48 protein-coding genes are annotated in these 56,554 nt (G+C 41.2%); 24 read left to right on the forward strand and 24 right to left on the reverse strand.

Going from position 1 to position 56,554, the window contains the following annotated elements; translation table 11 throughout:
* From thiH to thiD, 3 genes are all read left to right on the forward strand, one after another.
* A partial coding sequence (gene thiH, locus ACKPQ5_RS01320; RefSeq protein WP_407677287.1) for a 2-iminoacetate synthase ThiH occupies positions 1 to 1,096 on the forward strand: 1,096 nt, incomplete at its 5' end.
* 32 nt (positions 1,097 to 1,128) lie between these two features.
* A complete protein-coding gene (moeB, locus tag ACKPQ5_RS01325; RefSeq protein WP_407677288.1) occupies positions 1,129 to 2,259 on the forward strand; it encodes a molybdopterin-synthase adenylyltransferase MoeB in 1,131 nt (376 codons plus the stop codon).
* Complete coding sequence (gene thiD / locus ACKPQ5_RS01330) at positions 2,259 to 2,999, forward strand: bifunctional hydroxymethylpyrimidine kinase/phosphomethylpyrimidine kinase (RefSeq protein WP_407677289.1); 741 nt, start codon at positions 2,259 to 2,261, stop codon at positions 2,997 to 2,999. The genes moeB and thiD overlap by 1 nt, the downstream gene beginning before the upstream one ends.
* Before the next feature lie 10 nt (positions 3,000 to 3,009).
* Here the strand turns inward: thiD and ruvA are convergent, their stop codons facing one another.
* The 3 genes from ruvA to dapA are packed head-to-tail and all read right to left on the reverse strand — an operon-like array spanning position 3,010 to position 5,297.
* Positions 3,010 to 3,645 carry a Holliday junction branch migration protein RuvA gene (ruvA, locus tag ACKPQ5_RS01335; protein ID WP_407677290.1) on the reverse strand — a complete coding sequence of 212 codons (636 nt, stop codon included), beginning with the start codon at positions 3,643 to 3,645 and terminating at the stop codon, positions 3,010 to 3,012.
* Between the two features lie 12 nt (positions 3,646 to 3,657).
* A complete protein-coding gene (gene dapB, locus ACKPQ5_RS01340; RefSeq protein ID WP_407677291.1) occupies positions 3,658 to 4,398 on the reverse strand; it encodes a 4-hydroxy-tetrahydrodipicolinate reductase in 741 nt (246 codons plus the stop codon).
* 5 nt (positions 4,399 to 4,403) lie between these two features.
* Positions 4,404 to 5,297, reverse strand: coding sequence for a 4-hydroxy-tetrahydrodipicolinate synthase (dapA, locus tag ACKPQ5_RS01345; protein WP_407677292.1), 894 nt, complete (start codon positions 5,295 to 5,297; stop codon positions 4,404 to 4,406).
* An 85-nt stretch (positions 5,298 to 5,382) separates the two neighbouring features.
* Between dapA and lepA the strand changes: the two genes are divergently transcribed.
* The 4 genes from lepA to ACKPQ5_RS01365 all read left to right on the forward strand — a co-directional run bounded on the left by lepA (position 5,383) and on the right by ACKPQ5_RS01365 (position 12,020).
* Entirely contained in the window at positions 5,383 to 7,185 is a 1,803-nt protein-coding gene (lepA, locus tag ACKPQ5_RS01350; RefSeq protein WP_407677334.1) for a translation elongation factor 4, read from the forward strand.
* Positions 7,186 to 7,195: 10 nt separating this feature from the next.
* A complete protein-coding gene (gene lepB, locus ACKPQ5_RS01355) occupies positions 7,196 to 8,584 on the forward strand; it encodes a signal peptidase I (protein WP_407677293.1) in 1,389 nt (462 codons plus the stop codon).
* A gap of 71 nt (positions 8,585 to 8,655) precedes the next feature.
* Positions 8,656 to 10,227: a 4-alpha-glucanotransferase gene (gene malQ / locus ACKPQ5_RS01360; protein WP_407677294.1), complete on the forward strand. Its 1,572-nt coding sequence runs from the start codon at positions 8,656 to 8,658 to the stop codon at positions 10,225 to 10,227.
* 23 nt (positions 10,228 to 10,250) lie between these two features.
* The gene (locus ACKPQ5_RS01365; RefSeq protein WP_407677295.1) at positions 10,251 to 12,020 is read left to right on the forward strand and encodes an ABC transporter ATP-binding protein; all 1,770 of its coding nucleotides are present in this window, start codon (positions 10,251 to 10,253) and stop codon (positions 12,018 to 12,020) included.
* Positions 12,021 to 12,027: 7 nt separating this feature from the next.
* On the opposite strand, the gene ACKPQ5_RS01370 is transcribed toward ACKPQ5_RS01365, so the two are convergent.
* Positions 12,028 to 12,567 (reverse strand): site-2 protease family protein, encoded by a 540-nt coding sequence (locus tag ACKPQ5_RS01370; RefSeq protein ID WP_407677296.1) that lies wholly within the window; start codon positions 12,565 to 12,567, stop codon positions 12,028 to 12,030.
* A gap of 66 nt (positions 12,568 to 12,633) precedes the next feature.
* On the opposite strand from ACKPQ5_RS01370, the gene ACKPQ5_RS01375 reads away from it, so the two are divergent.
* The 3 genes from ACKPQ5_RS01375 to ACKPQ5_RS01385 all read left to right on the forward strand — a co-directional run bounded on the left by ACKPQ5_RS01375 (position 12,634) and on the right by ACKPQ5_RS01385 (position 14,890).
* On the forward strand, positions 12,634 to 13,092 hold the full coding sequence (locus ACKPQ5_RS01375; protein ID WP_407677297.1) for a hypothetical protein: 459 nt from the start codon (positions 12,634 to 12,636) through the stop codon (positions 13,090 to 13,092).
* A 587-nt stretch (positions 13,093 to 13,679) separates the two neighbouring features.
* Positions 13,680 to 14,129, forward strand: coding sequence for an alkaline phosphatase family protein (locus ACKPQ5_RS01380; RefSeq protein ID WP_407677298.1), 450 nt, complete (start codon positions 13,680 to 13,682; stop codon positions 14,127 to 14,129).
* On the forward strand, positions 14,129 to 14,890 hold the full coding sequence (locus tag ACKPQ5_RS01385) for a DnaJ domain-containing protein (protein WP_407677299.1): 762 nt from the start codon (positions 14,129 to 14,131) through the stop codon (positions 14,888 to 14,890). The genes ACKPQ5_RS01380 and ACKPQ5_RS01385 overlap by 1 nt, the downstream gene beginning before the upstream one ends.
* Here ACKPQ5_RS01385 and ACKPQ5_RS01390 read toward each other — a convergent pair.
* The 14 genes from ACKPQ5_RS01390 to ACKPQ5_RS01455 all read right to left on the reverse strand — a co-directional run bounded on the left by ACKPQ5_RS01390 (position 14,883) and on the right by ACKPQ5_RS01455 (position 30,874).
* Positions 14,883 to 15,560, reverse strand: a complete 678-nt coding sequence (locus ACKPQ5_RS01390) for an ABC transporter ATP-binding protein (RefSeq protein ID WP_407677300.1) — start codon at positions 15,558 to 15,560, stop codon at positions 14,883 to 14,885. The two genes, ACKPQ5_RS01385 and ACKPQ5_RS01390, sit on opposite strands and share 8 nt — an antisense overlap.
* A complete protein-coding gene (locus tag ACKPQ5_RS01395) occupies positions 15,560 to 16,807 on the reverse strand; it encodes an ABC transporter permease (RefSeq protein ID WP_407677301.1) in 1,248 nt (415 codons plus the stop codon). Before ACKPQ5_RS01395 ends, ACKPQ5_RS01390 begins: the two co-directional genes overlap by 1 nt.
* Positions 16,808 to 16,813: 6 nt before the next feature.
* Positions 16,814 to 17,941 (reverse strand): efflux RND transporter periplasmic adaptor subunit, encoded by a 1,128-nt coding sequence (locus ACKPQ5_RS01400; RefSeq protein ID WP_407677302.1) that lies wholly within the window; start codon positions 17,939 to 17,941, stop codon positions 16,814 to 16,816.
* Positions 17,938 to 19,212 (reverse strand): TolC family protein, encoded by a 1,275-nt coding sequence (locus ACKPQ5_RS01405; RefSeq protein WP_407677303.1) that lies wholly within the window; start codon positions 19,210 to 19,212, stop codon positions 17,938 to 17,940. The genes ACKPQ5_RS01400 and ACKPQ5_RS01405 overlap by 4 nt, the downstream gene beginning before the upstream one ends.
* Before the next feature lie 128 nt (positions 19,213 to 19,340).
* Entirely contained in the window at positions 19,341 to 20,015 is a 675-nt protein-coding gene (locus ACKPQ5_RS01410; RefSeq protein ID WP_407677304.1) for a c-type cytochrome, read from the reverse strand.
* Positions 20,012 to 21,124, reverse strand: a complete 1,113-nt coding sequence (locus ACKPQ5_RS01415; protein WP_407677305.1) for a cbb3-type cytochrome c oxidase subunit II — start codon at positions 21,122 to 21,124, stop codon at positions 20,012 to 20,014. Before ACKPQ5_RS01415 ends, ACKPQ5_RS01410 begins: the two co-directional genes overlap by 4 nt.
* Complete coding sequence (locus ACKPQ5_RS01420) at positions 21,121 to 22,533, reverse strand: cbb3-type cytochrome c oxidase subunit I (RefSeq protein WP_407677306.1); 1,413 nt, start codon at positions 22,531 to 22,533, stop codon at positions 21,121 to 21,123. Before ACKPQ5_RS01420 ends, ACKPQ5_RS01415 begins: the two co-directional genes overlap by 4 nt.
* Positions 22,534 to 22,540: 7 nt before the next feature.
* Positions 22,541 to 22,840, reverse strand: a complete 300-nt coding sequence (locus ACKPQ5_RS01425; protein ID WP_407677307.1) for a hypothetical protein — start codon at positions 22,838 to 22,840, stop codon at positions 22,541 to 22,543.
* Positions 22,833 to 24,110, reverse strand: coding sequence for a hypothetical protein (locus ACKPQ5_RS01430; protein ID WP_407677308.1), 1,278 nt, complete (start codon positions 24,108 to 24,110; stop codon positions 22,833 to 22,835). Before ACKPQ5_RS01430 ends, ACKPQ5_RS01425 begins: the two co-directional genes overlap by 8 nt.
* Complete coding sequence (locus tag ACKPQ5_RS01435) at positions 24,107 to 24,769, reverse strand: c-type cytochrome (RefSeq protein WP_407677309.1); 663 nt, start codon at positions 24,767 to 24,769, stop codon at positions 24,107 to 24,109. The genes ACKPQ5_RS01430 and ACKPQ5_RS01435 overlap by 4 nt, the downstream gene beginning before the upstream one ends.
* Before the next feature lie 3 nt (positions 24,770 to 24,772).
* The gene (locus ACKPQ5_RS01440) at positions 24,773 to 25,324 is read right to left on the reverse strand and encodes a DUF3341 domain-containing protein (RefSeq protein WP_407677310.1); all 552 of its coding nucleotides are present in this window, start codon (positions 25,322 to 25,324) and stop codon (positions 24,773 to 24,775) included.
* Positions 25,325 to 25,332: 8 nt separating this feature from the next.
* Positions 25,333 to 26,754, reverse strand: a complete 1,422-nt coding sequence (nrfD, locus tag ACKPQ5_RS01445; protein ID WP_407677311.1) for an NrfD/PsrC family molybdoenzyme membrane anchor subunit — start codon at positions 26,752 to 26,754, stop codon at positions 25,333 to 25,335.
* Positions 26,754 to 30,137: a TAT-variant-translocated molybdopterin oxidoreductase gene (locus ACKPQ5_RS01450; protein ID WP_407677312.1), complete on the reverse strand. Its 3,384-nt coding sequence runs from the start codon at positions 30,135 to 30,137 to the stop codon at positions 26,754 to 26,756. The genes nrfD and ACKPQ5_RS01450 overlap by 1 nt, the downstream gene beginning before the upstream one ends.
* On the reverse strand, positions 30,134 to 30,874 hold the full coding sequence (locus ACKPQ5_RS01455; RefSeq protein ID WP_407677313.1) for a cytochrome c3 family protein: 741 nt from the start codon (positions 30,872 to 30,874) through the stop codon (positions 30,134 to 30,136). The genes ACKPQ5_RS01450 and ACKPQ5_RS01455 overlap by 4 nt, the downstream gene beginning before the upstream one ends.
* A gap of 256 nt (positions 30,875 to 31,130) precedes the next feature.
* Here ACKPQ5_RS01455 and ACKPQ5_RS01460 point away from each other — a divergent pair, with 256 nt between their 5' ends.
* The 5 genes from ACKPQ5_RS01460 to ACKPQ5_RS01480 all read left to right on the forward strand — a co-directional run bounded on the left by ACKPQ5_RS01460 (position 31,131) and on the right by ACKPQ5_RS01480 (position 36,625).
* Entirely contained in the window at positions 31,131 to 33,347 is a 2,217-nt protein-coding gene (locus tag ACKPQ5_RS01460; protein WP_407677314.1) for an FAD-dependent oxidoreductase, read from the forward strand.
* Positions 33,348 to 33,414: 67 nt separating this feature from the next.
* Positions 33,415 to 34,770, forward strand: coding sequence for a hypothetical protein (locus ACKPQ5_RS01465; RefSeq protein WP_407677315.1), 1,356 nt, complete (start codon positions 33,415 to 33,417; stop codon positions 34,768 to 34,770).
* A 9-nt stretch (positions 34,771 to 34,779) separates the two neighbouring features.
* The gene (locus ACKPQ5_RS01470; protein WP_407677316.1) at positions 34,780 to 34,941 is read left to right on the forward strand and encodes a hypothetical protein; all 162 of its coding nucleotides are present in this window, start codon (positions 34,780 to 34,782) and stop codon (positions 34,939 to 34,941) included.
* A 24-nt stretch (positions 34,942 to 34,965) separates the two neighbouring features.
* Complete coding sequence (rsmI, locus tag ACKPQ5_RS01475) at positions 34,966 to 35,667, forward strand: 16S rRNA (cytidine(1402)-2'-O)-methyltransferase (protein WP_407677317.1); 702 nt, start codon at positions 34,966 to 34,968, stop codon at positions 35,665 to 35,667.
* Between the two features lie 16 nt (positions 35,668 to 35,683).
* Positions 35,684 to 36,625, forward strand: a complete 942-nt coding sequence (locus ACKPQ5_RS01480; RefSeq protein ID WP_407677318.1) for a Ppx/GppA phosphatase family protein — start codon at positions 35,684 to 35,686, stop codon at positions 36,623 to 36,625.
* Between the two features lie 37 nt (positions 36,626 to 36,662).
* Here ACKPQ5_RS01480 and ACKPQ5_RS01485 read toward each other — a convergent pair whose 3' ends face one another.
* Complete coding sequence (locus tag ACKPQ5_RS01485; protein WP_407677319.1) at positions 36,663 to 38,951, reverse strand: alpha-amylase family glycosyl hydrolase; 2,289 nt, start codon at positions 38,949 to 38,951, stop codon at positions 36,663 to 36,665.
* Positions 38,952 to 39,065: 114 nt separating this feature from the next.
* Between ACKPQ5_RS01485 and mnmA the strand changes: the two genes are divergently transcribed.
* From mnmA to lpdA, 7 genes are all read left to right on the forward strand, one after another.
* Positions 39,066 to 40,190: a tRNA 2-thiouridine(34) synthase MnmA gene (mnmA, locus tag ACKPQ5_RS01490; RefSeq protein ID WP_407677320.1), complete on the forward strand. Its 1,125-nt coding sequence runs from the start codon at positions 39,066 to 39,068 to the stop codon at positions 40,188 to 40,190.
* 63 nt (positions 40,191 to 40,253) lie between these two features.
* Positions 40,254 to 40,955: a hypothetical protein gene (locus tag ACKPQ5_RS01495; protein ID WP_407677321.1), complete on the forward strand. Its 702-nt coding sequence runs from the start codon at positions 40,254 to 40,256 to the stop codon at positions 40,953 to 40,955.
* The gene (locus ACKPQ5_RS01500) at positions 40,952 to 41,170 is read left to right on the forward strand and encodes a hypothetical protein (protein WP_407677322.1); all 219 of its coding nucleotides are present in this window, start codon (positions 40,952 to 40,954) and stop codon (positions 41,168 to 41,170) included. Before ACKPQ5_RS01495 ends, ACKPQ5_RS01500 begins: the two co-directional genes overlap by 4 nt.
* Positions 41,171 to 41,199: 29 nt before the next feature.
* Complete coding sequence (locus tag ACKPQ5_RS01505) at positions 41,200 to 41,661, forward strand: hypothetical protein (protein ID WP_407677323.1); 462 nt, start codon at positions 41,200 to 41,202, stop codon at positions 41,659 to 41,661.
* Positions 41,662 to 41,750: 89 nt separating this feature from the next.
* Positions 41,751 to 44,507 (forward strand): 2-oxoglutarate dehydrogenase E1 component, encoded by a 2,757-nt coding sequence (locus ACKPQ5_RS01510; protein ID WP_407677324.1) that lies wholly within the window; start codon positions 41,751 to 41,753, stop codon positions 44,505 to 44,507.
* Positions 44,508 to 44,518: 11 nt separating this feature from the next.
* Positions 44,519 to 45,829: a 2-oxoglutarate dehydrogenase complex dihydrolipoyllysine-residue succinyltransferase gene (gene odhB, locus ACKPQ5_RS01515; protein WP_407677325.1), complete on the forward strand. Its 1,311-nt coding sequence runs from the start codon at positions 44,519 to 44,521 to the stop codon at positions 45,827 to 45,829.
* Positions 45,830 to 45,832: 3 nt separating this feature from the next.
* Positions 45,833 to 47,239 (forward strand): dihydrolipoyl dehydrogenase, encoded by a 1,407-nt coding sequence (gene lpdA, locus ACKPQ5_RS01520; protein WP_407677326.1) that lies wholly within the window; start codon positions 45,833 to 45,835, stop codon positions 47,237 to 47,239.
* Between the two features lie 34 nt (positions 47,240 to 47,273).
* Here the strand turns inward: lpdA and ACKPQ5_RS01525 are convergent, their stop codons facing one another.
* From ACKPQ5_RS01525 to ACKPQ5_RS01545, 5 genes are all read right to left on the reverse strand, one after another.
* Entirely contained in the window at positions 47,274 to 48,671 is a 1,398-nt protein-coding gene (locus ACKPQ5_RS01525) for a hypothetical protein (protein WP_407677327.1), read from the reverse strand.
* Positions 48,668 to 49,195 (reverse strand): RNA polymerase sigma factor, encoded by a 528-nt coding sequence (locus ACKPQ5_RS01530; RefSeq protein ID WP_407677328.1) that lies wholly within the window; start codon positions 49,193 to 49,195, stop codon positions 48,668 to 48,670. The genes ACKPQ5_RS01525 and ACKPQ5_RS01530 overlap by 4 nt, the downstream gene beginning before the upstream one ends.
* A 113-nt stretch (positions 49,196 to 49,308) precedes the next feature.
* Complete coding sequence (locus ACKPQ5_RS01535) at positions 49,309 to 50,112, reverse strand: sugar phosphate isomerase/epimerase family protein (RefSeq protein WP_407677329.1); 804 nt, start codon at positions 50,110 to 50,112, stop codon at positions 49,309 to 49,311.
* A gap of 70 nt (positions 50,113 to 50,182) precedes the next feature.
* Positions 50,183 to 51,373: a DUF2851 family protein gene (locus ACKPQ5_RS01540; RefSeq protein ID WP_407677330.1), complete on the reverse strand. Its 1,191-nt coding sequence runs from the start codon at positions 51,371 to 51,373 to the stop codon at positions 50,183 to 50,185.
* Positions 51,373 to 51,906, reverse strand: coding sequence for an NYN domain-containing protein (locus ACKPQ5_RS01545; protein WP_407677331.1), 534 nt, complete (start codon positions 51,904 to 51,906; stop codon positions 51,373 to 51,375). The genes ACKPQ5_RS01540 and ACKPQ5_RS01545 overlap by 1 nt, the downstream gene beginning before the upstream one ends.
* Before the next feature lie 52 nt (positions 51,907 to 51,958).
* Between ACKPQ5_RS01545 and fabD the strand changes: the two genes are divergently transcribed.
* Together fabD and ACKPQ5_RS01555 are read left to right on the forward strand one after the other, a co-directional pair.
* Entirely contained in the window at positions 51,959 to 52,801 is an 843-nt protein-coding gene (gene fabD / locus ACKPQ5_RS01550; RefSeq protein ID WP_407677332.1) for an ACP S-malonyltransferase, read from the forward strand.
* A 415-nt stretch (positions 52,802 to 53,216) separates the two neighbouring features.
* The coding region (locus ACKPQ5_RS01555; RefSeq protein ID WP_407677333.1) for an Ig-like domain-containing protein at positions 53,217 to 56,554 on the forward strand (3,338 nt) is incomplete at its 3' end.

A 56,554-nucleotide genomic window follows, 5' to 3' on the forward strand; every position in this document is an offset into this window, starting at 1 on the left:
GGGGGCGGGAGAAGGAGGAATGGATGATCTTGCTGCATTGCTTTCTCCATTAGCAAATAAGAAATACCTCGAGGATATGGCCCAACTAGCCAATCGGTTGACAATGCAGAGGTTTGGAAAAGCGATCCGCTTGTTTGCTCCTATTTATCTATCAAACGAATGTAATAATGTTTGTGATTATTGCGGTTTTAGTATGGGGAATGATATCGCCCGTAAAACACTGTCTCCCGCTGAGATTCTTCGTGAGATAGGAATATTAAGAAAGCTCCAATTTGACCATGTTTTATTGGTTACAGGAGAATCCTCACAAAAGGTGGGTGTGGATTATCTGTATGATTCAATTAGCGTCCTCAATGAGTACTTTTCAAATGTTTCAATGGAGGTTCAGCCTCTCAAGAGCGATGAATATAGTTATTTGATTAGTGCTGGTTTGCACGCGGTTTTAGTTTATCAGGAAACCTATGAAAAAAAGAGTTATTCCAAGCACCACATAAAGGGAAAGAAGAGAAATTTTGATTGGAGGTTAAACACACCGGATCGTCTTGGTCGGACTGGAATTAATAAGATTGGGTTGGGTTGTCTATATGGACTGACCGACGACTGGAGAACAGATTCTTTTTTTGCCGGAATGCATTTAGATTATTTAGAAAAAAAATATTGGCAGACTTCATTTTCAATGTCATTTCCCCGTATCCGCCCCTTTGAAGGGGAACTTCAACCCGCAGTCGATTTAAAAGATCGAGACTTAGTTCAATTACTGTGTGCTTTTAGAATATTTAACCACGAACTTGAATTAAGTTTATCCACACGGGAGAGTCCCGCCTTGAGGGAAAACTTATTGCCTTTGGGGGTCACTACAATGAGCGCAGGTTCTAAAACGAATCCTGGTGGTTATGCAGGGAATGTTGAGTCGCTCGAACAATTTTCAATCTCAGACGAAAGAACTCCCGCAGAAATCGCTGCAATGTTACGTTCTCGTGGATATCAACCAGTTTGGAAAGATTGGGATTCTTCCTATCAGTGTCAGGGTGAAGTTCATTCAGCAAAAAAGCTTTCATTTGAACAGTCTACAGAAAATGCAATACTCGCTTCTTAAGTGTATTTGAAAATATCGATTTAGTGGACAATATGGAATTTTCAACGGATGAGAAAAGGCAATATCAGAGACATTTTTCTTTGCCTGGTTTTGGCAGTAAAGGGCAAGATCTTCTGAAGAGGGCATCGGTTTTAGTTATTGGTGCTGGCGGCCTTGGGTGTCCCGTTTTGCAATATTTAACTGCTGCAGGAGTTGGAGAGATCGGAATTGTGGATGAAGACATCGTTGAATTTTCAAATTTACAAAGACAGGTTTTATATTCTCACGAAGATATTGGGAAATTAAAAGTCGAAGTAGCATCTACTAAACTCAAACAGTTAAATCCATATATTAAGATAAGTAGCTTTGCGGTTCGATTTAATGCCTCAAATGCGAAGACCTTGCTCGATAACTTTGATATCGTTATCGATGGAACAGATAACTTTGATTCACGCTATTTGATCAATGACGCCTGTGTACTTTTTGATAAGGTTTTAATTTATGGAGCGATCAATCAGTTTAATGGTCAGGTAAGTGTTTTTAATTTACAAAATGGACCGACTTATCGTTGTCTATTTCCCCATCCACCTAGTGGAAATGCACTTCCTAGTTGTTCTGAGATTGGTGTTCTTGGTGTTCTACCCGGTATAATTGGTAATTTTCAAGCGTTGGAAGCAATCAAGGTGATCACTGGGGTAGGGGAGGTTTTAAACGGCAAAGTTTTGCTTTATGATGCGTTGAACCAAAAGAGTCAGATTGTTACAGTAAATCCAATTCAAAAAAGTCGTGAAATATACCAATTATCAGACCAGGTTACCCCGTGTCCGACCCACTCCAAAATTAAAACTGATCCAATGATTACCGAGATTGAACCTAAAGTATTTTCCGAGATGATTGAAAAACAAGAAGATTTATTTGTTTTAGATGTACGAGAAGATTGGGAACGCGAAGTGGCGATGATAGCTCCCTCTATTCATATTCCATTAGGAGAATTCTCCTCTTCTTCTTCTGGTCCTGAATTACCAAGTGAAATTTCTCGCGACGACAATATTGTAATTTATTGCAAGGCGGGAGTTCGGAGTCGAATGGCTTGTGAGGTACTGCAAGAAAAAGGTTATAAAAAGCTACATAATTTATCCGGTGGAATTTTAAAGTGGGAAGCCGATGGATTTCCATTTGCTTAATGCCTAACTTATTAGTCATAGGTGGAACTGATAGCTCTGGAGGGGCAGGGGTATCGGCAGATATTGAAACCATATCATATTTAGGAGGTAGGTGCCTGCCGATCATCACCGCGGTGACTGCACAGGGAAATAATGGACTGTTTCATTCTCATGCAATTCCACCTTCAATATTAGCGAATCAATTAGACTCAATTGACGAACAAAAAATAGATGCAGTTAAGATTGGTATGATCCCCAATCATGAATCGATTGAGGTTGTTGCCAGTTATTTAAAAAAAATAGAATCCACATCTATTATACTGGATCCTGTTATTAAAAGTTCTTCCGGTTATTCATTAATTTCTGATTCCGCTGCAAAGAGTTTACGAGATTTATTATTTCCGAATGTTTCCTTGGTCACTCCGAATTTATTTGAAGCTAAATTTTTTACTGAAGAAAATTATACTAATCATGATCAATATGCTACACTGGCAGATCAATTGATAAAGTCGGGAGCGAATGCAGTTCTTCTAAAGGGAGGGCACCTTGATGGTCCCCGATGTGAAGACATTTTCCTGTCTTCCAATGGAGAGAGGAGTACTATGGTGCATGATAGAATACCGACTGGCACAGAGGTCAGGGGGACCGGTTGCCGCTTAGCCAGTTCCATCTGTTACTACTTAGCGATAAAGGAACCTATGTCCAAGGCAATCAGCCTTGGAGTTAATTACCTTCAGGGTTATATTTCCGAAAATATATAATTGGATTTAATTATCGCCCCAATGCTTTTCGAATGAGTTCCTCTGTTGATGCATTTTTACCAATATCATCGGACGCCTTTCGAATAGCTTGATCTGCGTCCGTCGCTTTATAACCTAGAGTCAGTAGTGCGGATACCGCATCGTGATAAGAGCCAAACCCTACCCCCTCAACCGTTTCAGTTGAGATGCTTTCACTACTGCCACCAGTTGTTGGTACAGGGGCTTGTGTTATGACTCCTTTAGGCAACACTTTGTCTTTTAATTCAACAACGATTCGTTCCGCAGTTTTTTTCCCGAGGCCTTGGGCTTTTGAAAGCATGCCAATATCTCCACTTGCAATTGAAGTTTTTAACATTGGTAAGGAAAGTGATCCCAGTAAATTTAAGGCGATTCTTGGCCCGATTCCGGAAACTTTATCTACGATCATTCGGAAAAAATCCCGGGATTCGCGGTCCATGAAACCATAGAGTGTTTGTGAGTCTTCCCGGTAAGTTGCCTGAGTATACAGTTTGATTTCCTTACCCAAGGGGGGAAGTTTTTCCGATGTGGTAAGAGGGATATTAACTTGGTATCCAATTCCTCCAACTTGAATAACGGCCATATTTAACTGGCACTCAATTAATTCTCCTTTAATAAATGCGATCATAGGGGGTAATTTTTAAGCAGTAAGTCCAAGGACATCCTGCATGGAATAAAGATTTGCGGGTTGATTCACAACCCATTTTGCAGCTTTTAATGCACCTGCGGCAAAAATGACTCGGTCGGTTGCTCGATGGGTAAGCTCAATTCGCTCGCCCATACCTGCAAACATTACCGTATGCTCGCCCACGATGTCTCCTCCCCGTAATGCATGAGACCCAATTTCATTCACCTTTCGCTCACCTGGCATACCTTCTCGTCCATGAGATACATCCTTATCGCTTGCATTCCTTGATTCTTTAAGAATTTCTAAAAGTCGATCTGCAGTACCACTCGGTGCGTCTTTTTTTAGACGATGGTGCATTTCAATCACTTCAGGATCGAATCCTGAGTTTAAATCTAATACTTTTGCCGCTTGTTGAGTTAAGAAAAATAGAAGGTTTACCCCCGTGGAAAAGTTCCCAGCCCAGACCATTGGGATAAAATGAGATAACTGTTCAATTGCATGACGATCCTCTTTACTATGACCAGTTGTCCCAATAACCATGGGTTTGTTATGCTCTTTTGCTAACTGTGCGAGTGAGAGCGTTGCATCGCGAAGGGAGAAATCAATCACAACATCACAATGCTCAATTCCATCTTCTGGTTTATCTCCTAAATCAATGGGATAGCTAACCGTACAACCATGATCAGAAGAAATTGACTGAATCGCACTCCCCATTCGCCCCTTTGCTCCACTTAATAATATTTTTAAACTCATTGTAATTAGATTTTCAATTCTAGATTGTGAGCAATTTCTTTTAATAATTCAAAATTACTGGCGGTGGGAGGGGTGAGTGGTAACCTAGCTTCAGCGGATTGGATAATACCTTTTAATTGTAGAAGAGTTTTAATGGGGACTGGATTGGGTTCCATAAAAATATCGCAAAAGAATGAATAGTTTTTTGCATGAATTTCCCGAGCTTGTTTATAATTATCTTTGATTGCAAGTTCTACTAATTGAGATACCTCATTGGGAATAATATTAGAGGCCACACTAATTACTCCTTTTGCACCGCATGCCATAAACGGAAGAGTAAGCCCATCATCCCCAGAAAGGACGACGAAATTGGAATCGAGTGATCCCACGCTTTCAGAAACTTTCGAGGAGCGCCCACCCGCTTCCTTCAATGCACAGACATTCGGGTATTTTTCATATAATCTGGCAATAGTATTAGTTGAAATTTCGATCCCGCAACGAGAAGGGATGGAGTAGAGTATAATTGGCTTTTCAGTAGATTCTGCCAATGCACTGAAATGAGCAATTAATCCTTCCTGGCTTGGTTTATTATAATATGGGGCAACTAATAAAAATGCATCTGCACCAGCTTGGTCTGCTTTTTGCGTTAATTCGAGTGCTTCTTGTGTCGAATTTGCTCCCGTTCCCGCAATTACCGGAATTTTTCCATCCACAATTTCTACAGTATTTTTTATTACCTGTAGGTGTTCTTCTTCGGATAGAGTAGGGGATTCTCCCGTCGTACCGCAGGGCACGAGCCCTGATATCCCTGAAGATAACTGTGCGTTTACTAGGCGTTCGAGGTCAGTATAAGATACCGAGCCATCTTTCATTGGTGTGATTAAAGCAGTGTGTGCTCCGTGAAGTAGTTTCTTGTCCATTTGAAATAAATATGTGAGAAAGGATGATTCCCGTCTTTTACACATGTTCTTTCTCCACAGGATTTTTTCTGTGGTCAACTTTTTAATGGTGGAAACTCAAAGGATTCGTAATTTTTGTATTATAGCGCACGTCGATCATGGCAAGACAACCTTGTCTGATAGGCTACTTGAGAGTACCCAAACGGTAATGGCTCGAGAAATGAAAGATCAGCTGTTGGATTCAATGGATTTGGAGCGAGAACGTGGTATTACCATCAAGTGTCATCCCGTTTCTATGAATTATCAGTATAAAGACGGAGAGGAATATCTTTTTAATCTTATCGATACTCCTGGGCATGTTGATTTTTCTTATGAAGTATCTCGTAGCTTGGCTGCTTGTGAGGGGGCTTTGTTATTAGTCGATGCCTCACAGGGAGTGGAGGCACAAACATTGGCAAATGCTCAACTTGCAGAGGCTCAGGGGCTTACCATTATTCCAGTAATTAATAAAGTTGATTTGCCCAGTGCAGATGTAGATCGAGTATCCAAACAAATTGAAGATATTTTGGCTATTCCCGCAGAAGAAGCAATCTTAGCAAGCGGAAAGTCAGGAATAGGGGTAGAGGAAATCCTGGAAGCTGTGGTGGAACGTTTGCCTGCACCAAGGTGGACGGACTATCAACAGCCTCGTGCTCTTGTTTTTGATAATCAATTTGATTCTTTTAAGGGGGTAATTTGTTACATACGAGTCTTCTCTGGTTGTTTTAACAAAAATGCAAATTTGTTATTAATGAGCGAGGATAGGAAAACTCCAATTAAAGAAGTGGGCAAATTTTGTCCTCAGCCTGTCCCCATGAAAAGTTTAAATGTGGGAGAGGTGGGCTATATTGTAACCGGCATTCGAGATGTCACCGAAATCAAAATTGGTGATACTCTTACTCTTGCGGATACTCCAGCCAAGGAAATGTTACCAGGATATAAAGAAGTTCGCCCTATGGTTTTTAGCGGTCTTTACCCTTTAGATACCTCAGACTATGAAAAGCTAAAAAAAAGCGTGGGTAAGCTTCGGTTAAATGATGCGGCATTTACCTTTCAATCCGAGACTTCAGTTGCTCTCGGGTTTGGATTTCGATGTGGTTTCTTGGGGCTTCTCCATATGGAGATTATTCAGGAACGCCTGCGCCGAGAATATGATATTGATTTAATATCAACATATCCAAGTGTTGTGTATCGGGTGCATTTAACAGTAGGAGGGGTGATCGAGGTCGATAATCCGTTAGATCTCCCTGATATTACAGAGATTCTTAAAATCGAAGAACCCACAATTCTTGCTCGAATTCACGCACCGAATCATTGTATTGGTGACTTGCTCACTCTTGTGACAGAAAAAAGAGGATCTTGTAGTGATACTGAAACAATCGATGAGACTCGAGTAATGATGACTTGTAACCTCCCTTTAAATGAAATTTTGGTTGATTTTAATGATCGGTTAAAAAGTGTTACCCATGGCTATGGTTCTATGGACTATGATATGGCGGATTATGTTGAATCCTCTCTTGTACGAATGGAAATTCTTGTAAACGCCGAACCAGTAGATGCTTTTTCAACTATTGTACACAAGGATAAGGCCGAGAACCGGGGTAGGGTGCTATGTTCTAAATTAAAGGATATCCTGCCTCGACAATTATTTAAGATCGCCCTGCAAGCATCGGTGGGAGGGAAATTTATTGCCCGTGAGACTATCAGTGCAATGCGTAAAGATGTTACGGCCAAATGTTACGGTGGGGATATCTCTCGTAAAAGAAAATTGTTAGAAAAACAAAAAGAAGGAAAGAAGCGAATGAAACAGATTGGTAATGTGAACATTCCTCAGGAAGCATTCGTGCAAATTTTGAAAAGCTCAACCTGATCAATTATTTATGACCGAGAAAATAAAAGCGAAAAGATCTCAGAAAAAGGGAGCGAAAGAAATTCTACGCCTTGGGCAAAAAGCCCTAGACTACAGAAGGGATATATTGAGTATTGATCAAGTTACAAGATTAGAGTCTGCAACTAGTGAGTTAAAAAATGTTTTGGGAAATAAGACAATTTATATAGACGAACTCGAAGAAAAAGCAGAAAAAGTAGACATTGAATTAAAAGAATCTGGTGGACTCTACTATCACAAGAAAGGGTGGGTTGAAAATGTGGAGATGCTTATGGTGGCGGCCATTGTGGTGATTGGAATCAGAAGCTTTTTTTTACAGCCTTTCATTATTCCCACTAATTCAATGTATCCTTCCTTTTTTGGCATGCAGCCCAACTTATATGAAGAGGAAAATGAGGTTCCTAGCTTATTGGAAAGAAGTATAGATAAAGTCCTCTTGGGGGCATCGCATTATCGATTAAATGTTGAAAGTGCAGGAAATTTATATTTGGTTTTGCAAAATGGGGGAAGTTTCCGATTTGCCGAAGCCACTTTTCCGAATGGTCGATTCTTTCTATTTCCCAATACGGTTAAAGAATATGTTTTTGAAGTGGGAGGAAAAGAACATACACTCCAAGTTCCTGCTGAATTCGATTTTGATACCTTGATCGCTAAAAAATTCGCGGGGATTGAGAGTTTACGTGACCTCCCTTTGATCGTAAGCCAAGACCAAGGGTTTACCGGGAATAGACTAAAATTATCTAATCAGAATTATCAAAAAGGAGATATAGCAATCGCGTTTGATATTTTATTGGGAGATGCCTTATTCGTGGATCGAATGTCTTATAATTTTATTACGCCTAAATCGGGAGATCCTGCCGTTTTCCGCACCGGTTCAATTGATGAATTTAACAGAAAGATTGGTACACCGGTCCGAAATTTTATTGGGGAAGATAAATATTATATTAAACGCTTAATTGGAGAACCCGGTGATCGTTTAGAGATGAAAGTTCCTGACTCAATCTTCACAAACGGAACGGATGTTCGTAAAGGAGTACCCGGAGTTCTTTACCGTAATGAGAAACCAATTTCAGGAAAAGTTGCTTTTGATGAAAATCGAAAACGTGCAGAAAGTTTATCAAATGATCCCAATGCCAAGAACCCGATGAATTATCCTGGTTACCGATCAGAAGGCTTACTTTCGAACCGCGAAGTTATTACTGTCCCCCAAAAAGACGATGTAACAAACCCTACTGGATTTAATGGATATTTTATGATGGGAGATAATTCAACTGATAGTTTAGATGGTCGTGCTTGGGGATTTGTACCTGAAAACGAAATTATTGGACGTGCGTTTGTCGTTTATTATCCATTTACAAAGAGATGGGGTTTCTCCAACTAATACATCCCTGTAGACATTATAGCAGTATGACATATTTCGCACAATATGGATTATGTCTAATTGCGTAATCTGTGAGTTCCCTTAGGCATTTACCAAGTTGGTTAGATTCTCGTAGTTCGGGGGTCTTACTCCATGTCACATCATTGCCAGGTGATTTTGGGATTGGGAATTTAGGGAAGTCTTCATTCGAGTTTATCGATTTTTTAAATGTGGCTGGATTTAGATTTTGGCAAATTTGTCCAGTAGGTCCAACTGGTTATGGTGACTCCCCGTACCAAGTATTTTCCTCTTCTGCAGGAAACCCCTATTTGATTGATTGGCATGCTCTTATTGATTTAAAAATGATAAGGCTTGATGATCTAGGTTCACTACAGAGTAATCCGGATCATGATGTAAATTATGGTCATCTTTATGAACATTTTTATACCGCTGCCTCAATTGCCTTTTCTAATTTTGTGCAAAGTGGTGAAAGTATTGAATCTAAATACGGAAAGTTTGATCTTTTTATTGAAGAAAATAAAAGTTGGTTAGAGCCCTACTGCTGTTATCAGGCCCTCAAGAAGTCCGCTCTGAATAAGCCTTGGTGGCAATGGGATAAGAATGTTAGGAAATTTAGTGCATCGATTTTAGAGGGTTTATCGAGTGCACAGCTTGAAACTTATAATCTTCATTTATTTCTCCAATATATATTTTTCTCACAGTGGAAGGAGTTACGGACTTACGCTCACAAAAAAGAAGTTCAAATCCTTGGGGATTTACCAATCTATGTTGCTCCAGACTCAGCTGATGTATGGGAAAAGCCTGAACTTTTTCAAGTGGATACAAACGGAGCGGGATTTTCGCATGTAGCAGGAGTTCCTCCAGACTATTTTAATGAAGATGGTCAATATTGGGGAAATCCACTGTACGACTGGCCCGTTCACAAGGCAGACGGTTACCAATGGTGGATTAAGCGTTTGGAGTCGCAATTATCCCTTTTTGATGTGGTTCGAATTGATCACTTTAGGGGATTTCATGATTATTGGAGTATTCCGGCAGATACTTCAGATGCAAAGGCAGGTAAATGGGAGAACGGTCCTGGAATTGATTTTTGGAATGTGGTTGCAAAATATTTCCCTACCCTCCCCTTTTTAGCTGAAGATTTAGGTTTGATCACCAAGGGGGTTCGATCTCTTCGAGAAAGCGCTGGATTACCGGGAATGGCAGTTTTACAGTTTGCATTCGATGGCGATCCTGAAAATCTTTATCTCCCCCATAACTTATCCCCGGACCTCGTTCTCTACACAGGTACTCATGATAATGATACTACCTGTGGTTGGTATCATTCAACTGATGATGAAATTCGCGGGAATTTTAGGAGTTACTTTAATATTCCGGGCGATTTCCCATCTTGGGATATGTTAAGGATGGCATACCGTACGACTGCTCAATTGGTGATCATTCCAATGCAGGATTTGCTCAGTCTGGGTTCTGAAGCACGCCTCAATGAACCAGGCCATTCATTTGGAAATTGGACATGGCGAATGAGTCCATGGCAACTTAAGAATATTTCAGTTGAATGTTCTGCATATCTAAGAAATCAAGCTGAAATATCAGGTAGACTAGCAAAGAAGAGTGTCGCTTCGATCGCAAAATTATCCTAGATTAATCACTTCACAGGCTTAATTTGAAAAGACTATTTCCATACTTTCTATTACTAAAGCCCTATTGGTTTGCCTTCCTTATTGCATTGGTATGCGGCGTCATTTACGGAGTCTCAAGTGGATTTGGTCTGCCTTATATGATCGATCAAGTCTTTCCTATAATATTTCCTGGTGAAAAATTGGATGTGCGGTTAAGCACATGGGAATTATTTATGTATATTTCTTGGTTCCCCCTTGTCTTTATCATTCGCGGTACAAGTAGCTATTTTAATTCTTACTTTATTAATTATTGTGGAATCCGGGTACTTGAGAAAATCAGATTTCAGGTCTTCGGAAAGCTTCAGCGCCTACCTATTTCTTTCTTTCATCGCAATCAGGAGGGTGACCTTCTTAGTCGAATGATCTCAGACACTGGTCAGTTACAGGCTGCCATCCTACAGGTCAGTAATGATTTAATCAAACAGCCTATCACTTTTATCGGAGCGATTACTGCATTAATTGTAATGGCTGTTCAGCGTGAAGGTATGGCATTTGTTCTCTTATGCCTACTTGTAATTCCAATCTGCGTATTTCCCATTCGCAGGATTGGTGAGTTACTTTTAAACAAAGCACTCAACATGCAAGAAAAAGCGGGGAACTTGACGTCAATTTTGAGTGAAAATCTATCTGCTTACAAAGAAGTTCGAGCCTTTAATCTCGAAAGTCGAGAAAAGGAAAGATTTTTAAATGTTTCCGAGAATTTTATCGATGCCCGAATGAAGGTGATCAAATACTCACATATGCTGACACCACTTATTGAAATTATTACGGCAGTTGGAATTTCAGCAGCAATTTTTCAAGCATCTAGAAAATCAATACAATTAGATGCGGTAGTACCTGTAATTGTAGCACTTTACATGTCTTATGAGCCGGTTAAGAAATTAGGCGGTATTCATACCTCGATTAAACAGGCCCTCGCTTCTCTGGAAAGATTGGAAGAAATTCTTGAAACTGATGAAAGTATTTCTAATCCAACAGAACCTACGGAAATCAAAATGATAAGAGGTGAACTAGAATTTAATAATGTTTCATACTCCTACTCCAATCGTGAGGAGGAACTAAATGAAATTCCTGCCTTAATTGATATCAATTTAAAAATATCCTCCGGTGAAGTAGTTGCCTTAGTGGGCCCCAGCGGAGGAGGTAAAAGCACTCTTGCTGGGTTATTGCCAAGATTTTATGATCCCGAAAAGGGATCCGTTTTATTAGATGGAATGAACTTACGTGATTTTTCTCTTCACGATGTTCGAGATGCAGTGGCCCTAGTGCCACAAAAACCGTTCCTTTTCGATCTTGATGTGGAGAAGAATATTGAACTGGGTAAATCAAAATATACTGATGCCACGATTAATGAGGTTTGCCAATTAGCTTATGCGGATGAGTTTATCAATGAATTTGAACAAGGTTATCAGGAACGCCTTGGAGAAAAAGGAAGCCGATTATCAGGTGGACAACTTCAACGCCTCGCTCTTGCCCGTGCTTTTTTCAAAAATTCCCCGTTATTGGTTCTGGATGAGGCAACCTCGGCTTTAGACGCGGAAAACGAAGATAAAATTCACGAGGCAATGGCACAGTTGATTAAAGGTAAGACCACCCTGCTAATCGCTCACCGCTTTAGTTCTTTAAAATTGGCATCCAGAATACTCGTCATGGATAAAGGCAGAATTATCGCGGATGGACCACATGACGAAGTTTACAAAAACTGTGACTTGTATCGTACTTTGTACGACCAACAAAACGAGGGATTATCCTAAGGGTAGTTTAGCGATTCTTTCCTCGGAGTATCCTCATTAATTCAAGACCATCACTCGGTGGTCCTTCCGGGAAATTTTCTGTAGGCTTGAGTGTTACAGGAAGAATTGATCGAAAAAACGCCAATGAATTGGCACAGAACCAACTTACCATAATAATCTCGAGCCAGGTTGGTATAATAATTGAAAAAATGACCCAGCCTGAAACTGTGCTCATTAACAATGATGCAACTGGGCCCATGGCTATTATGGTGAAAAGTTTTACTGGAGATAGATTTTTTGTCTGATAACCGGTAAAGCCTTCCCTTCCGCTAAGAAAACTTAGTTCCCAGTATATCCTACCAGAGGTTATTTTCCATGATTTACTTTTATTTCCCACACGGATCAAAAGGACATCTTTAGTTAAAAAGAAAGCGGGGACAAGATGGCCTAACTCATGAATAAAAGTGGCAAAGGAACGAAACAAGACAAGTCCAATCCACGCCGAAATAATCCACGGTAGTCCCTCCCAGCTTAAGTAATTAATACTATTTGCAATATATAATATCATTTTAAAACGATTGAACTTGCTCGAAAAGATTCATTTTATAAGTTTATGCACATTGACTGATAAAGAATGTTTCGTTTTCTTATGCAAGCCTTCTCGGGCAAGAAGCTCCATGTTCGCGTTCCTCACACCAAAGGACTGCCCTTGACTGATGAAAATAAATTTGGGGAAGAAGCGGAATCCAGCCAATGGATTGGCGTTGATCTTGATGGTACTTTAGCGGAAGCAGGACCCTGGCAAGGTTTTGAGCATATCGGCAAGCCGGTACCTAATATGATGAAGCGTTTAAAGATATGGATAGAGATGGGCTATCGTGTAAAGATCGTTACTGCCCGTGCCCAAGATCCAGAAAAGGCAATTCCCCCCATTCGCAAATGGCTTCAAAAGCAAGGGTTGCCAGATCTTGAGATTACTAATGCAAAGGATATGGATATGATAGAGCTTTGGGATGATCGTTGCGTCCAGGTTATTCCCAATACTGGTAATCCCGTTGGTCCTGCATCCGATCCTTACAGAAATAAAAGCTAAATTTATTTACAAATTGGGTGATTCTTAATCGCTATACAATTCGGTTAAGTTGTGGCTCGGCTAATTTCCCTTTGGTCTAGTCAGTAGTTAATTGGGCAAAATTTAATCGATTAGGAATTTTACTTTTTTTAGTATGTGCAGTCCATTTTCTGCCTTCCCAACACGATTAGCACTTTTATCCCTTTATCGCCGTTTCCTTCATAGTGGGAGGAGGCAAAGGAGTCATTTTTTCAACGATTACTTTCTTGATTGCTGGCCCTACCCTTTTTTGTGGATATTAAAAAAATCGTAAGTTTCGCATTCCTGCGATTTTTACTTTGGGATTACTATTTCTTGTCCTTGCCCCAGGTGCTCTTGGCCATTCAGAGGGAGTAGGTACTTTACATTTTATTTCCTACTTTAGCGGGTTTTTCATTAGGGTTAGGACATTGGCTTTAAGCTTAGGCCTTGTAAGTCCAGTCCTTGATGCATTGTGCACGCTGAAAAAAATCAGTGTCCTAATTAGGTCCTGTTGCTTTACTAAACCATTGATTGAGATAGTTTGTCTATATTTGACCCTCCCTTGTTAAGTATTTAATGTTGAGAGAATGCTTGTCTATTCTCTGCTACGTTTATTCTTCATCTTTTTATCTACAATGTGCCTGGATGGAAAACCGAGTATTGTTTTCTCTTTGATCGATGATAATGGTTGGACTGATCTTGGGTATCTGGAGTCAAATTACGATGAGAGTGCAAATATTGACAATGATACTCATCCCGCCAATATCTTTAAAATCGTAGATACCACAGCGTTCAACTACCCTCCCCGCCCGGACTGCTTGATGTCTGGACAATATTCTTCAAGGCTAAGGCTTTATACAATAACTAGTTTATATCCTCTCGTAAGTGGGAGTCTCAAAGATATTCGAAGTAAAAATACTTCACTACTCACTGAAGGCAAAATTATCATTGCTGCCACTCCTACTACAGATTGCGGTTCCAAGATTACTAATCCCTTTCTCATTCCTAAGCAAAAGAGGAGGAAACAGTACTCGTGATGAATTGGTGGGGAAAACTTATTGGGACCGGTGTAGGAATGCTTGGCGGGCCGATCGGTTTGATTGCCGGTGCTGCCCTGGGACACCTTTATGATGAGGATGATCCAACTCCTCAGGATGAGCGTAAGGCTCGTATACTTTATCTCGCTTATTTTTTTTCCTGTGCTGCTAAAGTAGCGAAGGCAGACGGAGGTATTTCCGCAAATGAAATTGAAGTTACTGAATCATTAATACAAAGAATGGGGCTTGATGAGAAAACCGCGGAATTTGCCAAAAATGTATTTCGAAAAGCGAAAACCAGTCGACGCTCAGTCGATGAAGATCTCAAAGAGGCGGGGCGCCTGATCGGATATGATCCGATCGTTGGACAGTCTTTTCTTGGGGGTCTTTTCGAAATTATTCGTTCCAATGGAAATAAACTTAACGAATTACAAGTTCGCTTTCTACTATACGGAGAAGAACGCCTTAAACTTAAACCGGGAACAGTTCGTTCATGGATACGCGGTGGGTATGCTCCACCCCGGCAGGATCCTTCAGTTGACAGTTTATCCCTAGAAGGTGCCTACAACGCATTGGGCTTAAAGCAGGAGTGTAGTGAGAGGGAGCTCAAGAAAGCGTATCGTGCTAAAGCCGGAGACTTTCACCCAGATAAGTTAAAGAGCAAAAACTTACCGCAAGAGTTTTTAAACTTTGCTAATGATCAATTAACAAAAATTAATCAAGCTTATGAAGTGATAAGCAAGGCTCGTGGGATCAATTAATAATAAGACCATCCCGGATCGAAATAATTTTGTCACATCGATTGGCGATCTCTTCATTATGTGTAACCATTAATACAGCGATGTTCTGTTCCCTTGCTAGGTTTTGTAACAGTTCGAAAACATTTTCAGAATTTGCAGAATCTAAATTGCCTGTGGGTTCATCAGCAAGTAACAATGCGGGAGAATTAACTAATGCCCGGGCAATTGCCACCCGTTGTTGTTCTCCACCAGATAGCTTGTTAGCAAAACGCTCCCTTTTGCTTTCTAAACCGAGTTTACAAAGTACATCACTTGCTTTTTCTAAGGCAATTTTTTTAGACAACCCTTTTTTTTGAGCTGGAAGAGACACATTTTCAACTGCTGTTAATTCTTTTATTAAAAAATGAAATTGAAAAACAAAACCAATGGATTGGTTCCTTAGCATCGTTCGCTGTTCTTCATTCGATTTGGACATCTCTTTACCATCTATTATTATTTCTCCGGAGTCAGGTTGATCGAGTAAACCTAGTAAATAAAGAAGTGTGCTTTTGCCACATCCAGAGGGTCCTACAATTGATGTTAACTCTCCTGCACTTGCTTCAAAGGAAACACCTCTAAGTGCATTTACTCTTTCATCTCCTTCCAAAAATGAATGGCTCAGGTCGTGAACTTGTAATAAGGGAATATCCACTATATGCTTTCCCTAATAATTTTTGCCGGTTCAATTTTTGATGCCCTACGTGCAGGAATCCAACTGGCAACGCTCACAAATAGAGTGGCTAGTAAAACGGCACTCAAGTAATGTGAAATATCCCAATTTACCGCAAATTTGTCAGTGGAAAAAATTCCTCGTACACTTAACGGAATCTGTGAAATGATGTAAGTTACGATCGCGCCTGAAATAACTCCTAATATGATTCCTGCAATCAGTACAATGGTACCTTGCCAGAGGAATACAGAAGATACATCTCGGGGAGAAAACCCAATCGACCTGAGAATTGCAATATCGCGGGTCTTCTCTATTACCATAATCGCAAACACATTAAACATGCCTAATCCAGATAGTAAGAGGATACAGGAAACAGTTATCGCTGATGAAATTCGCAAGGCTTTAAATACATCCAACCAAACCTTTTCTCTTTCTTGCCAGCTAACAGTTCTATGTCCAATTGATTCTTGAATTTGTTTAGCAACATCCGGTGCATTATTTACATTTGATAACGCTAGTTGAAGTATAGAGCCTCCAAATCTCTTTCCAATTAAAGATCTTGCCGTTGAAAGATCAATATAGATACGTTTTTTATCAATCTCGCTCGCACCAGTTTCAAATATTCCAGAAACCCGTAATTGAAAGTTTTTCTTGGTTCCAACTAAGTTGACCCGTTCACCTAATTTAATATTAAGCCTTTGCGCGATCCGATAGCCTATCAAAATACCCATGCGATCTTTCTCAAAATTTTCAATCGATCCTTGAATCAATTGATTTTCAATATTTGAGACTTTAATGTGATCTTGAATTCTTAATCCATGCACTTGAACTGATTGACCACGAGAGTGAGAATTTAGTCTCCCAATAGTTTCGAGGATTTCAGAGATACCAATAACTGAAGGGAAATTCGAAAGGGACTCGATTATTTCTGCAGGATGGTCGATGCCTTCAATAAATCGAGAATTCTCCCTGTTTTTGAAAATAAAATGGGTTTTACCATCAGTTGATACTTTATTGATGGTCGACTCATTATCCTGAAATCTATCCGAAATGCGAATCGCCCCACTAGTACCTAAGATTGTATCAATAAAAACCTTTTGAAAGCCGGAGGTTTGTGCCTGAGTAACAATAAAAAAAGCAATTCCAAATACTATCCCAAGTAAACTCATCATCATCGTTCGCTTGCGCGAAAAAACATAACGCAATGCTAATTGAAGAGATGGGCTCACAAATCTTTAATGGATATGATTGGTTAGAATTGGCTTTACCTTTTGCCCGTCGTTTAAAATATGCGGTGTCTCATATACTACAATATCACCGACTTTTAGTCCTTCCAAAATCTCTATACTTTTTAAGTTTCTAGCACCAATCTTTACCGATCTTATAAACGCTTTTCCTTCCCTTACCACAAAAACAGAATTACCGATCAAGGACTTACTGGGAAGAAGTAAACGATCTTCTTTTTTACTTTTTATTATTTCAACTCTTCCAGACATACCCGGTTGAACCATTTGAGTTGATTGCAGAGGCTCAAGATAGAGAAGTCTTCTTCCTGTGGAAGCATTTACTGTCGGGGAAAGTCTGGAAACCTTTGCCTCTATGATTTGATTACCCCTTGAAAACAGAGATACTGCAGCAGTTAAACCCTCTTTAATTCCCACAAAATCATCCTCATCTAACGATGCTTCGATTAGCCGTTCATTTGAGATTATGGTTCCCAAATTATAGCCAAAAGAAATTAACTCCCCTCCTGACACATTAGAATTTATCAATTGACCATCGATAGGACTTCTAATGGTCATCTTTTTAATTTGAGCTTTTAAATCTTCGATTCTAATTGAATGATTAATTAGTTTCTCGCTATCTGAAATTTTTTCTTGTTCAACTTCAATTTCTAAACGAGTTACAATATTCTTTTTCCTTTTTAGTTCAGCTAAGGTTATTTTTTCTGCATTAAAAAGTGCGGTTGATGCATTCAGTTCCTCTTTCTCAATTTCTAAGGTATTTGCGAATATGGAACCTTCATTAATTCTCTGCTCGAAATGATTTTTTTCCATTAAAGCTTTTTTAAGGCTACGATTTAAATCACTTATGTCCAATTGAACAAGAATCTGTCCTTTAACAACCGGAATCGCTTTGCTTAGGGGCTTTATGGCAACGAATTGCACTACACCTTGGGCATGAGATTTTAATTGAAAAGTCTGCTCTGCCAGAATTTGAATATTTCCAGTAACTGAATCTTTCATCGTTCCTTTAATTACTTTAGCACAGAGCAATCTCTCCCCCTTAGACACGATAAAAAAACTAAAACCTGCGATTCCTAACAATATACCTATAATAACTATCGATTTTATTTTAATCATTTCGGATATTGTAGATGGAATTCGTATTTTTCTTTTACCTGAAAATAGGAAAAGACTGTTTGTATTAGACTTAACCTAGCTTTGGAAAGATCAAGTTTTGAGGAAAAATAGCTGACATATGTTATTTGATTAATATCAAATTCAAGTTGGCTTTTTTCAAACCGGTTGTTTGCAGTTGAAACAAGTTGCCTGGCAATATCAATTTGTTTTGCCAGGTTAAACATTTGTGCTTGGAGACTATTCATTTCCAACCGAAGTCTTTTAGTATTACTTTCAAGTTGGATTTCAAACTGGCGTTTTTTTGCTAATGCCAGTGATTTCATTCCCTTAGTGTAGGAAGAATCCCAAAGTGCCCAGTTAGCCTCAACACCTATAAGTAAGTTATTTCGTCTTACGGAATCTGCTTTGTTTGGCAGGTCAATCTGATCCTGATAGAATCCACCGACTAAGTTAACTTTTGGTTTGAGATTCGAATCTGCTATTTTAACATTTTCTTTTTCTATGCTTATTTGACTTTTAAGTTCTTCAAGATTTTCAGATGAAATAGAACCGACCAGTTGTGGAATTCTTTTCCCAAACTCATGTTTATTGTAGAAGCTTTCAAATTTCTCCGGGATATCAATTACTATTTCATTGTAGTAGCCTGTATCATGTTTGAAGTACGCTTTTTTGGATATTAAAAGACGATTAAATTCGGCAATTTTAATAGATTGTTCTAGCTTTTCTATTGTTGCTTGACTGACCATTAATTCGGTAGCGAAGCCTAATTCTTTTCTTTTGATTAAGTCTTCTTCATTCTGTTCGCTTAGGGAGAGTGCATCTTTAGCAAGTTTTAATTGAAAATTCAAAAGCACAAGTTCCATAAACTCTGATTTTATCTGCGAAATTAAATTAGATTTTATCGCGTTAGTTTTCTTAACACCATATTCGGCTGACAGTTCTGCGATTCGACTCTTTGCCTTCAATCCTCCCCAATGATAAACTGGTTTTTTAACATAAATTGAACCAACTGTTCGATAGCTTTGATCATAAGCTTGTCCCGGTCGATTTTCATGGATTGAATATCCACTTACATTCAAGTTAACTGATAAACCTTTTGCTGATTCAGCAACCATTTTATTTGAATTCGCTACCTTGCCCAGTTGTTTAGATTCACTAATCAAGGGTGCATTGTCATCCAAACTCTGAAAAATTACTTTTAAAACAGGAAAGTAGGTTTCGATATCTTCCTCCGAGTGAAATAATTTTTTTCTATCTCCATAGACTGCCAAGGAATAGGAAATCAACACAAGGAAGATAATAAAACGTGTTATACTAGTAAAAGAACTCAATTTTGCAGGTTAAACCTAAAGTTACTAATACTCAATCAGAATGAATTTGAATCTTATAAAATTTAGTTCTAATTTTTGGAGGAACTTGTCAGATAAATGGACTGAAGAGCTTCGCCAATCCATTGATCTTTTTGATCAACGGTGTCTGATCTGATCGTTGCTACTTCATCCGTTGTCATTTCCCCAAAGTCATTTCCCCAAGCCTGCCTAACATAAGTTACCACATTAGCAATTTCTCTGTCGTCAATAGGAACCGCTGCCATATTGACTGCAGCAGATGTGCCGTATTTTTCACCTTTAACAGTAATTTCTCCTTTTAATCCCTTTAAAATGATCTTAGTGATTAAAGCCGGATTTGCAGAAACCCATTCTGAATCTGCTAATGGAGGATATTGATTTGGAATACCAAGACCATTTGCTTGGTGACAAGAAGCACATCGAAGAGCAAAAATCTTTTTACCGGAGTCATATTTTCTTTCTAATCTCTGAGTTTCCTTTTCTTCATCCGATAATTCTACAATTTCTTGTGGAGGGTGAATTTGAAAACCATTTGTTGAATGTGCTAATTGTATCGAACAAACAAAGATCAAGCACCCAAACATAAATACGAAAATAAGGGGTGCGATAAGGAAACCCTGAGTGGGGGGATGTTTTTCACGATTAAGTTCCGAATGAACTTCAACCATATCATCATCATTCATTACATTACTATCTTCTAAGCTTTTTTTTGTCTTATTACTCATTTATCGGAATTTAGTTCTGCAGCAGTCCACATTTGCATTTGTCCCCGATCTTTGACGAAGTCCCTTACATTAGCTACTTCCTCTGGGCTTACAGCAGATGCAGAATTACCCCAATCATTTCTAATGTATGTCAGTACATCAGCAATTTGCTGGTCTGTTAAAGAACCTGGTGGTACTCCCGGGGCTATCATAACACCATTGTATTTATCACCATTAACTTCAATTTCTCCCATTAAACCATGCATGCTAATTTTAATTATTCTTTCCTTATCACCGAGCACCCAGTCAGAATCTGCAAGTGGAGGGAATGCACCTGGTAGACCTAAACCAGTGGGTTGATGGCAGGATACACACCCTCCCCCGCCTGGACCGACTTTTGTGTAAATTTCTTTTCCGGATGAAATTTGGTCCGCTAACCAGGTCGGTAATTGAGTTGAGGTCGTTGGGACTACAACAAGTTCCGATGCATCCGATTCCTCCTCCTCCACGAAACTCATCTCAGGCAATTCATAATCTTGACGAAGTTCTTGAAGGTAAGCTACAATACGATTTGCTTTAATTCGTGGTTTTACGAGTCTTGTTCTGTTATCTTCTGAGATAATTTGTATAGAGCCAGATACATTAGAGTCCTTAATGTCATAGAGAAATGGGCTCGGCGGACAAATTGATTTTTCGTTTAAAGATTGTGGTTCGAAAAGGTGTTGGTGCAACCATTCATCCGAATATTCTCTCATTCCTAGGTTCGCTAAATCAGGACCTACTCTAGTATTTCCTATGTTTACTTCATTCTGCAAAATATAATCTCTCGCGACCGAAGGTCTTTTTCCCCATCCTCTTTCCACATCAAAACCAGCTTCAACTAATCGGACTTGTTGAGTATGGCATGTGGCACAACCAAGAGATAGATATTCGACGGCACCTTGTTGAGCAACACCAGAAAACGCAACAGGATATAAATCAGAATCCTCTGGTATATTTCCATCCTCGTTTAAAACAGAAGAAGTCGGAGACAAATCTCCAAATTGCTTGCGAGCACCTACTACAAAGGCAAGCCAAGCAACTGCGAGTGTGGTGAAAATTCCAAATGAAAATTTAAAAATATTATTCATACTGTAGAAGCCTTAGATACAAACTTTTTACTTCTTCCCGTATTTTCAAAAGGGTTAGGAACAAGAACCTTCCAAATATTGATTACAAACACCAATTGTGAAAAGCCTAGTATGATAAATGAAATTTCGGTGATTAGAAAATAGGGTTGAATTGAAGCAATAACAGAGTTTGTCCAGTCAAGAGCAGGTTGTTGGGCCAAAACACCATGAGTTAAACCACCAATTAGATAAGCCAGTAACAGCATCATGACACCCAAGGCTGAAGTCCAAAAATGGAATGATTTTGCAGATTTGGTAATTTCTTTTCCTGTAATTTTGGGAAGCATGTGGTACACCGCACCAAAAACAATCATACTGAAAAATCCATAAACGCGTTGATTGAAATGAAACTCATTAATGATAGAAAATTGGGTCAATTTGGCTACTGAAGGAAGCGAAAAGATAACCCCAATGTAACTTGATATTGTATATGAGAGAGTACCGAAAATAACAAATCTAAGGGGTAAACTACTCCATACTTTATCTATATCTTTAAATGCAGTGGCATGAAAATTTGTTGAGGCAACTGCTATGGGGAAAATCATTGCAATGCTCATAACTGTACCAATAGCAGGTATCCACATTGGTACAGGTCCACCTTCTAAGTGATGCACGACAGACCAAGGGGCAAGAGTTGCTATACACCAAAACCCAAAAATTGCTAAATAATACTTATCGATTGGCTTACCAATAATCGAAGGAATTATGTAATAAGCTACACCGAGAGCAAAAGGCGTGAGCCAAAGCCAAATTAAATTTTGTCCAAACCACATTGAAAGAACACTCTGAACCGTTCCTGGTGAAGGATTAATTTCAAGACCATTCCAAGCGATTAAGAAAAGTGCAGGGAACCACAAGATGGCAGCAAGTATGAACCACTGGGGTGCAATCGTGTCTGGGTATTTACGAGAGCGGTGGAGCACAATAATCAAGCAAGTAATGATTGCGTATGAGATAAAAAGTAGTGGCCAAACCTCATTAGGCATTTCAAGCATTTCATGAGAATTCATGTGTCCATCCAAAATACCAAGGAGGCCAAATGTTATTCCGAGATTCCATAATACTCCTGATGTAATAAGCAATACTCGTCCTCTAACCTCAGCTTGGGATAATCTAGCAATAATCCATATGCTTATTGCAAAAATTGAATTTCCACCCCAACCATAAACAAAGGCATTTGCTTGAGCTATTTTCACTTTTCCGTAAGTGAAGTATTCGAAAGATGAAAGAAAAAAAGGATCTGTTAATTTAGCAGCGGCAATGTAAGCGAGGAGTGCGGCGGCAAGTAACCACAAACCGGCAGAGGCAATAAAGAAAGAAACCACCCATTTTGCGGACTTGTCTATCACTTGTTCGTCAGTAAGTTTCACTTTTGGATTATTGGTCTTTGTTTGGTTTGGGACGGTAAGATTCAGTAACTTTTTGCATTGCTGATTCGAGGCTAGAATTTTTTTCGTTATGGAAATTAATAATTTTTGATTCAAAAATATTAGAATCATTTTTGAACTCCATGATTTTTTTACTTCTTTGGTCCGAAATCATACTTTGGGATTCAACATTATTTTCCTCATTAAAATACACTTGAAATAAAAAATAAGCTGATACCAAAATGATACCAATGATAAGTGAGAAAAACACACTACATCCATCTGCACGCTGTAATTTAGGATCACTCATGATGGTTTAAAGAGTCTAAAATTCTTGGGTCTCTCACGGGAATTAACTCAGCAACGTTTGAATTGAAGCTTTGTCGTACGGCACGCACACATAAACATCCAACCCCTATTAGGGTGGAAATCCCCCAAAATAAATGGAATCCAAGTACAGGACGGGCTTCGTATCCGACATATGCACCAGGAACAATCTCACGCCCCGGAATAATGTTCCAGTACAGGTCAAGCAGATGAAAAGCTAATATCCAAAGTGCAATAAAAGCAATTCGACCCCCGTTGATTTTATTCTTGTAGAAAAGTAAGTAGAGAAAAGGAAAGAAAAAGTGTCCAAAAATTAATCCCATGCTTACCCAAAACCAAGCTGAAGTTTCTCCTGTATTGGGGTTAATTTCTCTAATATTATACCAAAATGTTTCTTCTGGAATGTTCGCACTGTAGATCAAGAAATATTGAGAAAAGCTAATATATGCCCAAAAAACGGTAAATGCTAAGGAAAGACAGGCTAGATCATATTGATGGGCCTGTTTGTAAATACCGGTGAGGGTACCCTTTTTGAGAAGGAAAAGGCATCCCAAGATGGTGATTGCGAGTGCAGATCTCATTCCCGATGAAAAAAACCAAACTCCATACATTGTGGAGAACCATTGATATTCTAAACTCATGAACATGTCAAAAGCACCAAAGGTGAGAGCCAATGCCGTAGCGGGAATACCTATCGCTGAGACTTTCATACCGAGATGTGACCATTTTGGGTCACCATCCTGGTCTTGTGTAAATGAAACTTTTCTCATCCAATGGCTAAGACCGCAAAAAACTGCGAAGTATAAAATGATCCGCAAACTAAAAAAATAAAGGTTCAAATAGCCCGCTTTCTTTTGATGGAGAACATCTGTTGCAACAGTTATACCATCAACTGTTGGACTATCTGGGTTGATCCAAGACCATAAAATGCCAGCGTTATCTCCCCCAAATAAAGCCACAAGTAATAGAGGAGCAAAGCAAAGACCTAACCACGGAAAAGCCGCAAGTCCATGCTCCAATTGTCTCCTTACCACTGGTGTCCATCTCGAATTAAAAACTCTGAAAATCATGACTAACATTAACATCCCAATTGCAATGCTTAGCCAAAACGAGCAACCCCATAACCATCCAAGGAAGGGTGCTTTATCACCGCTTGAAAGTCCCAAGAATAATCCAACTAAACCAATTGCTAATCCAAGAACAGCACCGGCAAGTAATTTTAAATCAGTATCTTTTTTGGCAACCTCACTCATGATTTCTTATCAATTCCATTGGTAGCATCGCTCACATAGCTTTGTAGTGCTCGTAAGTATAGTACAATTGCCCATCGCTCACGAGGAGTGAGTTTGTCTTTCAGTCCAAGCATTATTCCGGAAGCAGAACCCATTGCAATTGCATTGTAGATTTGTCCGTCCGACCATGGTGCTGCTGATTCTAAGTAAGATCCGGATTGAGATGAATCTGACAGGTTACGCGGTGCTAACCCAAAATAAGAGGTGACTCCTTTTCCATCTCCATAATCGCCGTGGCAAACAGAACAGTGAATATCATATTTCTCTCTTCCCAAACGCATCAAATCGATATTAATACCTAATTCATTCGGTATTTTACTGAGCCATTTCCCATTTGAATCCTTACCAGTTTTGATCGAATCACTGAGAAACTTAGGTGTAGCAGAAAAAACATTGTTTTGAGTAATTAAGTTACCACGAATGGCAGTACCAATAACAGGTAAACGATCGGCCCGATTGTCCCCAAAAAAAGGATTTTTGGTTTGTGACTTGTATTTAGCTTGCCTGTCCATGTCAGGAAATACTTCGATTGGAGTATTTTCTGTCAAGTCGCCCCGGAATCCCATAATGGACACGATGCTTGCAGCAATGATGATAAATACTGGTATAAAATATCTCATTTTTTACTCAATTGATTCACGAATCATAGTGATCGATTTACCACCCACAGTCTTCAAAAATTCAGGAGTTTCTTCATCATCAAATTTAGGGTCTTCAATTTCGATAACAATCATATATTTATCATCTCCAGTTCTTCCGAAAGATGGATGTTCAAAAATAGGATGATTGTGTTGTGGTAATCGATTTAAGAAAAACATTCCAAAAAGTGTACCAAATGCAGCAAACAAAATAGTGAGTTCATAAAACACAGGGAATGGATAGATCATACTGAAGTATGGTTTACCACCAACAATCAGAGGATAATCGTAGTAATTCATGAACCACACAAGTAAAGTCCCGGTAAAAAAACCTGTAATTCCACCTGCAAGAGTAAAGCAGGGAACTTTTGAACGCCCCACACCCATTTGTGCATCTAAACCATGAACCGGAATGGGGGTATAGCATTCCCAATTCTTGAAGCCTTCTTCACGTACTTTGCCGGCAGCATCGTATATGTCTTTTGCAGAATTAAAAGTAGCAGCAACGCCGTATTTAATGTCCATTAGCTTACTCATTTTAGATTCTAATGTTTCCCTCCATGAGGGTCTGCTGCGGGCATAACTGATTTAACTTCTGCCATTGGCATTAGTGGTAAAAATCTCAAAAATAGCAAAAACAGAATAGAAAAGAAACCGAATGTACCAAAGAAGGTAAAGATGTCGACAACAGTTGGAGAATAATACCCCCAACTAGATGGGAGAAAATCCCGAGAAAGAGTAGTATTTGCGATTACAAAACGCTCAAACCACATTCCCACATTAACAAAAATAGATATGATCCAGACAAGCGGAATATTATTCTTGATTGATTTGAACCAAAATAATTGCGGACAGATTACATTACAGGATACCATTATCCAATAAGCCCACCAGTAATTCCCGAATGCACGATTGATAAATGCAAACCCTTCGTATGAATTAGCACCATACCAAGCAATAAAGAATTCCATCGAGTAGGCATAGCCCACCATGCTTCCAGTCGCCAATATGATCTTACACATATTATCAATATGCTTCTCGGTAATGAGGTCATGAAGTCGGAAAATTGCTCGTAATGGCAGTAATAGAGTAAGAACCATTCCAAATCCAGAAAATATAGCCCCTGCCACAAAATAAGGTGGGAAAATCGTAGTATGCCACCCGGGAAGATTTGCAACGGCGAAATCAAAAGAAACGATTGTATGGACGGAAAGTACTAAAGGGGTTGAAAGTCCAGCCAAAAGTAGATAGGCCATTTCAAAATTGCGCCAATGGTTGTTCGCATTTCGCCAACCCATAGCAAGTACACCGTAAAAATACTTCCGCCAAGTTTCTTTAGCACGATCTCTCAGAACCGCTAAGTCCGGTATCATGCCCATGTACCAAAACAATATGGAAACTGTAAAGTAAGTGGATACTGCGAAAACATCCCATTCTAAGGGACTTCGAAACTGTGGCCAAATAGCATTCGCGTTGGGAAGAGGGAATAACCACCACGCAAACCAAACACGCCCCACATGAAACAGTGGGAAAATACCGGCACACATTACTGCAAATACAGTCATTGCCTCTGATGCACGATTAATGGATGTTCTCCATTTTTGCTTAAGAAGGCATAATATAGCAGAAATCAGGGTGCCGGCATGTCCAATACCAATCCAAAATACAAAATTCACAATTGCCCAACCCCAATTAACAGGATTGCTATTTCCCCAAACACCTACGCCTGTTGAGACTAAATAAACGAGTCCCAATCCGGTGAAACTTGCAATGCCCATTGCAGTAATAAAACACCACCACCACCAGGTAGGTGTCTTCTGTTCGACAATTCCACAAATTTTCTCTGTTACCCAATGAAAATTTCTTTTATTGAGCACAAGTGGAACCTCTTCCCACTTTGCAGGGTTCACTTTTTTCATCAATTCGGGTGAAATTACATCCGCCTGATCTGTTACCTTAGAAGACATTAATGCTTTTCTCCTTCTTTGGCATGGTTATCATGATCACCCTCTTCGTGGTGGGTTGGATGTGCTTTGTCATGGTATTCCCGAGCGGCATGTGGAGAAGATGCAAAATCTGGCATGCTGTGGTTCGGGTTACGGACTTTCGCTAAGAAAGTAGTTCTTGGACGAGTGTTTAGGTATCCAAGCACAGAATAATCGCGAGGGTTATTCTTGAGTTTACTAACTTCACTTTCAGGATCTGATAAATCACCAAATGATATACTGTCAGACGGGCAAACCTGTTGACAGGCAGTTTTGATGGTTCCATCAGGAACTTTAATATCTTCATTGCTCAGTTCAATATCTGCCCCATCTTTACCCGTGCTCAGCAAAGCATTTCTTTGTGCTTTTACTTTAACTTGGATTTTGGATTCCTGAATTCTTTGCACACAATAGGTACACTTTTCCATGACTCCGCGCATACGGACGGTGACATCTGGATTTTTGCCCATATCTGGAAGTGGGTCATTTTTCTTACCCAAAGGTCCTTTATACAGTTCATCGGTTTGGCGTTTATTCCAATCGAAGAAGTTAAACCTTCTCACCTTGTAAGGACAATTATTCGCACAATAGCGGGTACCGACGCATCGGTTGTAAGCCATTGCATTAAGACCTTCTTCATCATGCACAGTTGCATTTACGGGGCATACTGTTTCGCATGGTGCGGTTTCACAATGCATGCAGGCAACACCTTGGAATGAAACTTGAACATCGGACGGTAATTCTGCCCCATCTCGTGCTGTTGAACTAAAATATCGATCCAACCTGATCCAATGCATTTCTCGACCTCTCAAAACTTGGTCTTTTCCTACAATTGGAATGTTATTTTCACTCTGGCATGCAACGACGCAGGCACTACAACCTGTGCATTGATTTAAATCGATTGCCATACCCCACTGGTGTAAACCGGGGGTTTCAGATTTCTCGTAATTATGATCCGGGTGTTCATAAGAAGAATTTCCCCGAGGAGTAGTTTGAGCTTTAAATTTAAGATCAGCCTCTTGGTCTTTTCCCCAAATTTTTGGTGAATGGGATTCAGCTCCCATGTGAGAGGCAAATGCTTCGTCTGAAATATACTCCTCTGCGTTCCCCTCTCGTACAATTGCTCTTCCTTCCATGGACCAATGTTCTTGCACATTTGCGAGTGTTTCAAATTCACCTGTAGGTTCAATGGAAACATTGGATACGATTCGGTCGAAATTATTACCGAGTAGAGGATAGGCATTATATCCAGTCCCATTGCCTACTCGACCAACTTCTGTCCTACCAAGTCCAAGAGTTGCAATAATACTACAATCAGCTAAACCAGGTTGAACATAAAGAGGGCCTTCAATGGTTTGATTTTCACTTATTGAGAGTGTAACAATAGGTGCTTTTTGTTTACCATGATCGAAGTTAGCCGCATCCGGTGCAATTTCACCATTCTTGTTTAGCATCGTCGGTTCGGGAATAAGACCTAAGGACGGATATTTTTCCTCAAGGGTCTTGGCTAATGCTGGGCTTATTAAAAGTGCATTATCCCAAGTCAATTTGGAAATAGGGTCAGGACATTCCTGCATCCAACCATTGTTTGCGTAACGACCGTCCCATGCATGAAAATCTGGGATCAGTAAGACTTCTAGATTATCTAAAGTGGGGGGTTTTGGTATCTGTTCTTTATATTTACTTAATTCTGAAAGCGGAATTTCCTTCGAATAGTAAGTTGGAATTTGTTTTTCAACACCTAGTCTTAAGAAATCTTCATAAGAATCAGTAGAAGAGCGTTTTTCTTGGAGAGATTTTACAAAGTCATGGGTATTTTGAGAAGAACCTAACAACAATTGGAGTAACTCCAAATCTGCCATCGTTTCAAAAAGGGGAGCAAGCAAGGGTTGAACAGGAACAATTCCGGTTCCATCCCATGTCTCTCCTTCATCCCAAGATTCTAAATAATGGGACTGACCAATATGATAATCGCAAATAGAAGTAGTTTCATTAACCGAATCACCGAGGTGGATTTTATTTGAAATCTTATCTGATAAATTTCCCCAGTCCAATGAGCTTGAATTGTGAACAGGGTTGCCACCTAAAAATATAAGTGTTTTTACATTATCTTTACCAATTGCTTGCTGTAGCGACAACAAGTTTGAGGCTGGTTTATCAGTAACCTGATATTGCACCGTTCGCCCGATACAACCTAGTGCTTGGTTGATAGCATAACAAAGTAAATGAACTTCTGCGGGTAAATGACCGCCGGGTAAAATAACACTTGATTTGTGCTTGGAACATAGATCAACCGCACACTCCCTGATCCATTTTGCATGGGTTTTTAATACATTACCTCTTTCTTGAAGCCGTGTGATCTCGGCTTTAGATCCACTTTTTCTGATTGTGAAAATTTCTGCGGCAAGCAAGTTAGTAAATGCAATAAACTGAGAAGATTCGAGGCGTAACCTGTGATCTGCCACTCCACCCGTAATCGTCAGGTCAGACTCCACGCTGTAAAGACGATTCATCTTTTTGGCGTCCTTGGCAGAGAGAACTTTCCTCCCTTTCATTAACGCACGGGTATTCGCAAGTGAAAATGGTTCTCGGTTTCCTAGGAAATCACAATCCAATGATAACACACGAGATGCCTTACCCAAATTGGGAATCAATCGCAGACCGCTATCTGTTCCAATTGCATTACCTAATTTGTATTCGGGGGAAGTGAGATCAATTGCTTCATGTTCCGTCCAAATAACACCCTTTTCAATTAACAACTCAGAAAGAGCTTTTCTTGCAGTTGAACTTGATTTTTCAGCAAGGATCGCGACCTTACCTTCTTTCATCAGGTTAACCAAATCTTCTTTGACTTGATCCGAAGAAATGACATCCCAAGAGTCTTCATTTTCATTAGATCGTTTAAGAGAAGACTTGCTTCTGTCGGGATCGTAGAGATCTAAGACGCTAGCTTGTGCATAAATAGAAGTACCACCACCGTTGGGGATGTAACTAGGGTTTCCTTCGATTTTAGTTGGACGACCTTCGTGACTTTCAACAATTAATGGTGTGTGACCTTGTGCACTAGGCATTGAGGTTGCGTAGTAATTGGGTACGCCGGGGATAAGTTCCTCAGGACTTTTACCATAAGGCAATATAGTATGTTCTGGTCTTCTACAACCTGTCATACCCAATCCTGCAAGACCGAACGAAGCGGCCATTAATTTCATGAATCCTCGTCTTTGGACGCCTTCGAGCATGCTAGCTCCTTCCGGGAATTCTCTTTCTACCCAATTTTTAAAACTTGGCTTGCAAGCTAGATCATCGAGACTTTTCCAGTAACGCTTTCCGTTCTCTAAGGTTTCTTCGGTCACTTGTTTAATCATCGGTGGCATCCAGTACAGCTTAGGGGAGGATTAACACCCCATTTATTTTTGATATCCAGTCCAGCGTGAAATTGCGTAATGTGAGAATCTTCTTCCTCTTTCGATGCAATAGACCAAGCTAGATTAGTGACTTCATTCATCGGGCGAAGTGATTTCTCAGGGTTTCGATGGCATTCTAAACAAAATGCCATGCTGAGAGGTTTGTCGTGATGGACAACTTCCATCTGGTCAATTCTGCCATGACATTCCACGCAACTCACTCCGCGGTTCACATGTATCGCATGATTGAAATAAACATAATCTGGAGCCTTGTGTATTCGAACCCATGGTACAGAGGGTCCCTCGTTTAAAATTCCATCATCATTTAGGTCTTCCCCTTCGGACAGTTTGCCGTCCTTATTTTCATCCTCTCCGAAATAAGAATCACGAATTGGAGCGAGTAAAGGGGAATCCGCTTTTATGTTCTTATGGCAGGACATACAGACATTAGCAGATGGGATGTTGGCATGTGACGATTTATCAACGCCGTGATGGCAATAACGACAATCGAGACCCAATTGACCAGCATGAAAACTGTGGTCGTAAGAAACCGGTTGAGTAGGTTGATACCCAACTCTTGTATATTTTGGTGTTGCATAGTAAGTAATGCCTGCGGTTACTGTGCCTCCAATAATACCCAAAGATAAAATAACTTTTACTGGTATTGTATTTACCCATCTAGGAAAAAGATTTCTCATATCAGATAGCGTAAGCCTCGCAATAAAATCCGAGCGGTTTTAAACCATTCTGGGCGAGAGAAATGGTGGGGAGATAACAAATAAATGAAGCGGGCTTAAACACTCCAAATAAACTACAAATATGAACTGTGCCTTACAATACCAAACATTTTAGCTGCAAACTATTAACTAGGCTTAATTTCGGGTATTAGATCTGCTTAACGAATTCGACTCTTGCATTCTCGTAAACAAATGACGAAATGCTGTATTACAAATTTTGAAAACATTATCGCAAAGAAGTGATTTAGTAGTAATAGGTTCCGGTTTAGCAGGGATTTGTGCTGCGGTGAGTGCGTCCAGGGAGGGTGCTACTGTTTGCTTGATCGAGTCAAGGTCTTGTATTGGTGGAAGAATAGGAAAAGAAATTCAATTTCCGTATGATTTTGAAGGCACGACCAATTATGCTTACCAACGGGAGACAGGTATTTTAGATGAAATTAAAACGACTATTTACCAGGAAAACCAAGAAGGTAATTATTGTGGTCAGGAAAGAGCATTGATTAGTTGGATTAGGAAACAGGAAAGAGTCGAGTTATTTTTAGAAACCCAACTTTTCGAGGTGAAAAAAAATTCGGCAGGGGATAAAATCGAATCAATTATTGCCATATCTAGCCAGCGTGGAGGCCGTATCATTTTTCGTGCACCCTACTTCATAGACTGTTCCGGAAACGGTACTTTATCTCAATTGGCAAATGCTCCAGGAGAAACAGGGTTAGATAAAAGGGAATACGAGAAATCTTCTGCCTCATCTACTCCGGTTACATTTCGAGCTGCTGCCAGTATGCAGTTAACAGTCTCTGCGAAACCGATTCCCTTTAAGTTGCCCTCCTGGGTTTCTTTAAAATGGGAGGAAAACCATCAGTCTGCGAAACTTGATTTACTCGAATCTTTAGATAAACAAATCCAGGGAGTCCATAATGTGGAATGGTTAGGCAAAGCAAAAAACGAACTCTCTGTTAATTCTGCTGATTTAATCTGGTCTGCATGGGATTATTTAAAAAATCGCTCTCCCATGGCTGAGCGAGCTCAAAATTGGTTCTTGGAAGATTTTTCTCCGCTCACCCTAAGTTCTCAAGGTTTTAGAGCAACCGGAGATTATATCATTACGCCTGAGGACATGGAGTCGGGGAAGCATTTTTATGATTCAGTTGCTTTAGGTCGTGCTCCACTTGATGTAGCTGATTCTCTTTTATGCTCGCCTCGAGGTAAGATCGCCCTCCCCCAACCTTTTGAAATTCCATTACGTGCTCTTTATTCCAGTAAGGTCAAAAACTTGTTTTTCGCGGGAGAGCATTCTTCTGCAACAAGTCGCGCATCAGCAAGTTTTTCACATCCACCTACTTCAGCACAGATGGGTGAGGCTGTGGGAGTATGTGCTGCATTTTGTATTTCTAAAAATAGACTTCCTCGAACGGTTGCCAAAGTTGGTAACGTTCATGCACTACAAAAAAGATTAATGCGGGTTAATCATAACTGCAGTCTTTTGCCCATAGAAGATTCAGATAACTTGGTTCCCGAATCCAAGGTCATCGCTTCTACAACCTTGGGCAGTTTTGTAGGAAAGAGTACCGCAGAGAAGCTCGATTCTTGCCCGCTCGAGGGATTGATTCAATTTCCCGTTTCATCGAGTTCGATTGATGAAATTTATTTGTATTTAGAAAGCAGTGAAGACTGTACTGTAGAATTCCGTCTCCTTGAATGCTCCTCCAGTTTAAGTACTACGCCAGGAAGTTGTTTGGTTTCCAGTTCGCAAAAAATAAAAAAAGGCGGGGCACGATGGGAGAAAATTGCATTGGAGTCTCCTGTTGCAAAAAAAGGGTGGCATTTCATCGAATTCACCAACAATCAAAAAGTTATTTTTTACGAACAATCAAACACCGCGGTGGGGCTACTTTTTCATCGGTCTATTAAAGAAAGTAAATCGGGTTTTCTAAATCCATACTCTCGCTATTTGCCGAGTCTGCCTCACTCCCCTCACCTCTCCAGTTCGCTTGCATTAGAAGTTTTTCCTCAGCAGCATGTTTACGATGTGGGAAATGTGATAAATGACAAAATACGCCCAGACCATTTACCCAATTTATGGATCTCTGAAGAAACTGACTTTCGCTTTCCTGAGTATCTCGAATTTCATTGGGAAGAACCGCTGGATGTCTCCTCAGTCGAGATTATCTGGGATGCTACTCTTGAATTTTTATTTCCCTCTCGACCCCAATCTTTTGCACGTCCCATTGTACCCTCGATTGTGAAAGAATATAAACTATATTACATGAATGATGTTGGTCATTGGGAAGAACTGTTGGAAGTCACTAATAATGAATTCGGATTTTCTCGCCACTCTTTTGAAACTGTAAAAACCCGTGCGATTGAAATTGAAATAATCCAGACTCACGGTTTAAATCGAGCACAAGTATATCAAGTCCGTGCCTATTCATGAAATTAATCAGTTTGCATTCCTTTGATTTGCCTTACATGTTTGAAAACATAACTAACCAATTTTGCCCATGAATGCCCTTGCCGTACTCTTTCGCTTATTAAGTCTGCTTTCAGTTGCTGGTCTCGCCGCATACCTTTGGATATTGTCCGAGACCAAAAAAACGCAAAATAATGTTTTCCTAGATAAACAAGTAAGAAATGGCTACTCAATCTTACAGTCTGCAAAAGAGGCACAATGGAAAGATATTTCGACAAAACGAAGTGCTTTTAATGAAGTTTTTGACGATAACCAACCTGTTGGTTTGAATGACGAAAACCCACTGGCCGATGCACTTTCTAATTTGCGAACTGCAGAAGATGGAATTTTGAGAAACCCAGATTATCGTGATGCCTTGGATGAACACTCAAAAGAATTTGGAGCGGGTACTTTTATTTGGGACTCGGAAGCAAAGAAATGGAAGGTAAACCCTTCGGTTAAAGCGGATTCAATTGCTAGTTTAAAAGATCCTTTCTCCGATGAAAAACTTTTCCCCAAAGAAGATGTGCAAAAAGAAGATGGTTCCATTATTCCGGGTGTGTCTCGAGAAAATCGTCTTCGAACCTTGCTTGGAATGTTTTACAAAGACAGGCACGAAAAATTTTCTGAAATCGGAAAAATGAGAGCCAAGATCGTTGAGCGAGATGAAGCACTTCGTGAATCGCAAAACCTCTTTGATAAGATGAAAGAACAAAAGGAAGAGTGGGAAAGAAAATCTGGAGAGTTTGAAGTTAAACTGGGCCAAGTCGAGGCGGATTTAACTGCTGAGAAAGCAGACAGGAAGTCAGAAAAGGAGGCTGCTGACCAACAGATTGGAGTACTCAACAATAACATTGCAGGTTTAGAACAGCAGAAATTGGACAACGAAAAAGCACATATTGCTCAAATTGATGCTATGAAAGTTGAGCAAGGGGAGAAAATTAAAGCCCTTGGTAAAGAAATTACACTTGCGGATGCCTCTGGCTACAAAAGAGGAATTGATGAAATGATGGCAAAGCAGACTGGAGGAGAAAGTGTGGACGGGGATTCAGAATTATCGAGCAATCCATTTACTGCAGAATCGGACGGACCCCCCATTTTACAGGATGGTGCGGTTGAAGGCATCACTGAGATGAAAGAAATTAGTGATTTTGGGGTGACATCTACAATTGCCAGGATTGACAGCCGTTCAGGGATGCTCATGTTACCGATTGGTACCGATCGTGGAATGGCAGCAGGTGAAATCTTTACTCTGTGGAAAGGGAAACAAGAAGCCGCTCGAATAAAAGTACAAAGTAGCCAAAAAGGATTTGCACTTGCCTACATTCTACCTCGTTTTGGAGAACCTAATCGATTGCGTCCTGGTGATATTATCCAAATTGTTCCTACTAAAAAGAAAACTCTTTAATTTATCGTAATGAAAAAAATCATCTCAATTATTTCAGTTATTGGAATTAGTCTCTTTTTATCAGGTTGCTTTACCGCTTCCCCTGACGATTCCAAAATGCCTCAAGGTCGTCCCGCAAGTTGGGAGTATAGTTTACCGGGTGGTTTTGACCGTGGTGGTTTCAACCGGTAAGCCAAGAATCTCAATCTCAGTTCCATGAAAGTGAGCGATGCTCACGGTAGGTTGTGGTTAGTGGCAACTCCCATTGGTAATCTAAAGGATTTTTCCACACGTGGCGCTGAAGTGTTAGCCCAGGTGGATCAAATCGCTTGTGAGGATACTCGTATTACAAAAAGGCTGCTTAATTTTTTAGATTTAAACAAACCTCTTGTCTCCTACCGCGAGGAGAATGAAAAAGTTAAATCGCTTGAACTTGTTGAATTAATTGAATCCGGTCAATCGATTGCGCTTGTTTCTGATGCCGGTTATCCCGGTATTAGTGATCCTGGATTCCGGCTGGTGCGAGAATGCAGAAGGCGGAAAATTGAAGTTTGCCCTATACCGGGAGCCAATGCGGCAATCACTACTTTGGCCGCCTCTGGCTTGCCTACGCATCAATTTCTTTATCTTGGTTTTTTACCCAAAAAATCGGCCGCCGCCCAAAGGGTTTTTGAGCAATGGAAGGAATTTGAAGGCTCTATCGTTATTTATGAGTCAAAGTATCGAATTGAGAAGACTTTACTGGGGATTCAAGAAACCTTCGGTCCAGAACGATTTATTTGCATATCGAGAGAACTTACAAAAATTCATGAAACCTTTTATGTAGGAACTGTAGTGGAGGTTTTGGAAAGAATGAAAACGAGCAGTTCCAAAGGAGAGTTTACACTGGTTATCGCCCCGGACGGATACAGCTTATAATCAAAATATTACTCGGATGAATATTGCGGTTTTAGATATCGGTTCCAATACCACTAAAATTTTAATCGCGGCAAAAAATAAGGCCGGCAAACTGGAGTCGGTCGCCGAAAAAAGTTACCCCTGTCGTTTGGGTACCGCTTTATCACAAGAACGCCCAGTTCTTTCTGTTGTATTGATGGAAGCTACGATCAAAGTAATTGATCAACTTCTATTATTTGCCAGTCCATTCTCCCCAGTTAAAACCCGTATTGTTGCAACAGAAGCACTTCGCCGAATGGAAAATGCGGATCTGTTAATTAAAGAAGTGCAACATCTATTTTCTTTAAATATCGAGATTTTGAGTGGTCCAGAAGAAGCTTTTTTTATCGCCAGTGGATTATTAACAGATCCCGCCCTTGAGGAGGTTTCCCAATTTTGTGCGATCGATTTAGGTGGGGGGAGTCTGGAAATTATGCGGATTCGTAATGGGGCATGTGAAAGTGTGAAGAGTCTTCCTCTGGGAGCTGTTGTGCTTGCGGAGGAATTCCTCGGTAATTTGGAGAACAAACCGGCTCAAGAGGATAGGATTAGATTACAGAATTATGTCTCTACCACTTTGGCAGATAGTTGTACGGCTTTGCTTCAGGACTGTTCACACCTTGTGGGTTCAGGAGGGTCAATCGTATTTCTCAGACAACTGATTTCTTCTACGAATCAACTCGATTTTGAGAAACAATCTAAACTCACTGAAGATTCAATTAAAGTAATCTCAAGAAAAATGAATGGATTAGATTTGGCATCCCGTTGTCAGGAGTTTCCCCTTCTGCCTGCCGATCGTGCAGATGTTTTTCCCTCTGCCATCCTAGTTATCTTAGAACTTTTGAAATTTTGTCAATTAACCAGCATTACTCATTCTTTTCACAACTTACGCTATGGTGTCGCGGAAAGTATAATGAGTTCGGTTTCCACTTCAAAATGAAGGTTAAAAAAAGAGTCACCGTTATTTCTCGTCCCAATTATCCGATAATTTTCCAAACCTGCAGGCAAAGAGGTGGCATAGTACCAAGTATTGAATCACTTTCTCCTAGCAAAATAGTTTCCTTTTTACCGTAACAGATTGCAGGTAAAGGAATATTAATTTCCTGTTCACTAGGGTTTACTAAGAGGAGCAAACAATAGGACACACTGACATTATTTTCCGCAAAAATAATGTGGGCTATTGTATCATGTGGGCCTTTTACACTGATATATCGATCTTCTGCAATAAAATGATAGGGTCGGAAAAGTTCACCCTCTTTGGAACTGCGTAATGAAATGAGCTCTTTTGTCCAATTATGGAAATCTTGAGTTTCCCTAAAAAGGTTGTAATCGAGGGCATTTAAGTCGCCTCTTTGATAGGTGTTTTGAACGCCATTTTTACTTCGTAAGTAGTCCTGTCCAGATGCAATCATCGGTATCCCAGGTGAAAGGAGCAGTAATCCTATGGCTAGTTTCGCCTGGGCGATTACTGGAGCAGGAGGTCGGTCGTTTTTCCAGTCATCTGGGGAGCAAAGTCGATCGATAAAGGTAAGGTCATCATGAGACTCAAGGTAATTAATGGATTGCCACGGATGAGTATTTTGCTCGTCCAACCTTCCCTTGAGTAAATTAATAATTTCGCATTGCTTTCCATTCCCTCGGACAAAGTGAAGGAGTTTTTCACGACAATTATCACTCCATAAACTATATCCCGTCTGATTTATTTTTTCAGGCAAACGACCCCTAAAACTCCAGGGTTCGGCAATTAATATTATGTCGGGCTTTACTTTTAGTAACTCGTCCTCAATTTCAGACAGAAGATTGATTCCTAAGAGTTCACCAAGATCAAATCGAAATCCATCAACATCAAAATCATTGATCATCGAGACCAAACTATCAATCACTAGTCTTCGTACCGCACCAGACTCTGCATTAATATCATTTCCACAACCACTATGGTTATTCAGGTTTCCATTTTCATCCGTTGAGAAATAAAGTTCACGATCCAGAAAGGAGAGGTGGGACGGAACTCCGACATGGTTATAAACCACATCAATGATAACGGCTAGTTCTGCCTCATGGAACCGGTCGACAAGACTCTTAAATTCGTGTACGGCAGAACCATCTTTTGCATTACTTGCATAGGCAGACGAGGGTGCAAAAAAATTAACTGACATATACCCCCAATGGTACTCCTCCTTTGTGCGGGCATCAAATTCATGAATGGGTTGGATTTCGATAGCATTTACCCCCAGCTTGCGAAGATAGCAATCTTCAGATTGGAGCCATTTCGAAAGGCCGCGAAACTCCATTCTTTCCATTTCAGATAAAGGAATAGGAGCATTTGTAAGTAGATCTCGAATGTGGGTTTCGAGAATGATTAGGTCTTGTTTTTGGGGTGTGCGAAAGGAGTGTTTTTTTTCTGATGGTTGAACTGTTAACGCGAGACCAGGCCCATTCCTTCCGTCCATTGCACGGGCATAGGGGTCCACAACTTCTTTTTCGAAAAGCTCGGACTCTCCCTTTCTTGTAACCTGGTGGACCGAGTATTTGTAGGGCAATCCTTCGCAATTATCCAAAAGAGTAATTTCCCAACAACCATCATGCATCCGAGTCATCGGATACCGCTCCATTCCTTTCTCTTTATATAAAAGTAAATCCACTGTAACCGCTCGGGGAGCAAAAACTCGAAATGAACTACCTTCCAAAGTTTGCTCATAACCAAATTTCCCACTTGGAACCACGTTTATCCATCGATCTAAGTTTTCTTTTCGGGGACCCTCCATTAGCTCAAAACACAGAATGTCCTGTCCCGTTCTTTGAGGATTAAAAATAAAATTTCTCGATCCAAGCTCGTTTATCTCACTTCTTGAAATCGGGTCATTTGGTTCCAACCAGACTTTCCTTTCAGTGACGAATTTAAAGGAGAATGTCTTTAGTTTCAAAGCAACTTTCCAATCGATTGACAATTGTATGATATTTTCTTCCGAATTTTTTGGTAGTAATTCCCATTGCGGTTCTCCAATTGCTTCTGTCCAACCATTAAAATCTGTGGCGAGGAATATCCTTTCTTTACTCAGTTCCAGCGAGGGGTAGTCATTTTTATTAACCAAAAAATGGACCTCTCCTCCTCTCTTAACATAACCTCCCAATCGTGCCGATTTTTCACTCTCAATAATTGAGAATGTGGAGCCAATCATCCCCGATTCTTCCACCAAATCTTCGGGTAAGCGCCCACCGTCCCAATCTTTTTCCAAAAAGACTAAGCCTTTGTTAATAGTTTCCATGCAAACATGCCCACCTCGAGAATACATAGCCTTATTGTCTTATCTACTCTTTCGCTCGAGCCAATCGAAAAATTTTGCTCCTTTTAAAAGAATTTACTAGTACCTATTGTCGAAATGAATGATTCTTCCGATAAACCAATTCTTGTCGCCCTATCGGGCGGGGTTGATAGTGCGGTTTCTGCCTTATTGCTCAAAGAGCAGGGCTACACTATTTCGGGAGTTTATGTCCGAACCTGGGAGCATGAGGATGATTTACTCGGCGATTGCCCCGGCGCTCGTGATCTAAAGGATGCGCGTTTGGTAGCGGAATTAATTGGTATTCCATTTTCCGTGGTAAACTTTATTGATTTTTACCAAAATGAAGTGGTTTTACCTATGGTGCGAGGCTATGAAAATGGAATTACTCCCAATCCTGATATTTTATGTAATCGAGCGATGAAATTTGGAGCATTACTAGAATACGCGGAAGAAAATGGTTTTTCTTCCCTTGCCACGGGGCATTATTGTAGAAGAGTAAAAAATTCAAATTCCACCGCAGAATTGTGGGAGGGAATAGATAAAAATAAGGATCAGTCTTATTTCCTTGCCCGCATTACTCAGAATCAACTTGAAAGAGCCCGCTTTCCTCTGGGGGAGATTACAAAGCCAGAAGTTCGTGAAATTGCCAAGAAATATGAGCTTCCCGTTGCAGAGAAAAAAGACAGTCAAGGTATTTGCTTTCTTGGAAAAGTAAAAATAGGAGAATTCTTATCTAATTTTCTCGACGACCAGCCTGGTGAGATTGTAACGACCGAGGGGCGAGTTGTTGGTAGGCATAAAGGTTTACACCGATATACCTTAGGTCAGAGACGCGGGATTGGGGTGCCATCCAACACAGATAATGAAAATTTTGTAGTCACGGGAAAGAATGAAGGCGAAAATCAGCTAATTGTTGCTTTTGATCACGAAAATGAACCTACATTATGGGGGCGTAAGTATGAAATTGAATCCCTGTCCTTCCTTACGGAAAACCATCCGACCGAACCGGTTCAATTATTGGGAAAACCCCGTTATCGAGATGCTTCCGTTCCCCTACTCTACCGTCCAATCAATTCCACGAAAGCGGAAATTATTTTTGAGCGACCCCAACGGGCTTTAACTCCAGGTCAAGTCTTGGCACTCTATGATGGAGAAAGGCTCATTGGAGGGGGGACTTACTGCTTAAGCTCTCTTGGTCGAGCAGATCAAAGCATTGAATAAAGGTTTCAGCTTGATTCATCTCTTTTTATATATCAAAACTATTCTAGTTCAATAATTACCATTATGCGCCTGCGTCTTTCTAAAAAAACTAGAAAAAAATTACCGATCAAAGATGATCAGATTCCTTTAAAGACAAAGGAAAATCTTGAAGAGTATCTTCAATCGGCAATTTCTTTTTTGCAAACCCAGCAAAATGTGCTGGAGAGAACAGTCGAAATTCTTGAAGAAATTACCACATTGGCACCCACCATGAAAGCCGATGTGATTCGTTCGGTTTCGCGGGAGGAAGAGGTAGCTTCACGAAAGCAATTTAAGGTGCTCAGGCAGGAATTAAACTGGCTCTCTAGTCTTGAGTTTAATCAGCGTAATTTATTCAGTCAGAATGCTCAGGACACCGCATTCAAGCTTTTCAAGGAAGCGGGGCCAAGCGCTCCGGTTATTAAGCAACATGCAGCACCTCACTATCTTGAACCTCTTCAGCATGATGAAGACGAGGTGAATGAAAAAACGGTTCAAAATTGCTTACAGGCTCTTCAGGAAATGCTTGGACAGGCAGATGCCGCGGAAACGGATCTTCAAACGAGCTTCAAAGCTCTCGCCGCTGACCCAGGTGCACATAAAAAACTGAAATTCCTGGAAGAACGTGTAAAAACATGGGTTTCCGAGGTAATTGATGGGCAAGATGGATTATCAGTTCAGGCAAACTTGATTACTAAGCGGGTGGATGGATTGGTTCAGGGCTTACAGGGTTTGATTCAAGAATGAATAGCGATCAGACTTTTTCTTCTCCCGCACCTGGGGGAAAGGGAAAAGAGTTCCTTGGTATTCATTTTGTGAAGTGCGGAACCTATGGCCGCATTTACAAAAATCAACAAGGTACCGCATATTCTGGTCATTGTCCCCGTTGCATGCACCCGATTCGGGTCAGAATTGCACCAGGAGGCACTGGGAATCGTTTTTTTAAATGCTTTTGTCCCTAATGCAAATGGGGTGCCTTGCCAGATAGCTAATGATCTCCTCTGCTGTCGGTCTTATTACGCGAGGTCACAGAATTGCCTCGGGACAACATCGAGATGTTCGTTTTCCACAGGGTACTTTGGTAATGCAATCCCCCTTTTTTAAACAAAACGGTTTTGATATAACTTGTTTTTTCAAAGGTACTTTGAATATTTCATTACAGGATGCTGATTTCAAGTTAGGACGGCCTTCATATTTTTTTCCGCTCGTTCAATGGTCTACTGATTTACCTCCCGAAAATTTTTCGTTTTATCAATGCTCTCTTTCAATGAATGGGTGTTCGATTATCTATGAATCTTTTGTCTACTGGCCTCATCCCTCCACCAAGCCCGAATTCAAACAGGACCCTTCAGTATTAGAGGTAATTGCACCCTTTATTGAAGAAGCCCATTATGGAGATGAAATTACCATTACTGCCGATTCTTCGAGCATTAATTTCTCGGCCAATATTTGAAAATTATATAAAAATATTTCCCCAGAATATTTTTTTCGGGTTTTACTTGTTTTTAATTCATTTAAAGCGTACGAATTACCGCGTTCACTATGATTAAAAATCCTACTTTTGCCTCCCGTTGGAATGTCGACGAAATTGACCGTCAATACGCCCTTTGGCTTGATTCTCCTTCGTCAGTATCTACGGAGTGGCAATATTTCTTTGAAGGCTTTCATTTAGGGAGCGAGCATGACGGGCTCCCCGACCGAGATGACGCACCTAGTCCAATTGCATCTCCGGATAGAGAGGTGGGAGAAAAACATGCTCGTCTCTACGGTGCCATTTATTCTTTCCGCGATATCGGTCATACACAGGGTACTTTTGATCCCTTAAGTGATGAGATTAAAGAAAACCCCCGGTTAAGTTTGGAAAGACTGGGCTTTGACCCCAATGATTTGAACGAAGTTCATTTTACTGGTAATTATTTAGGTGGTGTTCGAATGTCGATTGGTGAAATTTTAGACCGATTAAAAAAGACATACTGTGGCAATATAGGCGTAGAATATCTTCATTTGCAGACCACTGAGAAACGGCGTTGGATACAGTCTAAGATCGAACCTAAGATGAATGTTCCTTCGTTCAATCATGATGAAAAACTTAGGATTCTTCGAAAAATAATTCAAGCCGAAGAATTTGAAAATTTTCTTCATACCCGTTATGTCGGCCAAAAACGTTTTTCCTTGGAGGGCGGTGAAACCCTCATTACTGCCTTGGACTCAATTTTTCAAAAATGCCCTGATGAGGGAGTCGAAGAAATTGTAATGGGAATGGCCCATCGTGGACGATTAAATGTGCTCGCCAATGTGATGGGGAAATCCCACGAATTTATTTTTCGTGAATTCTCTGAGAATTTTGTTCCAGACGGTGCACATGGAAGCGGAGATGTAAAATATCATTTAGGATATGAGTCTGTACGGACCACTTCCAGCGGTCAGCAGGTTGTCATTCATTTATCGCCCAATCCCAGTCACTTAGAAGCAGTAAATGGTGTGGTTGAAGGAAAAGTGCGTGCTCGTCAGCGTCTCCGCGGGGATAAGGATCGCAGTCGCGTCCTTCCCATTCTCATACATGGCGATGCTGCCATGGCGGGACAGGGAGTTGTTTCAGAGGTATTTAATTTTTCCAAACTACCAGGATATCGCACAGGCGGGACAGTTCATGTGGTGGTGAATAATCAGATTGGTTTTACTACAGACCCGACAGAGGCCCGTTCCAGTTTATACTGCACAGACGTGGCAAAAGTGATTGAGGCACCCATTTTTCATGTGAACGGAAATGATCCCCTTGCAGTTGCTATGGTCGCGGAAATCGCATTGGAGTATCGCCAGAAATTCCGGGAGGATGTGGTGATCGATGTGAATTGTTATCGAAAGCATGGTCATAATGAAGCCGATGACCCCGCGTTCACACAACCCCTGCTTTACAAAAAAATCAAGGCTATGCCGGGAATCTCTAATGTATTTTCCAAGGAACTGGTAAGTGCGGGGGATCTCAATCAAGAGGAGTGTGATGAAATTCACAAACGCTTACGTCGTCATTTGGACGCTTCTTTAGAAAAAGTGAAAACGGTTAAGAAATCGAGCACCTTTGAGGGGTCCGTTGCGGTGAAGCAAATTCCCTACGACTTTACACCAGTTTCAACCGCGGTCGAGAAGAAGGACTTAGAAAAAGTGGTTCGTGCACTGTCGACTTGCCCGGAAGGTTTTAACCTAAATCCAAAAATCAAAAGGCAGGTCGATGCGAAGGCAAAGAATTTCAAGTCCGGATTAGGGATTGATTGGGGTTTTGCTGAACTGTTGGCCTTCGGTTCATTAATGTTAGATGGTACTCCTATCCGACTTTCTGGACAGGATAGTGAACGGGGTACTTTTAGTCATCGTCATGCAGTTTGGTATGACAGTAAGGACCGAACGCGATATGTTCCTTTATTGAATATGGAAGACCGGCAGGGACAATTTTGTGTCTACAATTCCCTCTTATCGGAAGCGGCGGTATTAGCTTTTGACTACGGTTATTCGCTTGATTATCCAAGCATGCTCTCGATTTGGGAAGCTCAGTTTGGAGATTTTGTCAATGGAGCCCAGGTCATTATTGATCAATTTATAATGAGTGCGGAGGATAAATGGGGGGCGGTTTCAGATATCGTTCTTTTATTACCACATGGCTTCGAAGGCCAAGGTCCTGAGCACAGTTCTGCCCGACTGGAACGATTTCTTCAGGGCTGTGCAGAAGACAACATTGTTGTGGCAAATTTAAGTACCCCAGCACAATATTTTCATGCTCTTCGCCGTCAGAAGAAAAAAGAGTATGCAAAACCATTAGTCATCATGGCACCAAAGAGCCTACTTCGAAATAAATTGTGCATCTCGGAAGTGAAAGACTTGGTCAAGGGAAGTTTTGAAGAATTCTTACCCGATCCAACACCCGCAAAAAAGACAGAAAACTTAATTTTGTGTTCGGGTAAAGTGTACTATGACCTACTTGAAGCCAGGGAGGGAATTCGGAATTCAAAATCCACAATTATACGAGTCGAGCAGTTTTATCCATTTGATAAAGCGAAGTTTCAAGAAGTCGTTGCACCTTATGCCAAGGCAAAACGTATCGTTTGGTGCCAAGAAGAACCCTACAACATGGGAGCCTGGAACTTTCTTTTCCCTATCTTTGAAGAAATGCTCGGTCGACGACCTTACTTTGCCGGTAGAACTGCCACTGCCAGCCCGGCAACTGGATCTTTGACCTTACACAAGATTGAACAGGCGGCACTGGTTGCAGACGCCCTAGATCAAACACAAACTTCTCATACTTAATTTTTTTAGTTATGCCTATTGATGTAAAAATCCCCGCACTTGGTGAATCAATCTCCTCTGGTGTTCTATCCGCTTGGAAGGTATCGGAGGGAACTTATGTTGAGATCGATCAACCAATATACGAATTAGAAACGGATAAAATTACCCAGGAAGGGCTTGCTGAAGTGGCCGGAGTAATTTCATTTTTAGCGAAAGAAGGTGATGAAGTTGAGATCGGAGCAACGATTGCCAATATTGATGAATCCGCGGATAACCCAAACTCCTCAGCATCCGTGCCAAAGCCACAAGCACAGGAGCCTGTAGTTGAAGTGCCTGCTACTACTACTGTGGCACCCCCTGAGAGCATGGATGCCCCCTCCCCTTCCTTGCCCTCTCAAGACGAATCTGACCCAAAGGTGGATGACTCGATTCCCGCCCCGTTACCTCTTTCCCCTGCTGTCCGGAAAATCCTGGCTGAGACTGATATTGACCCCACCACAATTTCAGGAACTGGAAAAGACGGTCGTATTACGAAAGCCGATGTACTTGCTGCTAAAAGTGCTGAACCTTCGCCCTCAGTGGCAGCCCCTTCTACTCCGGTGAGCCCTCCAAAGGCAGCACCGGTTACTCCTGCCTCTGTTGATAGTCGAAGCACCCGCCGGCCTCTTTCTCCAATCCGTAGGAAAATTGCCTCACGATTGGTGGAGGCACAGCAAACCGCCGCCATTTTATCGACCTTTAATGAGGTTGATCTTTCCGCCATCATGGCATTACGAAAAAAGCATCAAGATTCTTTCGTAAAACAAAATGGAGTGAAACTCGGGTTTATGTCATTTTTTGTAAAGGGCGTGGTTCATGCCCTTCGTGCCGTTCCGCAGATCAATGCTCGGATGGAAGGAAATGAATTGGTTGAAAACCATTATTTTGATATCGGAGTCGCAGTCGGCACGAAGAAGGGACTGGTTGTACCCGTGTTACGGGATTGTGACCAACTTGGCTTTGCCGAAATTGAGCAATCTATTGTTCAGTACGCTGAGAAAGCTCGAACTGGAGGGATTACCCTTCAGGATATGCAGGGTGGTTGCTTTACTATCACTAATGGGGGTATTTACGGTTCCCTTTTATCGACTCCGATTATTAATCCGCCCCAGAGTGGTATACTGGGAATGCATTCGATCCAAGAACGGCCAGTCGCCGTGAATGGAGAGGTGGTAATTCGTCCGATGATGTATACTGCACTGTCCTATGACCACCGAGTGGTGGACGGAAAAGAAGCAGTTACCTTTTTGGTGAAGTTGAAGGAAGCGATGGAAGACCCTGCTCGCTTGGCCTTGGGGATTTAAGTTATGAGTAACCAAGAAAAGTTTGATGTCTTAGTGGTAGGTGCCGGACCTGGAGGCTATGTTTGTGCCATTCGATGTGCCCAATTAGGATTAAAGACTGGGTTGATTGAGAAAAATCCTCGATTAGGAGGAACCTGCCTCAATGTCGGGTGCATCCCGAGCAAAGCTCTTCTTCACTCCACTGAGATTTATCATGAACTCCTTCATTCCGCCGAGTCCCATGGTATCGTGGCGAAAGGAATAAGCCATGATATTTCGAAATTGATGAAAAAAAAGGATGCGGTTGTGGACCAACTCGGAAAAGGCGTAGCCGCCTTGGTCAAAAAGAAAGGTGTCACACTGATACCAGGAACTGCAACACTTTTACCGGAGGGTAAAGTGGAGGTGACTCATCAGGATTCCTCTCAGACTCTAACAGCAAATGAGATTATTTTAGCAACTGGTTCCAAGCCGGTTGAACTTCCATTTCTCCCCTTTGATGGCACTAAAATTGTCCATAGTGACCACGGCATTGCATTTGAAAAAGTACCGAAAAAAATGGTGGTTGTGGGAGGCGGTGCGATTGGTCTTGAACTTGGCTGCGTTTGGTCGCGTCTTGGGTCAGAGGTTACTATTATTGAGTTTCTTCCTGAGATTTGCCCACAACTCGATTTAGAGGTGGCAAAGGTAGCAAGAAAAATCTTGGAAAAACAGGGTCTCCAATTTTCACTTTCAACCAAGGTAACTGCCGCAAAGAATACCAAAACCGGAACTACTTTATCATTAGAGTCGGAGGGAAATGAATCCTCGGTCTCAGCGGATCGGGTTCTCGTCGCGGTAGGTCGTGCACCCTGTGCGGATGGCTTAGGCTTAGAGAATATTGGAGTGCAAACGGATGATAAAGGTCGTGTACTGGTTGATGCGAGTTTCTCGACTAATATCGCAGGTGTTCGTGCCATTGGTGATTTGATCCCCGGGCCCATGCTAGCTCACAAAGCAGAGGAGGACGGTGTTGCCTGCGCTGAGATTATTGCGGGACAGTCCGGACATGTGAACTATGATCTCGTCCCCGGAGTTATTTATGTCGATCCAGAAATTGCCAATATTGGCCTAAGTGAGGCCCAGGCAAAAGCGAAAAATATACCGGTTCGAGCCGGTTCTTTTCCATTAGCTGCAAACGGTCGCGCTCTGGCAACGGGAGCAACCGATGGTATTGTGAAAGTGGTTGCACATGCAGAAACCGATCGATTGCTCGGAGTCCAAATTGTGGCTCGAAGTGCTTCGGAATTGATCGCGTCGGCCGTAGCTCATATGGAATATGGAGGTTCAGCCGAGGACTTAGCCCGTACCATTCACGCACACCCCACCCTTTCGGAATCCCTGAAGGAAGCTGCTCTTTCAGTCGACGGTCGCGGTCTTCATAGTTTTTAAATCACTCCAGTAAAATGGAATTACCAGGGATAGATTATTTGATCGGAATCCGATTCTCTTTCTCATCTAATTTCCACGCCTCTTCAATTTGAATACTGTAAGTGGTAAAGTCTAGGTCTTTTACTAGATCACTTTTTGCCATTCTTTTATTTTTTATTTCGGCCACTTTAACCCTTGTTAAATGACCCACTATAATCACTGTGGAAGAATTTGAGTCTGACAATCGGAGTTGGTAGCCAAGACCATCGGGTAGCGTTGATTTTCCACGCATTGTTTCGTTCAGTCTAACGAATTCAATAGCGGTATCAGTTTTCTTGATTATCCTAACTTTACCTAATGTTTTCCCCTTCGAGGTAAACAAATAAGTAGGTTCTGAACTACCCCAAAGTCGGGGGAGATATTCACTGATTAAGCCCTTTTGAAATTGAGGAATCGCCTGCGTCTGGAACCTCCCGGAAGAGGTTCGATTTGTTTGAGTGGAATTTTCCGAACCAGCTGCTTTCCGCTTTTTCTCTGAAATGATTATATCCTCATTTTGCTCAATTTGTTCGGTACGAAGGGGGGGAACTACCGAATCTTCTATTATTGGTTTCGGTGAGGGATCCACTACCTTTTCTTTTTTTACTGATAGTTCCGCACCCAGTTCCTTTGTGTGAAGCATGATTGAATGATCTGCACCCAGGTTTTGTATTTTTGATAAGGTTTCGGACTGAACTCGAGGGGGGGCACTCCTATTAGCAGATGATGGGACTGGTGAAACAACAGAAGTGGAATCTTCCACTGAGTTGAAAGGTATTGGTTCCGAGTACGCAAGTACATCGCCAATAGAGAGGGAATTATTTAAATCCCTTTTCATGGCCTCAACTTCAATGGTTGACCGTTGGGTGAGTATTTGGACTACTCCTTCTTGAGCCTGGTTTTCAAGAGCTAAATTAAGTGCAAGTTCCTCTTCAGTATCAATTGCATCTGTCGTTGTCCCTTCAAGTTCGTCCTGTTCGCTGGTACTTTCTTGCTCGCGATTGAGGGTGATTTCGGCGGTTGATAAATGATCTGAGTCAGTCACGGATAAAATTAGGAATGCACAAGCCGCAATGCCTAAAGGGACCCAAAAAAGAAAATGGTCTGATTTTTTATCTTTGGGTAAGGAAGACTTTTGCTTTTCTAGCGTTTGAGTTTCCTCTTTTTCTACTAGTCCAAGGATTGTATTTCTCCGTTTTTGGCTTAATGAAAGTTCTCCTTCTTCTAGGTCAGGTAGAGGTTCCTTCGTGGACTGTTCAACCAATCTAATTGTGTCAGTCAAAACTCTTTCCATTTCCTGCAATTGTGGGTTTTCAGAAATGAGCCTTTGAATGAAAAGCTTTTTATCTTTATCAACTTCGCCCAGCAGGTACGAAATAATTTCTTCTTCACTAATATCTAAATCATTATTCATCGGAAAAAATCTTCTGCTTTTAATTCACTACTTAATTCTTTTATGATGTGATGTAATTTATAACCTACATTACTCACACTTAATCCGGTAATTTTTGAAATTTCATTATAACTTTTTTGCTGATCGAACTTAAGCGTTATAAGCTCTTTTGATTCTTTGGGTAATAATGAAATGGCATGACTTACACGATCGACAGCTTCTTTTTTTTCAAGGTTTTTAACTAGAATACTTTCAGTTGTACGGTTAAATGAATCGAGGAAGTCTAATTGCTCTTCATCAGTTGTACGCTGTAATCGACCATTTTTTCGAAGAAATGAAATACAAAGATTTCGAAGTGTTTTGTATAGCCAGGCCTTGGGTTGTAGGATTTTTTCGTCCTGTTTAAAAAAACGCAAAAAAGTGTCCTGTACTAAATCCTGTGCTTCCTCACGATCGTGAACAATTTGAAATGCATAATTCATTAATGGTTTTTCTAGTTTTTCAAACCATTCCTTCAATTGACTTTCAGTTTCGTCACATTTCATATTTTGATTAGAACCTCAAGTATGAAATGAGAAGAAGAAGGTTTAAAATATTTAATTTCACTGAGGAAGACGAAAAGAACTACTAATCCTTAGAAAGTTTATCAAATATCGAATTAATTTTCAAATAGTGCCTTCATTCTTTGCAGTCCAATTCGCAATGTTTCTTTTGGATCGATTTTCCACCATGATTCACTAAATAATTCGAGGCTTACTGTCCCATCATATCCCATTTCTTTCAAAGCAGTAGTTTCTGCTTTTAGGTCGATTTGGCCATCCCCTGGCATGACACGGTCCGGGTCTGTCTGAGTCCCTGCTGGTTTAACGGGGTCTGCATCATCAATGTGATAGTGACTTATCTTGTCTACTGGAATAGATCGTAATTCTGATTCGGTGGATCCGCTATTCCAATTGTGAAATGCATCGATGATCAAGGTGGCGTCTTCATCATCAGTGACTTGAACGATTTCCCATGCTTTGCTTAAAGTATGCACCGATTGAAAGAAGCTAATATATTCAAAGGTAGGCCGAATTCCTTCCTCTCGGCCAATTTTGAGTAGTTCTGCATAGCGCTCGGGCAAATGCTCGGTTTCTGTTTTTTCCAACGGTGGAGTGGCGACAATAAAAGGGGCTCCTAACCGAGCACCCAAAGCAAATCGCCTGCGTGCTTCGTCCAATACCAGTTGATGTTCCCATCCATCAAGGTCTCCCCATTGCCTCATCGCAATGACGGAGGGTACAATTAATCCATGATCCGCAATCGCCTTTTCAATATCCGTCACCTCACCCCCACGAGCCACATATTCCCATACATCATTAAGCCAAAGTTCAATCCCATCGTATCCGGCCTCTCCTACCAGGCGAATTTTATTTATTAGAGATTGGGGTTTAATGGTACTCGTATTGAGGCAATAGATCATAGTGTTTGGTTTTGTTTAAGTATTCAGCCCTAATTCGTGCTTTTTATTTGGCAAGAAGATATGTGATTAATTATCCAAGAATTCCCTTTTTAATACAATACCCGAGGAGGCCCTGAAGTGGTCCATTTGAAAAAGGCTTAGCTCGGGAATGCCCTGCGATCCCCATAGATCTGCTCACTTCTTTCAACGGATCGGGGAAGTCACCCGCAAACCAATGAAACCAGGTTGGAAAGTAATCCCGACGGTGAACTTCTGCTAATAAGGGCAGGCAGGCATCGACCCAAAGTGTATCCACCCGAGTACCTCCCCACACTCCACAAAGTATCTCATCAATCCATAGTTTTTTTAGGTTGTGAATGCCAAGATTATTTCGATTACTTCCTTCTGAATTTCCATCGAATGGGATATTAATCTTTAATAAATCTTCAATCCAATTGGGGTTTGCCCGCCATAATTCACCATATTGTCGTAATCTTTTCCGGGGATGATTTGCCGGTCTAAGACCTTTCAATTTCCAACTTTTTTCTGATTGGAAAACCTCGTCGGGATCAATTCCGCCGCATTTCCATTCCTGGGTGGGGTGACTCTGTCCAATTTTGCTCATTATCGCACGATTTCTCCGGTAGCCTAATACTTCGAGGAAACATTGATGAAAGGCCTCTTCCTGCTTGCTTTTTTGTAATCGTTTTTGAGCAAATTGTTTCTTTTTTAACCACCTTTCCTTGGCCAATTCATGATTTTTTTGAGTAACCTCGATTTGGTCAATTCGAGAATAAAGTGAACCAGTGTTTTTTGCCACATATGCCGATAAATTTTCGATCGCAATCGATTCCATGTGCTCTTCTAAACTTTGCCTGAGATGGGGCAAAAGAACGAGGAGGGGGATCTGCACTCCCTTCATTGTTTGGCAAGGCGTCCTTTTTTTTGCTTCTGGAAACAGGGTAACATGAAGAGCGACTCGGTTATAATTTGCATCCCGATTGTGCCCGTGGTTCTCCCAGTCAGAAGAATAAAAATGGATTTCAATATCTCCTTCTTGTTTCAATTGATCGATTGAAAGAGATGCATTTTTAAAATCCGGTCCTTCCTCTGCACGGTTCCATATTCCTGGATTCGAAATAATCAGCCTTTTGCCACATTCAGTATGAAGTTCCAAATCATTAAAATCCTGATCTGCCCAAATTTGTTGAATTACTTTTTCTTCAATTCGTAAGCTTCCATATAAACCAGGAATTTCTTCCACTCCCTGAAAACTTGCCATTAATGTGGGTTCCTCTCTCCCTTCTCGGGGAATGACAGTTGATTTTTGAGCGGACCTTTCTCTTCATTCCGGTAGTGATTTATTTTCACACGGGTACGATCTATACTATTATCCAGTTTTTTGATAAGCTCTTCAATCCTCATTGCGGTTGCACCTGACTCGTAAGCACAATTTCGAATAAGTCCATCATTAGTTGCCACAGAAATACGCTCTGGAAATTTTGCTGCCAGTAGCATTCTTTCAATGACTCCGTCCGCACCTTGGACAGAAGAAGAATAAATAATGGTATAGCTTTTGTTCCCTTCATGCTGATAGATCCTTCCCTTCCCTCCTCTTCCGTCAAAAACAACTGTTAAAAGACAATTCTCACCCGCCTGAATAGGTTCGAGAAATCGAATCAGGCTGTCGCGGGCCAAATTGCGGTCTTGGGTCAGTTCCTTGGATAATTCTGGGATCGCATGCAAGGCATTGTTCCCATCAATGATCAGATGTTCTTGCATTTTAGGTGGGTTCAGTAAAAAAAGAGAGTTCATTGGTACTATCCTCCCTCCTTTTTCGCAATTACAATATACTTATTAAAAAATTATGAGCACCGCATTTTTATTTCCTGGTCAAGGTTCCCAGTCGGTTGGTATGGGATCCGAATTATTTTCACGATTTCCAGACATGGTGGAGCAAAGTGATGAGATTCTGGGCTATTCAATAGAAGAATTATGTTTGCGGGAAGATGCAACGGACTTGAACCTCACAAACTTTACCCAACCTGCTCTTTACACGGTTAGTTGCTTGCAGACGAAAGCATTGCTTGAAGAAGGCAAATCACCCTCTTTTGCTGCCGGGCATTCAGTGGGAGAATTTGCTGCCCTGCAGTGTGCCAATGCCTTTTCTTTTGCTGATGGACTACAAATGGTGGCGAAGCGGGGCGAAATAATGTCCCAAGTTTCGGGTGGTGGAATGGCTGCGGTGATCGGCATGGATGCTGATAAAATTACCTCTATTTTGGATGAACAGGGAGCCGATCAAATTGATCTGGCCAATTTTAATTCGCCTGGACAGATCGTTATCTCTGGTCCTGCCTCACAAATTACCCAAGTTCTTTCTCCTCTTAAAGAGAGTGGTGCCCGAATGGTGGTTCCTTTAAAGGTAAGCGGAGCTTTCCACTCCCGCATGATGAATGAACCGGCAGCAGAATTTGCAGTTTTTTTACAAAACTTCTCTTTTTCTCTTCCCCAATTCCCTGTTTTTTCAAATGTCGAAGCACAACCATATTCCTCCGTTGATGCCATTCCTGAATTATTGATTAAACAAATATTTAGCCCAGTTAGATGGACCGAGGTTATCCAGGGACTTAGGCTAAAAAGGGTTGAAGAATTTATCGAATGCGGACCCGGTAAGGTTTTGACCAAATTACTCCGGCAAATCCCTTGAAATTTTATCTGAACTCTTTATTTCAAATCATTCATATTTTATGATTTATTTATTGTTATTTTAAGCTAATAGCGAGTTTTACAAAAAAAATATTATTTTTTTTCTCACCTAAACTACTGACTATCATGGGTTTATTTTTGCGCCATTAATAAAACCTTGTTTATTCGTATTAAATTCTGATTCTACACTAATATATGTGGTAACCTTAACATATTTTAGCCCAAGTTTTAGATCAGTTGTTTAGAGACAGTCCCTTTATTGTTTCACCTTTTTTTAGGTGGCAGGTTGTACTCGTTCAAATTTTCGGGCCATATCGATTGTTTAAGTCAAAAAAAGACCTGTGCACGCGCACACACACACCTCAATACCCGTTTTAATGCGAAATTTTTTAATTAACAAACAGTCACTACTTCCTATGAAGCAAGCCACTAAGTCTAATAATACTTCTAAATCATTCAGCTGGGTCTTTCCGACCCTGTTCGGAGTCCTGCTCTCCCTGCCCATTGAGCGAACGCTTGAAGCTGCCGTCGAGGGAGGTGCTCTAGTCAAGGGGGATGCACTTTCAGATGGTACAACCGTGATACCGGAAGCCAGTGCCACATCGAAAGCGATCAAATGGACCACGGCTGACTTGGATCCCAGTATTTTCGACCATAACTCGTCCACTCCCAGCCGTTTGAAGGTGAAAGCAGCAGGCGATTACTTCCTCGCTTTTACCGGTCCAATTCTTCAGCAGGCAAAAACTGCTGATAAGCGCTCGCAGGTTCACTTCTTTGTGAAGAAAAATGGCAGTACCACAATACAGGCAGGAACCGCTCGTTCTACTTATGTCAGGCATGACTCAGATCATACTGAAAGCAGTGGTCACATGCACTTGCTTCTCCCCAGTTTATCCGCAAATGATTATGTCGAAATTTATGCTAAGTGTTTTGACAATGCCGCTCAAAATTCGGTCAAATTAGGAACTGCTTCTCTATTCTTGGAAAAAATTGCTTCTTCCCGGACCATTTTTTCTGCTACCGCCACAAGATTGGTTGCGGGTACGAATTTGAATCCAAATACTGCTTCGGCCTTACAGTGGACTCAGGAAGTTGCTGATTCTGGCTTTACGCACAGTAATTCATCGAATAGTCACAACATTACTATAGCGAATGCGGGTAAGTACCTTGTATTTGCCAATGTACCCCTCAGCGGTGCGGTTGGCAGAGGATCCCCTCAAATGATCCCTAAGCTGGATGGTGTTCAAGTTTCTGGTGGTTTTGCCTCCCAAGGATACATTCGTAATACGGATGCAACGACCAAGTCATCGATACATTGGGTTGGCTTGGTACAGACTTCATCTGCCAATCAAGTCCTCACATTTGATCTTGGTAAGCGGGCGGCTGGTGGAACATTAACCGTACCGACTAATGAAAAAGCATCGGTCTTCATTGAGAAGCTGTCCAATGCCAACAATCTTTTCTCAGCTCGTGCCACTCAGCTTTCGACCGGTGACAATTGGAATGCCGTAGGCGAAGTGAAATGGGCCACGCAGGAATCGATTGATGCAGCGAAATTTACTCACTCCGCCTCTTCCAACGCCCACCAAGTTTCAGTTGATGGGGATGGTGACTATCTTCTCTTGTATTCTGATGGATTAACTGGTTCGGTTGCGAGAGTGAACCCCAAAATGGTGGTTCGTGTCAACGGAACTGACATCGCAGGTGCGGAAGTTTCTTCGCATTATCAAAGAGCTGATAGCGGACATAACTACTCTTCCGGTGCTTTGGTTACCGTTTTAAATGGCTTGAAGGCAAATGATGTCATCACGGTCGGGGTATCAGTAGAAGCCACATCCGGAACGGTGAATGATCATGTGGCGGGTCGTCTTGTACTGATTAAGAAACCCACCCTGCCCGCTCCGACTATAACGATTGCTCAAACATCGGGATCCTCTCCCATTTCAGCCAGTGTTACTTTTAAACAGGATGGTTCCAATGTATCAGTAACCGGATTTACTGCTTCCGATATTGTAGTTAACAATGCCACAATCGCGAATTTCTCGGGTTCTGGACATACCTACACTTTCAATGTTGTGCCCACCACCTATCCGGCGATTATCAATGTAACTATTCCCGCTGGATCAGCGGCAACCGGTGGCGGTGCTCAAACCGGTATTGGCACTGCTCTTACCCAGTTCCGTGACTTGGTTACCGACGACAATTCTCTTGCCTTATATCTACCCTTTGATGAAGGCACAGGTACGATTACCAAGGATCGTTCATCAAGTGGTAAGGATGGTACTCTCGGAGGTAATCCAACTTGGGTAGCGGGTAAGAGAGGGTATGCACTTGAATTGGATGGAACGGGAGATCAGGTTGATGTAGATGGTTTCAAAGGTGTGGTCGGTAACGGTCCGATAACTGTAGCTTTGTGGTTTAAATCCACATACAACAATACAACCGCTCAACAATCTTTTGTCAGCTGGGGTGTGAATGGAGGTGGTTTGAGATACACATTGAACTTTGATGGAGGAAAAATTCGTTTAGACAACGCCGGTGGTGCTGCGACCACTAATGCATCTTATGCCGACGGTTTGTGGCATCATTTGGTTACAATCAAATCAAACAACGGTAACCTTGGTAATGTTGTTCATTATGTGGACGGCGTTGTATCTGCAAATGGAGGTGCCGGTGGTTCAACCTTTAACCTTAGAGAAAGTGCAAATTTCACTATCGGAGGGGACCGCACGGGTGGAGGCAGAATTAATTTTATAGGAACGATTGACGATTTCCGACTCTACAGCAAAGAGCTAAATGCTACCGCTGTTTCCGCGTTGTATGCAAGCGGAGCGGGTGAGGGATACTATACCTCAACCATTCCAACCCTAACCGTGGATGAATATGCGAATTCTAGTCCCGTTCCGGTGAGTGTTACTTTTAAACGCGGTGGATCCAATCTTCCCGTTGCCGGCTTTGCATCCAGTGACATTAGCGTAAGCGGTGGTTCAGTTAGTAATTTCAGTTCTTCCGGAGGTGGAGGTCATACTTACACTTTTAAGGTAACCCCTACTACTTTTCCATCTACAGTAACGGTTACGATTCCCAAAGGAGCGGCCGCAGGTGGTGGTGGAGTGTATCAAAATGATGTGGTCAGTAAGAGCTTTCTTGCCTCTTATCCGGCTTCTTTTTCTACCACGACTCTGGGGGATGTTGAAATGTGGTATGATGCATCGGATTTAAATGCAGATGGTACGACCGATACGGGCTACAGTACGGGAAATGCGGTGAATTCATGGAGTGATAAGTCGGGTAATGGGTATCACTTGACCAAAGCAGGAGATCCCACATGGGCCTCTCAAAATGGACTGGGCGTAGTGAATTTTGACGGGAATGATGCCTACTATTCAGCGAATGAATGGGGTGGAAAGCGGAAATTCACCATGTTTTCGATTTCCCGTTATACCCATTCCACCGATACCAATCGGGTTATATCAGACCGCACTCATAACTGGTTATTTGGATACCATGGCGGAAATATGAATAAATGGTATTTTAATGGATGGTTAACGGATAATGCTAATGGAAAAGACACTAAGTTTCACCTGCATGTGGCTTCGATGTCAGACGACGATCAGGGAAATACTTTTTACGATGGCGCTCGAGTGGGAGCAGTAAATGGAAATGGGGCTCATAACACCACCTATTTACCCAGGAGTTTACAGTTTGGTGGACAGGGAACGAATTCCGAATTTTCCAAATGTGAAATTGCAGA

Source organism: Candidatus Seribacter sulfatis (genome assembly GCF_964187635.1).
Classification (GTDB): Bacteria; Verrucomicrobiota; Verrucomicrobiia; order Opitutales; family Seribacteraceae; genus Seribacter; species Seribacter sulfatis.

Bases quoted from the DNA above. Each gene is read 5' to 3' on its own strand.
- moeB (WP_407677288.1), top strand. From the start codon at position 1,129: ATGGAATTTTCAACGGATGAGAAAAGGCAATATCAGAGACATTTTTCT.
- thiD (WP_407677289.1), top strand. From the start codon at position 2,259: ATGCCTAACTTATTAGTCATAGGTGGAACTGATAGCTCTGGAGGGGCA.
- ruvA (WP_407677290.1), bottom strand. From the start codon at position 3,645: ATGATCGCATTTATTAAAGGAGAATTAATTGAGTGCCAGTTAAATATG.
- dapB (WP_407677291.1), bottom strand. From the start codon at position 4,398: ATGAGTTTAAAAATATTATTAAGTGGAGCAAAGGGGCGAATGGGGAGT.
- dapA (WP_407677292.1), bottom strand. From the start codon at position 5,297: ATGGACAAGAAACTACTTCACGGAGCACACACTGCTTTAATCACACCA.
- lepA (WP_407677334.1), top strand. From the start codon at position 5,383: ATGGTGGAAACTCAAAGGATTCGTAATTTTTGTATTATAGCGCACGTC.
- lepB (WP_407677293.1), top strand. From the start codon at position 7,196: ATGACCGAGAAAATAAAAGCGAAAAGATCTCAGAAAAAGGGAGCGAAA.
- ACKPQ5_RS01370 (WP_407677296.1), bottom strand. From the start codon at position 12,567: ATGATATTATATATTGCAAATAGTATTAATTACTTAAGCTGGGAGGGA.
- ACKPQ5_RS01375 (WP_407677297.1), top strand. From the start codon at position 12,634: ATGTTTCGTTTTCTTATGCAAGCCTTCTCGGGCAAGAAGCTCCATGTT.
- ACKPQ5_RS01380 (WP_407677298.1), top strand. From the start codon at position 13,680: ATGCTTGTCTATTCTCTGCTACGTTTATTCTTCATCTTTTTATCTACA.
- ACKPQ5_RS01385 (WP_407677299.1), top strand. From the start codon at position 14,129: ATGAATTGGTGGGGAAAACTTATTGGGACCGGTGTAGGAATGCTTGGC.
- ACKPQ5_RS01400 (WP_407677302.1), bottom strand. From the start codon at position 17,941: ATGATTAAAATAAAATCGATAGTTATTATAGGTATATTGTTAGGAATC.
- ACKPQ5_RS01410 (WP_407677304.1), bottom strand. From the start codon at position 20,015: ATGAGTAATAAGACAAAAAAAAGCTTAGAAGATAGTAATGTAATGAAT.
- ACKPQ5_RS01415 (WP_407677305.1), bottom strand. From the start codon at position 21,124: ATGAATAATATTTTTAAATTTTCATTTGGAATTTTCACCACACTCGCA.
- ACKPQ5_RS01425 (WP_407677307.1), bottom strand. From the start codon at position 22,840: ATGAGTGATCCTAAATTACAGCGTGCAGATGGATGTAGTGTGTTTTTC.
- ACKPQ5_RS01430 (WP_407677308.1), bottom strand. From the start codon at position 24,110: ATGAGTGAGGTTGCCAAAAAAGATACTGATTTAAAATTACTTGCCGGT.
- ACKPQ5_RS01435 (WP_407677309.1), bottom strand. From the start codon at position 24,769: ATGAGATATTTTATACCAGTATTTATCATCATTGCTGCAAGCATCGTG.
- ACKPQ5_RS01440 (WP_407677310.1), bottom strand. From the start codon at position 25,324: ATGAGTAAGCTAATGGACATTAAATACGGCGTTGCTGCTACTTTTAAT.
- nrfD (WP_407677311.1), bottom strand. From the start codon at position 26,754: ATGTCTTCTAAGGTAACAGATCAGGCGGATGTAATTTCACCCGAATTG.
- ACKPQ5_RS01450 (WP_407677312.1), bottom strand. From the start codon at position 30,137: ATGATTAAACAAGTGACCGAAGAAACCTTAGAGAACGGAAAGCGTTAC.
- ACKPQ5_RS01455 (WP_407677313.1), bottom strand. From the start codon at position 30,874: ATGAGAAATCTTTTTCCTAGATGGGTAAATACAATACCAGTAAAAGTT.
- ACKPQ5_RS01465 (WP_407677315.1), top strand. From the start codon at position 33,415: ATGAATGCCCTTGCCGTACTCTTTCGCTTATTAAGTCTGCTTTCAGTT.
- ACKPQ5_RS01470 (WP_407677316.1), top strand. From the start codon at position 34,780: ATGAAAAAAATCATCTCAATTATTTCAGTTATTGGAATTAGTCTCTTT.
- rsmI (WP_407677317.1), top strand. From the start codon at position 34,966: ATGAAAGTGAGCGATGCTCACGGTAGGTTGTGGTTAGTGGCAACTCCC.
- ACKPQ5_RS01480 (WP_407677318.1), top strand. From the start codon at position 35,684: ATGAATATTGCGGTTTTAGATATCGGTTCCAATACCACTAAAATTTTA.
- ACKPQ5_RS01485 (WP_407677319.1), bottom strand. From the start codon at position 38,951: ATGGAAACTATTAACAAAGGCTTAGTCTTTTTGGAAAAAGATTGGGAC.
- mnmA (WP_407677320.1), top strand. From the start codon at position 39,066: ATGAATGATTCTTCCGATAAACCAATTCTTGTCGCCCTATCGGGCGGG.
- ACKPQ5_RS01495 (WP_407677321.1), top strand. From the start codon at position 40,254: ATGCGCCTGCGTCTTTCTAAAAAAACTAGAAAAAAATTACCGATCAAA.
- ACKPQ5_RS01500 (WP_407677322.1), top strand. From the start codon at position 40,952: ATGAATAGCGATCAGACTTTTTCTTCTCCCGCACCTGGGGGAAAGGGA.
- ACKPQ5_RS01505 (WP_407677323.1), top strand. From the start codon at position 41,200: ATGATCTCCTCTGCTGTCGGTCTTATTACGCGAGGTCACAGAATTGCC.
- ACKPQ5_RS01510 (WP_407677324.1), top strand. From the start codon at position 41,751: ATGATTAAAAATCCTACTTTTGCCTCCCGTTGGAATGTCGACGAAATT.
- odhB (WP_407677325.1), top strand. From the start codon at position 44,519: ATGCCTATTGATGTAAAAATCCCCGCACTTGGTGAATCAATCTCCTCT.
- lpdA (WP_407677326.1), top strand. From the start codon at position 45,833: ATGAGTAACCAAGAAAAGTTTGATGTCTTAGTGGTAGGTGCCGGACCT.
- ACKPQ5_RS01525 (WP_407677327.1), bottom strand. From the start codon at position 48,671: ATGAATAATGATTTAGATATTAGTGAAGAAGAAATTATTTCGTACCTG.
- ACKPQ5_RS01530 (WP_407677328.1), bottom strand. From the start codon at position 49,195: ATGAAATGTGACGAAACTGAAAGTCAATTGAAGGAATGGTTTGAAAAA.
- ACKPQ5_RS01535 (WP_407677329.1), bottom strand. From the start codon at position 50,112: ATGATCTATTGCCTCAATACGAGTACCATTAAACCCCAATCTCTAATA.
- ACKPQ5_RS01540 (WP_407677330.1), bottom strand. From the start codon at position 51,373: ATGGCAAGTTTTCAGGGAGTGGAAGAAATTCCTGGTTTATATGGAAGC.
- ACKPQ5_RS01545 (WP_407677331.1), bottom strand. From the start codon at position 51,906: ATGAACTCTCTTTTTTTACTGAACCCACCTAAAATGCAAGAACATCTG.
- fabD (WP_407677332.1), top strand. From the start codon at position 51,959: ATGAGCACCGCATTTTTATTTCCTGGTCAAGGTTCCCAGTCGGTTGGT.